General features: G+C 32.9%; 36 protein-coding genes and 1 riboswitch. Of the genes, 20 read left to right on the plus strand and 16 right to left on the minus strand.

What is annotated here, in order from left to right:
* Positions 1-392 precede the first annotated feature (392 nt).
* The 5 genes from B8T70_RS08100 to B8T70_RS08125 all read right to left on the minus strand — a co-directional run bounded on the left by B8T70_RS08100 (position 393) and on the right by B8T70_RS08125 (position 8,013).
* Entirely contained in the window at positions 393-2,945 is a 2,553-nt protein-coding gene (locus B8T70_RS08100; protein WP_086894553.1) for an Ig-like domain-containing protein, read from the minus strand.
* A gap of 631 nt (positions 2,946-3,576) precedes the next feature.
* On the minus strand, positions 3,577-3,825 hold the full coding sequence (locus tag B8T70_RS08105; RefSeq protein ID WP_039116515.1) for a hypothetical protein: 249 nt from the start codon (positions 3,823-3,825) through the stop codon (positions 3,577-3,579).
* Between the two features lie 102 nt (positions 3,826-3,927).
* A complete protein-coding gene (gene gldM / locus B8T70_RS08110) occupies positions 3,928-5,469 on the minus strand; it encodes a gliding motility protein GldM (RefSeq protein WP_039116514.1) in 1,542 nt (513 codons plus the stop codon).
* 46 nt (positions 5,470-5,515) lie between these two features.
* A complete protein-coding gene (gene gldL, locus B8T70_RS08115) occupies positions 5,516-6,067 on the minus strand; it encodes a gliding motility protein GldL (protein ID WP_242667441.1) in 552 nt (183 codons plus the stop codon).
* A 155-nt stretch (positions 6,068-6,222) separates the two neighbouring features.
* Positions 6,223-8,013 (minus strand): hypothetical protein, encoded by a 1,791-nt coding sequence (locus B8T70_RS08125; protein WP_086894555.1) that lies wholly within the window; start codon positions 8,011-8,013, stop codon positions 6,223-6,225.
* 1,282 nt (positions 8,014-9,295) lie between these two features.
* On the opposite strand from B8T70_RS08125, the gene B8T70_RS08135 reads away from it, so the two are divergent.
* Entirely contained in the window at positions 9,296-11,587 is a 2,292-nt protein-coding gene (locus B8T70_RS08135; RefSeq protein ID WP_086894557.1) for a tail fiber domain-containing protein, read from the plus strand.
* 20 nt (positions 11,588-11,607) lie between these two features.
* Complete coding sequence (locus B8T70_RS08140) at positions 11,608-12,225, plus strand: hypothetical protein (protein ID WP_039115048.1); 618 nt, start codon at positions 11,608-11,610, stop codon at positions 12,223-12,225.
* An 883-nt stretch (positions 12,226-13,108) separates the two neighbouring features.
* Here the strand turns inward: B8T70_RS08140 and B8T70_RS08145 are convergent.
* Complete coding sequence (locus tag B8T70_RS08145) at positions 13,109-14,368, minus strand: WG repeat-containing protein (protein WP_086894558.1); 1,260 nt, start codon at positions 14,366-14,368, stop codon at positions 13,109-13,111.
* Between the two features lie 333 nt (positions 14,369-14,701).
* On the opposite strand from B8T70_RS08145, the gene B8T70_RS08150 reads away from it, so the two are divergent.
* From B8T70_RS08150 to B8T70_RS08160, 3 genes are read left to right on the plus strand one after another with little or no spacing between them, the layout of a single operon-like run.
* The gene (locus B8T70_RS08150) at positions 14,702-16,015 is read left to right on the plus strand and encodes an endonuclease V (RefSeq protein ID WP_082001836.1); all 1,314 of its coding nucleotides are present in this window, start codon (positions 14,702-14,704) and stop codon (positions 16,013-16,015) included.
* A 2-nt stretch (positions 16,016-16,017) separates the two neighbouring features.
* The gene (gene nfi, locus B8T70_RS08155) at positions 16,018-16,716 is read left to right on the plus strand and encodes a deoxyribonuclease V (RefSeq protein ID WP_086894559.1); all 699 of its coding nucleotides are present in this window, start codon (positions 16,018-16,020) and stop codon (positions 16,714-16,716) included.
* 48 nt (positions 16,717-16,764) lie between these two features.
* Positions 16,765-19,125, plus strand: coding sequence for a T9SS type A sorting domain-containing protein (locus B8T70_RS08160; protein WP_039115047.1), 2,361 nt, complete (start codon positions 16,765-16,767; stop codon positions 19,123-19,125).
* A gap of 253 nt (positions 19,126-19,378) precedes the next feature.
* Positions 19,379-19,478, plus strand: a riboswitch (SAM riboswitch).
* Positions 19,479-19,944: 466 nt separating this feature from the next.
* On the opposite strand, the gene B8T70_RS08165 is transcribed toward B8T70_RS08160, so the two are convergent.
* On the minus strand, positions 19,945-20,163 hold the full coding sequence (locus tag B8T70_RS08165) for a hypothetical protein (RefSeq protein ID WP_039115046.1): 219 nt from the start codon (positions 20,161-20,163) through the stop codon (positions 19,945-19,947).
* A gap of 230 nt (positions 20,164-20,393) precedes the next feature.
* Between B8T70_RS08165 and B8T70_RS08170 the strand changes: the two genes are divergently transcribed.
* The 4 genes from B8T70_RS08170 to B8T70_RS08185 all read left to right on the plus strand — a co-directional run bounded on the left by B8T70_RS08170 (position 20,394) and on the right by B8T70_RS08185 (position 28,853).
* Entirely contained in the window at positions 20,394-20,840 is a 447-nt protein-coding gene (locus tag B8T70_RS08170) for a T9SS type A sorting domain-containing protein (protein ID WP_086894560.1), read from the plus strand.
* Positions 20,841-20,844: 4 nt separating this feature from the next.
* On the plus strand, positions 20,845-27,522 hold the full coding sequence (locus B8T70_RS08175; RefSeq protein WP_082001835.1) for an RHS repeat-associated core domain-containing protein: 6,678 nt from the start codon (positions 20,845-20,847) through the stop codon (positions 27,520-27,522).
* Between the two features lie 16 nt (positions 27,523-27,538).
* Positions 27,539-27,928: a hypothetical protein gene (locus B8T70_RS08180; protein WP_039115040.1), complete on the plus strand. Its 390-nt coding sequence runs from the start codon at positions 27,539-27,541 to the stop codon at positions 27,926-27,928.
* Between the two features lie 382 nt (positions 27,929-28,310).
* Entirely contained in the window at positions 28,311-28,853 is a 543-nt protein-coding gene (locus B8T70_RS08185) for a hypothetical protein (RefSeq protein ID WP_123912087.1), read from the plus strand.
* 180 nt (positions 28,854-29,033) lie between these two features.
* On the opposite strand, the gene B8T70_RS08190 is transcribed toward B8T70_RS08185, so the two are convergent.
* From B8T70_RS08190 to B8T70_RS08205, 4 genes are read right to left on the minus strand one after another with little or no spacing between them, the layout of a single operon-like run.
* Positions 29,034-30,335 carry a PcfJ domain-containing protein gene (locus tag B8T70_RS08190; RefSeq protein WP_039115038.1) on the minus strand — a complete coding sequence of 434 codons (1,302 nt, stop codon included), beginning with the start codon at positions 30,333-30,335 and terminating at the stop codon, positions 29,034-29,036.
* Positions 30,332-30,712: a Cas9 inhibitor AcrIIA9 family protein gene (locus tag B8T70_RS08195; protein ID WP_039115037.1), complete on the minus strand. Its 381-nt coding sequence runs from the start codon at positions 30,710-30,712 to the stop codon at positions 30,332-30,334. Before B8T70_RS08195 ends, B8T70_RS08190 begins: the two co-directional genes overlap by 4 nt.
* A 31-nt stretch (positions 30,713-30,743) precedes the next feature.
* Entirely contained in the window at positions 30,744-31,103 is a 360-nt protein-coding gene (locus tag B8T70_RS08200; protein WP_039115036.1) for a hypothetical protein, read from the minus strand.
* A gap of 39 nt (positions 31,104-31,142) precedes the next feature.
* Positions 31,143-31,532: a single-stranded DNA-binding protein gene (locus tag B8T70_RS08205; protein WP_039115034.1), complete on the minus strand. Its 390-nt coding sequence runs from the start codon at positions 31,530-31,532 to the stop codon at positions 31,143-31,145.
* Between the two features lie 477 nt (positions 31,533-32,009).
* On the opposite strand from B8T70_RS08205, the gene B8T70_RS08210 reads away from it, so the two are divergent.
* The 3 genes from B8T70_RS08210 (at position 32,010) to xseB (ending at position 34,000) form a co-directional block, all read left to right on the plus strand.
* Positions 32,010-32,267: a hypothetical protein gene (locus B8T70_RS08210; RefSeq protein ID WP_039115176.1), complete on the plus strand. Its 258-nt coding sequence runs from the start codon at positions 32,010-32,012 to the stop codon at positions 32,265-32,267.
* A 112-nt stretch (positions 32,268-32,379) separates the two neighbouring features.
* Complete coding sequence (gene xseA, locus B8T70_RS08215; protein ID WP_039115033.1) at positions 32,380-33,816, plus strand: exodeoxyribonuclease VII large subunit; 1,437 nt, start codon at positions 32,380-32,382, stop codon at positions 33,814-33,816.
* Positions 33,794-34,000: an exodeoxyribonuclease VII small subunit gene (gene xseB / locus B8T70_RS08220; protein ID WP_039115031.1), complete on the plus strand. Its 207-nt coding sequence runs from the start codon at positions 33,794-33,796 to the stop codon at positions 33,998-34,000. The genes xseA and xseB overlap by 23 nt, the downstream gene beginning before the upstream one ends.
* A gap of 2,100 nt (positions 34,001-36,100) precedes the next feature.
* On the opposite strand, the gene B8T70_RS08230 is transcribed toward xseB, so the two are convergent.
* The 3 genes from B8T70_RS08230 to dinB form a co-directional block, all read right to left on the minus strand.
* Entirely contained in the window at positions 36,101-36,427 is a 327-nt protein-coding gene (locus B8T70_RS08230) for a hypothetical protein (RefSeq protein WP_039115026.1), read from the minus strand.
* Between the two features lie 438 nt (positions 36,428-36,865).
* Positions 36,866-39,919 carry a DNA polymerase III subunit alpha gene (locus tag B8T70_RS08235; RefSeq protein ID WP_039115024.1) on the minus strand — a complete coding sequence of 1,018 codons (3,054 nt, stop codon included), beginning with the start codon at positions 39,917-39,919 and terminating at the stop codon, positions 36,866-36,868.
* Positions 39,920-39,969: 50 nt separating this feature from the next.
* The gene (gene dinB, locus B8T70_RS08240; RefSeq protein ID WP_086894561.1) at positions 39,970-41,151 is read right to left on the minus strand and encodes a DNA polymerase IV; all 1,182 of its coding nucleotides are present in this window, start codon (positions 41,149-41,151) and stop codon (positions 39,970-39,972) included.
* 88 nt (positions 41,152-41,239) lie between these two features.
* On the opposite strand from dinB, the gene B8T70_RS08245 reads away from it, so the two are divergent.
* Positions 41,240-42,004, plus strand: coding sequence for a helix-turn-helix domain-containing protein (locus B8T70_RS08245; protein ID WP_039115023.1), 765 nt, complete (start codon positions 41,240-41,242; stop codon positions 42,002-42,004).
* A 14-nt stretch (positions 42,005-42,018) separates the two neighbouring features.
* On the opposite strand, the gene B8T70_RS08250 is transcribed toward B8T70_RS08245, so the two are convergent.
* Positions 42,019-43,038: a YhcG family protein gene (locus B8T70_RS08250; protein WP_039115022.1), complete on the minus strand. Its 1,020-nt coding sequence runs from the start codon at positions 43,036-43,038 to the stop codon at positions 42,019-42,021.
* 297 nt (positions 43,039-43,335) lie between these two features.
* Complete coding sequence (gene mobC, locus B8T70_RS08255) at positions 43,336-45,327, minus strand: conjugal transfer protein MobC (protein WP_039115170.1); 1,992 nt, start codon at positions 45,325-45,327, stop codon at positions 43,336-43,338.
* A gap of 797 nt (positions 45,328-46,124) precedes the next feature.
* On the opposite strand from mobC, the gene B8T70_RS08260 reads away from it, so the two are divergent.
* The 7 genes from B8T70_RS08260 to B8T70_RS08290 all read left to right on the plus strand — a co-directional run.
* Positions 46,125-47,150, plus strand: coding sequence for a serine aminopeptidase domain-containing protein (locus B8T70_RS08260; RefSeq protein ID WP_039115021.1), 1,026 nt, complete (start codon positions 46,125-46,127; stop codon positions 47,148-47,150).
* Positions 47,151-47,163: 13 nt separating this feature from the next.
* Positions 47,164-49,344: a lantibiotic dehydratase family protein gene (locus tag B8T70_RS08265; RefSeq protein ID WP_039115020.1), complete on the plus strand. Its 2,181-nt coding sequence runs from the start codon at positions 47,164-47,166 to the stop codon at positions 49,342-49,344.
* 15 nt (positions 49,345-49,359) lie between these two features.
* The gene (locus B8T70_RS08270; protein WP_039115019.1) at positions 49,360-50,238 is read left to right on the plus strand and encodes a thiopeptide-type bacteriocin biosynthesis protein; all 879 of its coding nucleotides are present in this window, start codon (positions 49,360-49,362) and stop codon (positions 50,236-50,238) included.
* A 54-nt stretch (positions 50,239-50,292) separates the two neighbouring features.
* On the plus strand, positions 50,293-50,481 hold the full coding sequence (locus B8T70_RS24335; protein WP_039115017.1) for a class I lanthipeptide: 189 nt from the start codon (positions 50,293-50,295) through the stop codon (positions 50,479-50,481).
* A 72-nt stretch (positions 50,482-50,553) separates the two neighbouring features.
* Positions 50,554-51,750 carry a lanthionine synthetase LanC family protein gene (locus B8T70_RS08280; protein WP_039115016.1) on the plus strand — a complete coding sequence of 399 codons (1,197 nt, stop codon included), beginning with the start codon at positions 50,554-50,556 and terminating at the stop codon, positions 51,748-51,750.
* A 147-nt stretch (positions 51,751-51,897) separates the two neighbouring features.
* Positions 51,898-53,409 carry a vitamin K epoxide reductase family protein gene (locus B8T70_RS08285; RefSeq protein ID WP_165763198.1) on the plus strand — a complete coding sequence of 504 codons (1,512 nt, stop codon included), beginning with the start codon at positions 51,898-51,900 and terminating at the stop codon, positions 53,407-53,409.
* A 40-nt stretch (positions 53,410-53,449) separates the two neighbouring features.
* A partial coding sequence (locus B8T70_RS08290; protein ID WP_242667442.1) for a cysteine peptidase family C39 domain-containing protein occupies positions 53,450-54,123 on the plus strand: 674 nt, incomplete at its 3' end.

The raw sequence follows: 54,123 nt of genomic DNA on the forward strand, positions 1-54,123 counted from the left end.
AAAGTATTAGAATTGAATTGACTGATCTTTATAACTTCAACCAGGTACTTTAGTTTTTGAATGATTAGTTCACTATTTCTTGACCGTGATTCATTTTAATTGGTAAATTTTTACTTAATTTAAAAAAAGCGAAGATGGTTTGATCTCTAACCATTTTCGCTTTTCAAGTATAAGTATGATACTTTTTATTTTTTTAAAGTTATAGAATCCTTTATTTGCACATTATAAAAAAATCTTCTTTAATTTCGGTAGATGATTATGCGAATCTACTTTTTAGAAGCCAATTTAATCGTTCTTAGACTTGAAATGATTTGTCTAGCGGAGTTTATAAAATAAAAATACTCTTTCATAACATTCCGAAACTGCTCTAAAATGGTTTAAAGAACTTTTCTTTAATGTGAATGGTTTTTTCTCTGCACAATTACTTTTTTTTGAATTATCTGATCGTCAAGATGAAGAATTAGTATGTACATTCCTGAAGGTAATTTTTCTACGTTCACTTTCTGTTCAAATATCGTATCCCCAATATAGCCCAAAGATTTTTCTATAATTTTTTTACCAGTAATGTCTATGAGACTGTAGTGGAATTTCTTTCCTTCAGATTTAGTGAGTTTGATATTGAAGTATGTATCTGATGGGTTAGGATATAAACTGAATTCAGAAGTTACTTTAAAATCATCAATAGACAAAGTAGAACAGTTTCCGATGTTATTCCAAAGAAATGTATTTAAATTAGGTTGTTTGCTTGTAGTTGGTGCTAACGCACAGTAAATAGTATTTTGATAGTTTACTTGATCACCCAATACATAGTTTGTAGAATTGTTCCAAGGTGTACTATTGCAATTTCGACCTATTATCTCAAAAATAGTAAGTATTGATGAAGTATTGTCTTCGAGTGCTGTAATTACTTCTATATTATGACTTCCGGTGGTCAAATTATTGAGAATAAATGCATATGGGGCCTGTGTTATAGTGGCAATAATTTTATTATTGTCTATAATGGTAATTGATGACAGGGCCCTATCAGGGTCAGTCACAGAGAAATTAAATAGGATATCCTCTCCTGCATTTATCACTGTATTTTTCTCCAAGGGATTTAGCATGCTTACTATTGGCGGTGTTTTAGAAAATGAAATTTCTCCGCAAAATTTTACTTCAGCAATGTTACAGTTGCCTCCTTTTGGTGACAAGTATCGGACATAACGATATCCTTTGGTAGGTGAGATGTTGATGGTTTGCCATGCTTTATTAGTTGGTTGAGTTGTAACGGTATAAAGATCTTCTACATCTGAAGAAAAATCTGCAGTATTAGAACCTTGAAATTTACCGCCTTTCATGCGGCCAGTCTGATTGTTTCTTGGGAAAAAACTAATTGTATTGACAGATATTTTTTTATTTACTCCAAAATCTAAACCAGCATAACCACCATCGCTTTTTGCATAATCAAAGTAGGTGTCTGTATTTCCATCAAATACTTTATCGTAAGTATTAGTTCCGTTTTGATATGCAGGAGAAGTTCCGAATGCAATCCCTTCTGTATTACAGGTGCTATTTACCATGATTGTCACGGGTAGGGAAGTACTGGTTACTCCTATATTATTGATTGCTTTTGCTGTAACGGTATAACTACCAAATTTAACATTTGGCCATGTAAATGAATAAGGAGCTGTATTGTCACTCCCTAATAAAGTAGTTCCATTATAAAATTCCACATTTTCTATTTTATTGTAAGTATCTTCTGCTAAAGCAGAAATTGTGAGGCTTGCAGGTGAGGAAAAAACTGCATTATTTAGAGGTGATGTTAATGCTATAGTTGGTGCTGCAATTTTAGTTACAGATGCATAGACAGGCATACTTGGCTGATCAAATATGTCTTTAATCACTAGTCGTGTATAGTATACGCCATTGCTCAAAGATGAAGCATTAATGGTTGCTGCTCTTTGTTGAGGAATTTTATCAGAGGCTGTCAAAATTGGATTCCCTTTATAAGAAGAATTATTAAAAACATCTATGGTGTAGGAAAATTGGGGACTTTGTGTTTGATCAACTTCCCAATTCATATTGATTGTTTTATTTGATGGCTGATAAGTTGCGTTATATGAAGAAACTGAACCAATAGTTAAATCAGGCGTTTTATCTGAATTCGTGACACTTACATTGGTTGACCTTTCTGGAAAGGTATGGGCAGTGTTTCCTCCAATTTGCATAAAAAAAGCACCAGTTTCGGTACCAGAATTAAATGCTTGATTATATATGCCGTTTCGTATTGAATCGCCAGAATTGGATTTAAAAGTAGCTGATTTTTGTAGTTTCCAAGTTCCTGAAGCAGTTCTTTGCCAAGCATTTTTAAGTAATACTTTTCTAACATTTGCACCTGTTCCAATCCAGTCTTCTATAAAGGCATCGTTATTTCTTTTAAAGGACACATTTGCAACAGGATAATCCATTGTTACTAAATGTGTCCATGTGCCTGTACTCATATCTTGTGACCAGAATCCAAAAAAAGTATGAGCATTATATTGCCATACTCTTGATACTAAATTATACCAAGTATTTGGTAACCATCCTAAAGTAAAATTCATTGATTTAAGGCCTGTTCCTTCTCCTCCAAAGTTTTCAATTTTAGTGCCTGGAGCAGCATATGCTCCAACAATTGGCAAATGATTGGAAGGATCCCATAAAGAAAAAATGAATGCTTTCCCACCAGGATGGTCTTGAATTCCACAGTATCCTCCACCTTCTTGCCCTGCGTTCCATCCCATAACTGAATAGTAAGTGTAAGTAGATGTAATTGGTATATTTACTGAATTCATCCATATATCAGAATTGGTATTTCCTCCAGAATAATTTAAGTGACTAGATGGAGCGGCTCCCTGACCATATAAATTAAGTGATGTAAGTACTACTAGAGCGACTATTTGCGTAATGATAAGTTTAGTTTTCATATAATAACTATGTAATGATTATGTCTTTTAGTAATGTTTTTTTTTAAGTTGTATACAGCTTAAGATAAATAGCTTAGTACTGCTAAAATGATCTTTTATTTAGATGTAATTAAAAACTAATATTGAGCTGTCTAATTTTTATAGAGCAGAAATTATAGCTCAGTTTTTTGTTCTGGTCTGATAAAATACTAAAAATTACCAATTAGATTGTAATACCCATTCTTACTACTTTGTAAAAAAAAATTAGTAAGTTTTTTTTAATTAAATGGTCTTATGACAAAATGTATAAGTAATAGATTTAGTTATATCTTATATAAAAAAAGAGTTTACAAAGTTATTTTGAATATACTCGAAGTAAGGCTTAATTAAGTTTAAAAAACAATATGATAAAGTTTTTTTGCAAGGTAATTACTTGTGAATCATCTAATATGGGGCTGCAATAAAAAAGAGATAAGATGCAATCTTTAGCAATAGAAAAGATTATAATGAACAGGTTATGAAAAAAGTGGGGAGAAAAGAAATCATAAAACCAAGCCTCTGCATTTTTGATGTAGAGGCTTGGTTTTTTATAAGATTTACTAACGGAAGAATTCTGTTAGTTTTTTTTAAAATTAGACTTGCATTCTTAACTTTAATTTAGAGTGTTTTCAAAAGATCTAAGTAAAGATAAATCATTTTCCCATTCAGTAAACAGGTCATTCTTATTGTTTATCGGATGACTACTAATCATATAATAATCGTGCCAGTAGTGCTTGTTAGAGTTGGTAGATTTTTGATTTATCTTTTTCTTAACCTTTATTTTGTTTGATGCTTTGTCATTAATTTTTCTAGCTGTTATTTTTGAAAATAGTAATGACCTTTTTTGGATTTTATTATTCATAATACATATTTTTTAAGATTAAAATTTTAAAATTGTCTTAAACTCTCAATATGAATTTGTTTTTATAAGACTCTGAAAGAGTTTGATTTATAGAACTACTTGCTATTGTATTTCAAAAATTACGGGAGCAGTTCTTGGTAATGAATAATTTCCAGCTCCAACAAGTTTAGTTTTAATCTCGGAAATGGTAACCTGATCTCCTCTACCTGCTTTTGAAAGTACAGATTTACATTGTGCGTTTAATCTATTACCAGAAACCACAACCGTAGGTTGCCCAGTCACTTTTAAATTAAATCCAACAACATCTAGTCCGACTTCGAAATCAAAATCAACTAATTTAGCGCCAATTGTAGCTACTTCTAAATTTGATTTAGGGCCTTTTACAATACCCATTTCTCCTCTAATAGTTCCACTTGGACCAGGAATGCCTTTAATTCTAAACGTTTTCTTGTCTGAAACTGTAGAGCCATTTGGTAATGTACCTGTAACGGTAATTGTTGTTTCGGTACCTGTACCTGGACTCATATTATATTTCCCTGGTTTACCCGATGACGATAATCCCGGAGCACTCGCTGTAACTTTATTATCAGCAACTCCAGCGAATGATATAGAGATTGGATTGACAACACCTCTATAAACTACATTCATTTTATCTGCAGAAATAGTAGCTGAATTTGGCTTAGGTACTACAACATATTTACCTTCAAATTTAAGTGGAATAGTTTTTCCATCTTCTAAGAATATAAATTGTCCATTGATGTTTTGCTCTCCAATTCCCCCAGCTGTCATAGATATAATAGCTTGACCATTAGCATCAATTTTACCTGGCCCTGAAAATGAAGTAGGTTTTGTATTTTCGTCATAACGACCTAAAACAACTTTACCTGTTACAGTTTCTCCTTGGAAATAAGCGTTTTTATCAAGAACTACAATTGCTTTATAATTACTATAAGAGGCTGCTGCTACAGCCGCTTTTCCTAAGGCAGCACTATAGACATCTGATTCGGTCTTTTTAACATCGCTTTGCCAAGCAGATAGTTTTGCTACTGATGCTACAGCAGGGAAACCTTTAAAATGATAAGTTAAATATTTATTTTTTAAGCCTTCTTTGTCTTGTACGTCTGAAGTATTAAATTTCTTGTTGACTTCAGCTAGTATCGCGCTGTACTTTTTGTCTTTTAAAGCAGCTTTCATTTTGGTTTTATACTGATTTATTTTTTCTATAATCTCGTTACCTTTAGCTGTATAACCTTCACCAGTAAACCAATTATCAACAGTGTCACCTTTATCCATAGATTCGTAAGGTAATTTTCCAGTTGTTGCATCTTTTTCGAATCCAGTTAAAACTTCGGTCTTTAATGTATCTACATAATTATAAAATTCTTTGGATATAGCCTCTACTTTATGAGCTGTTTGAGAAGCTATTTCGAACTCTCCTTTTGCCTCAGCCGCCTTTTGATCTAATGCTGTTAACATTTGTGCGTTAGTCATATTTGATGCTTCGTTTGCACTTTCAAATTTCTCATTCATTAAGCCAAAAGCGGACAATACTTCTTTTGACATATTCATTGCTAACATTGCGATAAAAACCAGATACATCAGGTTAATCATCTTCTGTCTGGGGGTTAATTTTCCTCCTGCCATATTTTTAAATATTTAGTTTATGTTATTGATTAATTGTTTTAATCAATTATTTTTTGTTATTCATGGCAGAAAGCATACCGCCATATACATTGTTCAATGAAGCAATATTTGCAGTCATAGATTGCATTTGCTCTTTTAACTTACCTGCATTTTCAGCAATTTCTTTATTAGCCTCAGCATTTCTTGAAGCACTATCTAATTGAACTTTGTATAAACCATTTAATGATTCCATTTGTGCAGCTGCTGTAGATAATTCTTCACTATATTTTTTAGTAGAAGCAATTGAGTCAACTGTTGGTGCAATACTTTTGGCAGCAGATTCAAAGTTTTTGATACTGTTGCCTAAGCTTGACATTAATTCTCCGTCAATTTTTGCCTCTTTAAGCATAACGTCTAATTTTTGAGATAGTACACCTTGCATGTCTGAAGGAGTTTCAATTTTTGCAGTTTTAGATTTAGTTTTTGCAATACCATTGGCTAATTCTGGATACACTAATGTCCAGTCTAATTCATCATCAACGGGCTCGAAAGCGGATAAAGCAAAGATTAATGCCTCTGTTACTAATCCGATTGAAAGCACCAATTGTATTGGTTTCAAAAATATATCTTGTTTGATCGTGTGTAAGTCTGCTTCCTTCAATTTTATTTGAATTATAGGTTAAATCAATCTGCGTTCGGTGGTAGATACCACCCTTTAATTTCATATCCTTTTGCTCTTTTAAGCTGTTCAGTAAAATATTCTTACTTACTTTTTTATTTCCTTTTCGAAGCATCAACATGAATCACTTTGTTAAAAACAGCTACTGAAACCTTATTTTCTGCTGCTTCTAAATCTTTCGTTGTTGTGGGAACCAAACTAGTGGCAATTGTACTGGCATTTGTATCTTTTTCTGAGCCTGTTTTTGATGATGGGTTATCAAGTAAAATTATACATTTAAAAGAATATGGTTCATAGGATTTACAAAGATTATTATGAATATATATATTGCCTGTGTATTCACCTTCTGGAGTATTAATAGGTATTTTAATTGAAGTTATGGAATCTTTAGTGTAACCGGTATATGTAAATGTATAAGGAGTAATGTCTTGATTTGGTATTGCATCAGAATCCCATTCAACAGAATATGCAGTAGGTTCCCCTTCGAGAGCGTTATAAGCGATTGATATATATTGTGGTGTGGGTAATAAAGCTCCAACGAAAGTTGTACGTGGATACTCATTTGGATTTTCTGAAAGATCGTAAGAAATGTAAAGAGGCTCTGAATTTAATTCCACCGTCTTTGACTCAGAAACAAGATTACAGTCACCCACAATGGCTCTGAATCTATGACTTGATAACATTGGGAATGTTGTATAAGTATTTGAAGTACTTGGATTAGGTACATCTTCCCAGGTAAATCCGTTAAAAATTTGCCATTTAACAACTGTGCCTGCGTTACCTGATAAGGTTAATACAGTTGTGTCTCCTTGACAAACTGAACTTGCGCCACTAATTGTCCCACCACTTAGTGTTTCAGGAATTATTCCTGTAATTACAGCTCTGTTATTAGTGGTTATATTAGCAGAACAAGATGCAGAAGTGAGCTTAGTAATTGTTATAGTGCTAGCATTTATTTGATTCAGGAAATTATCAGAATAAAAGGTACCTCTACCTGCAGTAATGACTGTTAGATTAGCCGTTAATCCTGTAGCAGATGGTAAAGTCCTGTTGTAAGTTACTACATAATTACCAACTGGCAATGATGCTGGATTAGAGGTTAGCGTTACAAACATTTTATAATTATTACTGTAGAGTCCAGCACTTACGCCAGTTATATTATAAGCGGGGCAATTATAAGAGATAATCACTCGTCCTGCTGCACCACTTCCACCATATTGGATAGCAGATCCTGGTGAATTTATAGCACCACTTCCACCGCCACCAGGAACCGTACCATCTTTCCTATTTTCATTACCCAAAAGTAGACTTGAAAGAGGAGCACCTCCGGCACCACCTGAATTTGCACCTTGACCACCTGCTCCGGAGCTAAGTAATAATCCTAACAAGGCTGATGTACCTTTGCCTCCATTTCCTCCAGCAATCTTAGTAATAGTTCCTTCTGAAGCTTCAAGTGACCCTCCTGGACTTTCACCTGGAGGCGTATTTGAGTTATTAATTCCACCTCTTAATCCACCGGCTGCAAAAAATAAATCTTCGTAACCTATAATTGTAGAAAAGTTTCCGTCTTTACTACTAATTCCTCCAAAGACTCCTCCTAGTGCTAACTTAGCAACAACCACATTTAAAGTTGATGACGGAACAGTAGTGAGTAGACTATTTACATAAGCGCCGCCCCCACCTCCACCTGCACCTCTTCCAGAGCCTAAGACGGAACCTGTAGCAAATCCACCAGTTGCACCTCCGCCCCAAGCCTGGGCACTAATGCTGGTTACTCCCGCAGGGACAATAAATATACTATCTTTAGTAATTAAGTGCGATTTGTTGGCCTGAGACCATGAATAAAAACTAATAAAAACGAGTAACAAGGATAATTTTGATTTCATAATAGTAGGTTTTAATGATTAAAAAATAAATTGACTAGTTAAAAATAGACTAATGCGTGGTATTTAAAAATCAGTCTAATCAGATTGGGACTAATCTATTTTATGATACTTTCTAAAGAAAAGAAAATATATAAAATGGAATGTTTGTGGAAAACAAGAATAAAGTTATTAATTATTTTTTATAAGATAAAAATATTATTTCATATTATATTATGTAGTTCAACAGATAAGTTTGTAGTATTATTTGTTTTTTTTACTTGCCTGATTGTTAGTATGTTAATTTTCACTCTACTAATTTACTTTATTGTAACAGCTTTAGTGATTAATTCAGCTTTTTTTATGTATAAGGTATTTATGAAGGATAAGTTGGAGTTCAGTTTGATTATTAATTTAGTTGATAGTATTAGATCAATCTATTGTATATAATTTTGTATCTCCAATAAAGAATGTACAATCTTAAGCTAAAAGCGGCCTGTGGTACTGATCTGTATACTCAGTGGTATTGGAGTGCATTTGGCGAAATAATCCCTAGGTCCATATATATTTGAAGTACTTTTGGCATCGATCCTTATGCTAAGCGTATCAGTCAGTTGCTACTGTAGTAAATTACCTTAGTTTTAGACAAAATCTTCTTTTTACAGTTTTAAGAGTAAGACCATTAGCTGTTATTTTGAGAATCATTTGCGTAATTAGAGTCATATCAAATTATTCATTTTAGTTACTCAGTTATGTCAGATGGTGACATTGAGCTCTTGTTTACAATAACTTGAAAAACTTTATTATCCAGTTTTCGTTAGTAATAGTTGATAATTTATTATGCAGTAAGTTCAAAATCATTTTAGAAAACCAAAATTATTTTTCGGGTAATTGTTTGTTTTCCATATTTACAGGATAAATCAACTGTTAATTTTTTTTCTTTATACACATTAATTATGACCTTTTAAAAACGGGTTTTAATGAATCATCACACTTTATAGAGGTTATGCTGGTAGGCTGATAATTTATTTAATTCTTGAGTGAAAATGAGTTTAAGGTGATTTGATTTTTTGTGATAAGTATGATTAATTCAGTAATCTAATAGATTAGAGATAGAGCCAATCAATTCTTTCTTAATAAGTTGTTTTTAGCAAATATTTATGAGGTAAGCGATTGATTTAGTTGGTTTTGGTAAAATAGCCGAAAGAAAAAAGACTTATGTTGTTGTTTTTGCGATTTAATTGAAAAGTGTCGCGGTGGTTGCTGTTAGTAACTTTGCAGTATATTAATTAAAATACAAATTTAGATGAAAATTAAGTATTTATTATTTGTTAGTTTGTTTTTTTTAGGAGCTACTATTAATGCGCAAACTAATAATGTGGGTATAGGAACCATTAATCCTGATGGTTCTGCACTTTTGGACTTATCAAGTACTGATAAAGGTTTGTTGGTTCCTCGAATTTTTCTTAAAAGTACTAAAGATGTGGTTACGATTAGTAACCCTGCACAAAGTTTATTTGTGTATAATGCGTCAAACATTGCTGATATTAAGCCTGGTTTCTACTATTGGGATGTAGATAAGTGGGTTCCTTTGTCAAGTGGAGCTACTTTAGGTGATATTGTTACAACATTGACCAATGATGGAAAAGGGGTTTATGTGTTTGTGAATGAAGAAAATGTTAAATCTCAAATCGATGTAGTTGGTGACATTGTGAACAATGCAGGAGATATTTTCCTAAATACAGATGTTGTAAAAGAGATTACGCACCTTGTAAAATCAAATGAGACACTTACTTCTTTAGTATATGATGCAACAGCGAATAAATTAAAATACAATGATGAGAAAGGTACTGAGAATGAGATTTCATTAAGAGAATTAGTATCCGGTGTAGAGAGTGTAACAACAATTACAAAAGGAACAGCAGGTAACTACATTTATAAAAATGAAGCAGGAGAAGAAGTTAGTATCGATGTAGTTGGAGACATTGTGAACAATGCAGGAGATATTTTCCTAAATACAGACGTTGTAAAAGAGATTACGCACCTTGTAAAATCAAATGAGACACTTACTTCTTTAGTATATGATGCAACAGCGAATAAATTAAAATACAATGACGAGAAAGGTACTGAGAATGAGATTTCATTAAGAGAATTAGTATCCGGTGTAGAGAGTGTAACAACAATTACGCAAGTAGTTCTGGGACATAAAATTGGAACGTATATAAACGAAATAAATGACTCAACGGATTTGAATGAAACAATAACATCATTGCGTTATGATTTAAGTAATAATCTTTTATATACAGATGAAAATGGAATAATAACAACACTAAATTTTGATATATTAAAAGGAGCAACAGGTCCGCAAGGAGTTAAGGGAGATACAGGATTAGCCGGAATTAACGGATCAGATGGAAAAGATGGAGCTACTGGCCCGCAAGGAGTTAAGGGAGATACAGGATTAGCCGGAATTAACGGATCAGATGGAAAAGATGGAGCTACTGGCCCGCAAGGAGCTAAGGGAGATAGAGGCTTAACAGGACCAGCAGGTCCGCAAGGAGTTAAGGGAGATATAGGTTTAACTGGAGCTACTGGCGCACAAGGAGCTAAGGGAGATACAGGTCCTCAGGGAGTTGCTGGAGTAGGAGGTGTAGATGGAAAAGATGCAGATGTTGGCACGCAAGGAGCAAAGGGCGATAGAGGCTTAACAGGAACAGAAGGTCCGCAAGGAGTTAAGGGAGATATAGGTTTAACTGGAGCTACTGGCGCACAAGGAGCTAAGGGAGATACAGGTCCTCAGGGAGTTGCTGGAGTAGGAGGTGTGGCAAAAGCGGGAGCTAATGTTACTATTGCAGGATTAGGCACCATAGCAAGTCCTTATGTAATTAATTCAGAATATACGGATACAAAGTATACAGCAGATCCAACGACAATGACACTTGCTTCTACTGTATTTGCTGCTAAAAATGCAGCTGCATTATGGAATGCAAACCAATTGCAGGGGAAAGCTGTTAGTGTAACTCAGCCAACGATTGTAGGTCAGGTATTGGCGTATAATGGGACAAGTTGGGTGCCAAAATTAGTTACAGAACCATGGAAAGAAACGACTTCAGGAAACGAAGCAACAAGTAATACGCAAAATATATACCAAACTGGTAATGTTGGTATAGGAGGAGTATCTGATGCAACGTTTAAACTTAAAGTTTATGGAGCTATAACAGCAACTAACTTTACTCAGACATCAGATCAGAGATATAAAAAAGATATTGAACCAATAAAAGGGGCGTTAAAAATGGTTAAGCAAATGGAGGGAGTTGGATATAACTGGAGAAGTGATGAATTTAAAGATAAAAAATTTGATGAGAAACATCAATTAGGTGTGATTGCACAAGATATCTTAAAAATTGTTCCCGATGCTGTTAGTAAAGATGAGAAAGGGTATTATACTGTAAACTATGTTGCTTTAGTACCTGTTTTAATCGAAGCTATAAAAGAGCAACAAATGATTATTGAAGTGCAAGAACAGAAATTTAATACACAACAAACCCAAATTAATGAATTAAGAACCCTAATAAATAGTATTAAAACTGAAAAATAAATTTTTAAATAAGATATATTATGAATATTAATTATAAAATTATAATAGCTTTCTTTTTTTTTGTGAATGCAAGTACAATTAGTGCTCAAACGGATGGTTTAGATATCGAAGGAAAGGCTTCTATAGGGGGATTGGTCACTTTAAAGACTACTACAACAGGGTCCAGTAATACTACAAATGTTACACAGATGAGGAAATTGTCTGTAGATTCTAAAGGTTTAGCATTGGTAGATTTTAAAGGTACACCCGTAGTAGTTGGAGGGTTCAGACCAGGAAGTCAATCTGCTTTGTTTACTGCGGAAACCAATAGCTCTATAACACGTGTTCGATTTATAGCACACGTTGATCAAAGTAATGTAACAAACAATGGAGATACGGCTGCTTATATTTATGGTGATTTTACTATTGTTTTTATCAATGGTGTAGGTACTATAAATAATTTAATGGTTTATGATTACGCTGGAAATATTAAAGATCATATAGAAAATGTGGTCTCAGGTGATATTATTATCAGAAAGAGTTTCTCTTTGTATACTCAGAATTATTTTGATATAATACTGAGAAGTGATGGTCGTTTTGGAGTAGGGACGGAGAGTCCAACGGTATCTTATATATTTGAATTTATGGGAGGAATCTAGGATAATGTTTATTATTAAGGCTGGGAAATAATAATATGACCCAGCTTTTAAATTTGAGGTCACTTTTGAGATTATTTTATCACGAGAGTGTAGGTGTAAATTTAAAATAAGATACATGAAAAGTACTATTTTATATAGATATGAAAATTTAAAACAATTTTTGCATAAAAAAAACAAAGTGATTTTAAAAAAAATATACTAATTCCTAAAGACAAGTTAAAAGCGGAAGAATTGGAAAAACTCTATAGAGAATATATATCTGTCAATACATTTTAATTTTCTAGTTAAAAACTAATCTTATTTATGATATTTTAAATACTGTAGAGTAAGCTTAGAGTTAATATTTATTTAACGAAAATTGCTGTTGATTATTCAATAGTACACTTTAAAAATAATTGAATAGTAGTAAAAATGCTACGCCCGTTTGTAAAGAAGATGCCTTTATCGGCAGTTCATGCAAGCAGGCGCATTCGATTAGTACGCCTCGTATGAGTAGATTGTCCTGACGGTGAAATGACAAATTAAAATAGAGTTTATATTTTTTTTATTTTATTTGCCGGAGCCAGTTATTAGTAAGCCTGTCTTTTGTGGGACTAAAGAATCTTAGGTACAATAGGAACTCAAAATCAGGAACACTATTTTTTGGCGCTATTTATTGATTAATATCACCGGAATTTGCAAGTATGGTCTTTTCCAACTTTATTCCAATCAGTCGTAAATCATCTTGAATTTTTTCGACTTACAATGTTCTTATTTATTGTAAATTTCGACGAAATTACTTTGTATTAATTTTAAGTTGTAATTACTAGTCTCCAGAAAAAGCCAAAAACAATATGTATTTTAACTGATACAAATAAAATGATGAAAATAGTTCTTAATTTCTTTATTTTTCCTCGATAGCGATAGCACGTCCGTCATATTTTAATTCAGCTAATATTTCACCAATACTGTTAATTAATAATTTTTTGTCATTTATTTCGACTACAAAATTTCCGTTATAACCAGGAACAATACTTTCATATTTGTTTTCAATCACAATGTTTCCTTTTTTATCTATTAACCCCCATAAATCAGACGTATAATGTGCGCCAGAAGAAAAGGATCTTTTTCCGTAAGCGGCAAAACCTTTATTAAATGGCATCATCACTCCAATGAATTTAAAATCAATAGTGGTCTGACCTTCTTTATTGATAAAGCCCCATTTTCCATCCTTCAAGACAGGTGCTAAGCCTTCTGAAAAGTCTCTGGCCTCGTCATAAATCAAAGGAATAGTTATTTCTCCTTTATTATTAGCAAAACCAAATTTTCCCATATTTTCCAATAGCATTAATTCATCGCTTAATTTCTTAATGTCTTTATATTGGGGAGCTATTAAAATATTTCCATATTTATCAGCAACACCTTTTGCATTATCCTTTGTAAGATAAACCATTTCATCTTCCCATGGAAAAACAAAATCATATTCCGGATTTAAAAGCACATTACCTTTTAAATCCATGAGTCCTTCCTTTGATTTATCACTTTCTCTAAATGCAAAAGAACAACCGTTAAATAACTCACTAACATGATCATATTGAAAAGGAATTATTGTTTTTCCTTTAGTGTCAATAATCCCAATTTTTCCATTTTTTTTTGCTCTAGCATATCCTTTGTAGAATTCCGCAATGAACTCAAATTTATTAGGGATTATCTCTTTCCCGTTTTTATTAACAGTTCCTTCCAAACCATCTTTTTTAAAAGTAGCCAGACCATTATTAAAGTTTTCATATTGCAAATTTTCATATTTTGGTATGATCTTATATTCTCCTTTGTTGTCAATAAGGCCGAATTTTTCACCAAGCTGAACGATGGCTACTCCATTTTTCATTTGTGAAACCGAGTTGTATCGAAAAGGGACAATAACATTGCCCTTGATATCAACAAATCCGTAATAGTCATTTTTTTGAACAGGGAATACATTCTCAGAAAAATCTCCGATATATTGAAAGGTTTCATTTGTGATTGGTTTACCTACCTCATCTAAAAGGATTAGTTTTTCGTATTGTCCTGATATGTAATACCCAAATTCTTTTTTCTGGGCAAAGGTAGAATTAGTAAAAACTATGATTGCTATTAGTTTAATAATGTAAAGTCCCTTTTTCATTTGTTGTTGTATTTAACTATTTCTGTGAGTACCAGTGTGAAAAAAATCTGGTTGTATAAAACAAATATAACAAAGATTATGTTTTTTAAATAGGAAGTTCTTTATAGCTTAAAATTTACTATGTAAAAAAAAAAGAGTTAGCAAAGCTAAGAAGAACGCTACCAGTTCTTTAAAATAAAAAAAAAAGGTCTTGAAATTAAAGGTGCTTGACGGGGTTAGTACAGAAGTTCTGTAAACACTGACTTTGTTAGAATTAAAAAGAATAATTCAAATTATAATCACTAGGTTTATATCTTCAAAATAGATTATTACCTAGAGAAATTAAATTCATTAATGAATCACACAATAAATTATTATCCAAGTAAAAGCAAACTATTTTTTATTGACAGCTTATCTACTTCCAATTATGGTATGTACAATGGGAAACCTTTTACAGGAATTAAAGAAACCATTTCTGATAAAGAATATATCAGAGAAACTTTTGTAAATCGCAGACTACACGGAATAAAATTTTGGGCAAGTGAAAATTCTTTTTCAATTTTTGTTTACATTTTTGATGAAAGCAGATATAATTTTGATATTGGTAAAGATCGTGATCAAAATTTTATGAATAGAATCTACACTATTTATGATTTACAAACATTTGATTCAATTGTAGACTACAAAGTAAATAATATAGGAAAAAAAGAGCATCAGCAAGGTTATAATTTTACCCGTGAAGATTTAGATTATAATAAGAAGATAAAGGACAATTTTGATGTAATAAAAAACTACGAAGACACTAAAGAGATTTTTACTCGTTTAGATTTATTTGTTTGCACCTATAATACAGACAATCCCTTTAATCTCACACGTGAATTAAACCAAGATAGAGCTGGAAAGACACTTTATGGCTATTTAGTTCAGGAAAGCATGAAAGAAACACTAGGATATACGGTTGAAGATGTTTTTATGGAAAAGTATATTCTTCAAAATGAACTTGCGCAGAAGATTATTAGTGAAGACCAGATTCAACATCCGATAAAATACATTGCAGGTGTTAGTGTGGCATACAATGATATAGATCTAAAAATGATTTCAGCCATTGCTGTAATGGATATTGAAACACAAGAAATTGTTGATCAGGTATTTTTTGAGTTAGAGGATGTTACATTGCATGTTCCTGATTTATTTGCCTATAATGAAGTTCCTTCAGTTTTAAAAGCGTTTGAAAAACTAAGTATAAAACCTCAATTAATTTTTTGTGACGGACATGGTATTGAACATCCAAAAAATGTTGGATTAGCTACTCATCTGGGAATTGAATTAGATATTCCAACAATTGGATGTCCAAAGAAAAGACTTGTTGGATATTATGAAAAAACGAGTTTAGGGCATTTAAGAGGGGATAGGCAAGAACTATGGTTTGATGATAAAATTGTGGGTAAAGCATTACGGACTCAAGAAAGAATCAATCCGCTTTATATATCTATTGGACATAAAATAAGTTTGGAAACAGCAATTGATTGGGTTTTAAAAACAACGACCAATACTCGCATTCCTGTTGTTGTACAGGAAGCTATTGCGCTAACTGAGCAACTTATGCCAAAAAGAATTAGATATGATTTCCTTGATGATGAAGAAAATAAATATGCTATAATAATATAAAAATGAGTAACGACATATTTGACAAAAAACCAGAATTTGAAATTTATTACGATCTTCAAAATAGTTTGCGTGAGAAAGTAATTATATATGATCAACTACCAGAGGTAATTCAATATATTGCCGGAGTTGATGTGGCATATAATGACATTAATGACAATATGATAGGTGCTATTGTAGTTTTAAATGCAGAAACTCATGAAGTTGTTGAAAAAGCCTTTCATGAAATGGAAATAGCATTTCCATATGTTCCAGGTTTGTTTTCTTTTAGAGAGATCCCTTCTTTAATTGAAGCTTTTAAAAAACTTACTATAAAACCTGATTTAATTGTATGTGATGCTCAAGGAATAGCTCATCCAAAAGGAATTGGAATGGCAACTCATCTTGGAATAGAATTAAACATTCCAACAATTGGCTGTGCTAAAAAAAGATTAATAGGTAGCTACGATAAAAATTTACTGGGACATGAAAGAAAAAGTACACAAGATTTGATTTACAACAATATTTTGGTTGGTAAAGCATTACGAACACAGAATAATACCAATCCTATGTTTGTCTCAATAGGGCATAAAATTTCTCTTGAAACTGCTATTGCTTGGGTATTAAAACTTACTCCACATTATAGACTTCCTGAAACCACACGACAAGCAGATTATTTAGTTAATTTTCTTTTAAAAAATAAAAATGCTTTCTTGTCAGAATAATGATATATTTACGATTCATTCCTATTAACAAAATTCTCTTTTTCTTTTATGAAAATATTTAAAATATTCATTTTATTAAGCATTGTCTTTTTACATCATGCACAGTCACAGGTTTTTGTAAGTGCTTCAGCTACAGGTTTAGGTAATGGTAGTTCGTGGACTAATGCTTACACTAATTTACAAAATGCAATTAATGCTGCAAAATCAGGACAAGAAATTTGGGTAAAAAGTGGTACATACTTTCCATCGCGAGACAGAAATGGTACCATACCAACGAATCCTAGAGATGCAACATTTGTTCTTAAAGAAGGGATAAAATTATATGGCGGATTTGCAGGCGCAGAGACAAGCTTAAGCGAGAGAAATCCAGAAACGAATACTACTATTTTGAGTGGTGATATAGGTGTTAAAAATGACGAAACTGACAATATCTATACATTATTGTTATGTGTAGATTTGACTTCATCAAGTAGGCTAGATGGTTTTACAGTTACTAAAGCCAACAACAACAGGACTAGTGGAGCCATAACTATCGCAAGTTATATCGTGTATCATAATACTGGCGGAGCAGGATGGATTTTATCATCCGATATTATAATTACCAATAATAAGTTTATTGGTAACAAATCAAATAGCAGTACTGGAGGGCTCTCCATTCTGTATGGTTCGAATCTAACATTTGCCAACAATGTATTTATGGGTAATGAGTCAGTAAACCAAGCTGGAGCGATTTATAGTAGTGGATCTTCCGTTTCCTTTGATAATTGTATTTTTTTACAAAATTTTGCAGGGCAGGGCGCTGCAGCATATATTGTTAACAACGGGGTATCTGGTTTTATTAGCAACTGTACGTTTACAGATAATAAATCAAAGGCAGATGGAGGGGCATTACTTTTTTATTCATCAGATCCTTTATTGAGAAATGAAATCAGGATTACCGATTCTAAATTCGACAAGAATACATGTGTACCTGGCGGTGTTTTAAATGGTCTAATTACAATCTCAACCCGTGGAGGTGCTATTCACGCGGAACGTACTAACCTTAATATTGTAAGGTGTGATTTTACAAATCAAATAATTAATTCTCTGAGCTCCGGTGTCGCCATGGGTGGTGCCATAAGTTTAGGATATGATACCTCTACCAAAATTGATAAATGCAATTTTATTAACAATAGTATCATTCCTTCCAACAGAGGCAACTCTGGTAGTGGTGGTGCTATTTTTGCCTTATCTGATATAGAGATTAGTAATTGTATTTTTGCTGGCAACCATTCGGCAGGATCTTCAGGAGCTTTGTCTCTAACTTCTGTCCCTTCAACTAAGAATAGAATAGCTGTTTCAAACAGCGTATTCACTCAAAATACGGCTGAACTTTATGCTGGTGCCATATCTTACGGAACTAATGCTTCTTCATATCCAGTTGGTTTTACAAATCTTACATTTCATGCAAACAAGGCTAAACTGCAAGGTGGAGCAATTTATTTGAACTGGGGGATTTCGGATGCACAACGAACTACACAGTTACAGAATTGTGTTTTTGAAGACAACTCAACAAACGAAATTGCTTTTAGCCAAGCATCGCAATCTGCTTATCTTCTAGCTACAAACAACAGATATCACACCGAAAATTTTTCAGGATTACTTTTCAATGATGCAACAAATCCGATTGGTAAGGATGGTATATGGAGAACGATTGATGACGGTTTGCGCATAAATGCATGCTCAATTGTTGCGGATGCTGGTACTAATGCAGCACTTATTCTACCAGGCACAAAGAATTTATGGACTCAAAATGATGTAGATATTGTAGGGAATAAAAGAGTAAAAGGAGAGAATGTAGATTTGGGCGCTTATGAAAGTGATGCTAGCACCAAGCCTGAATTAACAAACTCATTGCCTGCTATTGTGGTAAACACTGGAGCGAAACAGATTGTAATTAATCTGGATGATTATTTTTCGTCTACAGTAGGTAATAAAAACACTTATAGTATTACAAATGGAAATCCAGAATCAGGACTGTATCAAGCTATTATTACAGACAATATTCTCACGATATCATTCCATGAAACTCTTAGTGGCTCAAGCCAAATAAACTTTTCAATTTTAAGTGCTTGCGGACTTAGCTCAAATGAAACGATCAGTGTGATTATAACCCCAAGTTTATCAACTGAAGATGTAACTATGGATAGTTCTTTATTTTTATATCCAAACCCAGTTGAAAGTACACTAATGGTTTCAGGAAGCACACCTATCGATTCTTATGAAATAATAAACATGCTTGGACAGACTATAAAAAAGTCTTCTTTTGATTTACGACAAGCTGATGTAAAGAATTTGACAACAGGAATATATTACATTATAATTAATTCCGATAATAAAATTCATAAGTTTAAATTTTATAAAAAATAAATAAGTTTTTTCGAATGAAAGAAGAGGTGAAAGAGTTAATTCTTTCACCTCTTCTAAATTTATGGGTGATCTTGAACTGTCTAATCTATTTCTAGAGGGGATATAAAATCAGAATATATATATTACAAATGCAAAGGGTTTGTATGTAATTGTTTAGAAGTTAATTTGTATTTCAGAAATATAAAATAAAAAAAAATATTCTTAAACTATATTAATTTTTATAGAATTTGTATCACAGAAAATTTCTGTATGATACTTATCCAGAAAGACTGAGGGATTAGGCCCTGTGACGTCTTAGCAACCTGTTGCTTAATAAGGTGCTAAATCCTACCGTTGTAATGGACAGATAAGAAAGATTAGCTCAAAATCTGAATAAGCGGTTCTGTCGCATCTGGGAATAACTTTTATCATTAGAATTTTAAAGCGATAAAAAAATGAATACGAGAGGTCATTGTTATCCAAAACACATAATCCTTTAGGTAGTAATTTCAAATTAAGATTTACACTTAGGTATCGTGATGTTAAGAAGTAATGAAGATTAGAGGAGGCTTTACCCATTCGAACCTAAACTTCTTAGGTATTGATTTTGCTGGGTTTCTAGTTTTCAAAATACCCATGTGCCACGATTCTGCCATAAAACTTTCGAGTATTTTTATAAATCGTTGATAAGGATTATAAAAAAACCTGCGAATCCTCGGATCTGCAGGTTTTAGCGCATTTTTCGGGTTTTTTGAAAAGATTGATAAAGTTACTTTTTTCACTTCTTTCCCTCTTTTGGTAGGGAGAGCAAGATTTGAACCATAACACTAAAAACCTTATTTATAAAGCATTCTCAAATAGTTTCACATCCTTATTGAGACTATTGGGTAAAAGATTCTTACCTGTTTTTGTTTTATTTTCTTTTTGAGGAAATACTACATCTTTTGGAATATTCCAAGCTTTACCAGTTAGGAATGCTCTTTTTATTTTACCCAAAGAAGAGTATTGGTAAGTTGTTCTTACGGATAGCTCTATTTTTTTACAAACTCTACTACCCAAAGATATTTCATATTTATAGAAGTAAGATACCAGCCCTAGTATTCATAAAATCAAGATTTACATCTTTTTGTATCAAATTGACTTCCATATTTTAAAACTACAATAGGATAAAATAGTATAATTTAAAGGTAATATATGATAAATCTTACATATAAATTATCTATAGGTTTACCATTTAAAATAACTAAAATTTTACCTCATTTTAATCTAATAAAAATTGGTGGCCAATTATGAAAAATATTTTATCAATCATTCTGTTTGGTACTTTTTGTGTTGTTAAAGCACAGGAGCCTATATTAACGTTTACATACGATCCTATAACAGGAAATCAAATCGTTAGAGAATTTTGTCAAAGTTGTGGTACTGCAAAACCTGCTAAAGAAATTGAAGCTATCATAGAAGAAGATTTACTTGAAATTTCAAATGAAAACATAATCTCATATCATCCCAATCCTGTAAAAGAGGAACTCTACTTAAAATGGGATCTTGTTAATGAAAACTATGTAAAATCTATACAGGTCATTGGAGTGAATGCTCAAATATTAGCAGAATACCAAAATAAAAAAGAAACTAACTTTCAAAATATTCCTTTTCAAAGTTATCCCACAGGAATCTATATCCTATCATTATCATATAGTAATGGAGAGCAAAAAAGAATAAAAATCATTAAGCAATAATATTATGAGGCAATTTTACCTTACGATTCTCTTTATAAGCCTTAGCTTTTTTACTACAGCACAAACAAATCCTACTGGTCCCATGCGTGAGGCAGGTATTACAGATGGAGACTTATCAGTTACCTTGTCTGGCGGTGCTTCTTACTCGGTACCAATAGCTGTTCCCCCAGGAATTAATGGAGTCATTCCAGAAGTAAGTCTAAATTATAACAGCCAGGGAGGAAATGGGTCTGCCGGCTATGGATGGGCATTATCAGGATTATCATCAATTTCAAGAATTCCTGCAACAAAATTCCATGATGGTACAATTGATGGGGTAGATTTTGATGTTTTAGATCGATTTGCATTAGACGGCCAACGATTAGTAGTGAAAAATGGAACTTCTGGGGTTTATGGTGGCAATGAGACAACATATGAAACAGAGATATTTTCCAACATAAAAATTACCTCTCATGGGATACATCCAAGCGGAGTAAATTTTGGACCAGCTTATTTTCTTGTAGAATATCCTGACGGTTCGAAAGCTTATTATGGTAATTCAACAGATTCACGTTCGATAACAGAATGGTCAATTACATATTGGGAAAATGCGCAAGGTATTCGAATTAGTTATTTATACAACCAAGCAAATAACTTATTGGAAATTGCTGCTATAAAATATGGAACATTAACAACTACTATGCCCATAAATCAAATACAATTTATATATGAACCAAGAGTAAAATCTGAAAATTATTATATTGGAGGACAAAATATAATAAGAAGTAATCGTTTAAAGGAAATTAAATCTTCGGGAAATAACATTGGATTCAGAAATTATGTTCTAGACTATAATATGGCTCAATCTTCAGAAAAATATGATCGATTGTATTCCATTACAGAAAAGAGTGGAGATAATACAAAAAGTTATAATCCAACAGTTTTTAACTACAATAATACAGATGATTCTATTAATTACAGTTCTAATCCCACTGTGTTAAGTGTCAATAGTGTCAATTCGACTAATGCTGTTGCAGTAAATGGAGATTTTGATGGTGATGGTAATATGGATTTCATACTATATCCAAAGACAGGTGTAGAAGCTAAATCAATATATTGGATTTTTACAGGTATCACCCCTAATACAGGCACACAAACAATTCTAAATTTGGGGCTACTTCAAGAGCCTGGTGCTTTTGATGAAATTCTGCCAGTTTCTTGGTTAAGTTGGAATAACAAACTTATGAATGGTCAAGGCTGGACAGTTGTAAAAACTAACCCAACTACAAATCTTACGACTTTTAAAACTTATGCTATTGGTCCTTCTTCTATAAATCCTCAAGGTGAAAAATCGTATACTTTTCCGAAATTCTCGTATTATTCTGAGCATCCTTTAAGTTGTACATCAACTAGACCACCATTTTTTTATACGGTAAATATTCCGAAACGTTATCTTAATGGTGATTTTAATGGTGATGGATTAACTGATGTTGCAGTTGTAGAAGAGAACCTTGAGTATTCTTACTTAGCACCTTGCGACTCAAATAATGAGCCGCTTCACACCACAAGTAATTATTCGGGCGATACTTATTTTATGAATCTGGACAGACGACTAAATTCAAATTTTGTTAATAATGCTGGAAAATTAATTGTTTTAGAGACTAGTAAAACTTATGTCGCTGATTTTAATGGGGACGGAAAGTCGGACATTTATGTTTTTGATACTGGAAAAGTAAGGGTCTATTCCTTGAATGACAACAAACAGTTTATTTTATTATATCAAACACCAACTACAGATACAAGTATTCAATTAAGCAGACCTATTTTGATAGGTGACTTTAATGGTGATGGGAAATCGGACTTTATGATTCCTATAGAATCGGGCAATGGTTGGTACAGATATTTATCAACAGGTACCACTTTTGCTAAAGAAAACAGAAATATTGCCTATGTAACTCCTAATGATTCGTTTAATAGTTATAATTATATTGCAACAGATTACGATAATGATGGAAAAAGTGATTTGACCATTATAAAAAACACTAAAAATAATTCAACTGGACTGGGGACAATTCAAATTACAGCAATAACAGAAATGACTCCATCTTCCTTCAATACAAGGACCGCAATTACCACTGCACAGGCAAATATTAATCAATATGCGTTACCAATATTTATACCATCTACAGACCAACAGCGTCCACGTTTTGAAATCGCTTTTATAAATAATAATAGATTACATTTTTTTTATTCTAAAAAAGATAGCAGTAAAGATCGCCTACTAACCAATATTACAACTGGAAATGGCGTTCAACAAGCTATAACGTATCATCCATTAGAGCAGATTCATAAAAGCACTTTCTATACAGTATATAATCCAAGCCAGGGAACAGAAACTTATCCTTATTTTGACATTGTTGCATCCCCTGATTTGCAAATTGTTTCAAAGTTAGAAAAAAAGAGTGCCACAGTTTCTAAAATGAAATTATATGGTTATTATGGAGCTGTGACTAATTTGGAGGGATTAGGATTTATGGGATTTAGATCTATAATGGAAACCAATTGGCACAATAGTTCCAATCCAGAAATGTGTACTATAACTAAAAGAGATATAAAATTAAGAGGGGCCATAACTGAGAGTTATTTAGTGCCTTACTTAACCTATCCAAATAATGGTTTTAACCAATCAGATTATACCACCAAAACAACTTTATCATATACACCAAGTCCAGAACTTGCCCTACAATCAAATAAGGTTTTTAAGTTGCAAAACAGCAGTATCAAACAAATTGATACACGATATAATACTAGTGCAGAAACTACAATTTCATACAATGAAAACAATAATCCACTTATAACGACCACAGTCAATAGTGAAGGGGCTGCTGTAGCGCAAACCGTAAAAGAAACTGTAGAATACGAAAGTCCTAATCCTGATACTCCCTATATAATAGACAGGCCTTATCAAAAAATTGTATCTACCACAATTCCGGGAAATACAACTTCGTATTCTGAATTATATGAGTATGATAACAAACAGCTTGTATCTTTTATGGAGAAAAACGCAACGGGTACTGGAAGCATACTTGAATCCAATCTGTATGATTCTTTTGGAAATTTAACCCAAAAAACTGTTTCAGCACAAGATATGGATCCGCGTATAACTAAATATCAATATGATACATCCGGCCGTTTTTTGACCAAAATAATAGATAGTGATAATTTAGAATCAACTTTTGAATACGATTTGAATAATGGACTTTTAAAAAAAGAAACTGATCCATATGGCTTATCATCCTCATATACCTATGATTCTTGGTTTAGAAAATTAACAGCAAAAGACGATCAGTTAAACAAAGTAATTACATATAATTATGCGAACACTTATGCTTCCACAAATGGATCCGAAACAACAGTTACAATTACAACTGATGCTTTAGATGGAAGTGCTAGTGAAGAAAAGTTTGATGATTTAGGTAGAAAAACAAGATCAGGAGCAAAAGATATCAATGGAACATATTCCTACGTATCTTATTTATATGATATTTATGATCGAAGTTATAAAATAAGTGAACCTTATTTTGGTGCTACACCATCTCAATGGAATGAAACTAAATTTGATATTTACAGTAGACCGACAGAGAGTATTTCATTTAATAACAGAACGACATCAATAGCATATCCTAATTTATCAACGACAATAACTGATGGACAAAAAAGTAAAACAATTGTAAAAAATGCTATTGGTAATATTGTTTCTACTAATGAAACAACCGGTGGGAATATCAATTTTTCCTATTTTGCAAATGGAAATCTAAAACAAACCAGTTATAATGGTATTAATATTACCATGGAGCAAGATGGCTGGGGGAGAAAAACCAAACTAATTGATCCATCGGCTGGGACTTTTACGTATAAAAGTAATGAATTAGGAGAACTAACAGAAGAGACTTCCCAAAATGGAGGTGTGATTACTACCATAACCCGTGATAATAACGGAAGACCAACTAAAAAAACAATTGTAGGAGGAGGTACTGATAGTGAGACCGAATATACTTATGATGCCACAAAGTTACCAATAACAGTAACGTATGTTGACAAAAATGAACCTATTGGAGCTAATAAAACCATAACTACGGTAACTTATGATCCTATTTTCAAAAGAGCTTTATCTGTTGAAGAAAACAAAATAGGGGTTTCAAAATTCATCAAATCCTTTACTTATGATGGTTTAGGCAGAGTTGAAACAGAAACTAAACGTGCAGAGATAGGAGGTAAATTCAGTACGATAGTAACCAAAAATATTTACAAAAATGGAAACTTATATCAAATTTTAGACAGTAACAATAAAGTCCTTTGGCAGACAAACATGCTAAATGCGAAAGGGCAAGTGTTAGAAAGCGTAACTGGTAATGGCATAAAAATGACTAATACTTATGATATTGACGGGTATTTATCAAAAATGCAATATGATAAAACTACTGTACCAGCAAGTAATATATTAACTCTTACAACTACATTTAATAAAAATACAGACAATTTAGATAGTAGAATTAATAGTTCCTTTGGAAACTTTACAGAAACTTTTAAGCATGATGAAATAAACAGATTAACTGAGTTTACAAATAAATTTGAGGCTCAACAAAGCCAAACCTATGATGCTTCGGGAAAAATTTTGGGCAATAATTTAGGGTTTTACAAATATGACGCTACAAACAAGTATCAAAACACAGAGATATCATTAGGTTATGATTCATCACAGTATTATGCTAACAGAGGCGGTATTTTTAATGATGATATGGAAGCCAAATCAGGTTGGTCTTTTAATCCGCATAATCCTCAGTGTATTTCATTTGATCGGTCAAAAGGTATTGCAACTGCCATAAAGTTAAATACAACATTGTCGAGTGATGGTATGAGTTATGTACAATCAGATGTCTCAGTTCCTATTGATAATATAGCTGACACAGAATACACTTTTTCTGGTTGGGTTTATACAGATAATCCGACTGCTCAACTTACACTTTTTCAATACAATGCAAATGAAACGGGATATTTTTCTTACGTCAATAGTGTTAGCACAACAGCGTTGAATAATTGGAAATTTATTGAAAAGACAGTATTGGTGCCTGCAAGTGTTAAATCCTTGCGACTGCGTCTTGATGCTATAGGAATAGGTAATGTTTGGTTTGATAATGTAAAAATACGCAAGACAAGTGATCCAGTTTCTTCAGGTTTAAAAAAACTAAATGTCACTTATAATGCATTTAAAAGTCCTAAACAAATAGAAGAAACTGGTGTAGAGAAAATAAGTTTTACTTACAATGATGACAATCAACGAAGTACTATGTACTATGGAGACTTTAATGATGAAAAATCACTTAGGCCACTACGTAAGCATTATTCGGCTGATGGCACAATGGAGATAAAAGAGAATAGAACTACTGGTGCTTTTGAATTTGTTACTTATATAGGAGGAGATGGCTATTCGGCACCAATTGCTGTCAAGAGTGATGGAATAACACAAAAATATTTATATTTACACAGAGATTATCAAGGGACTATTTTAACAATCACTGATGACAATGGTGCTATAGTAGAAAAAAGATTATTTGATGCTTGGGGTAGTATCATGAAAGTGCAGGATGGTGTAGGAAATACACTAATAGGACTAACAGTTCTTGATAGAGGTTATACAGGACACGAACATATACAAAGTGTTGGACTGATTAATATGAATGCGAGATTGTATGATCCAATACTTCATCGATTTTTACAAGTCGATAATTATATACAAGACCCAACAAGTACTCAAAATTACAATCAGTATGGCTATGTATTTAATAATCCGTTGCAATTTACAGACCCGAGTGGAAATACTGCCAATGGACCTGGAAAGGACTGTGTAGATTGTGGATTAAGTAACGGACAACAAACCTGGATAGGGAATGGAATCAAAACTATAAAAGATAATTGGGATAGCTGGGGGATTAAAGATTGGGCAAACCAAAATATAAATTTTAAAAAATGGGGGGTTACAGATTGGACAAGAAAGAACCTAAATCTTAAGAATTGGGGAAATAGTATAAAATCTTTGTTTGGTGGAGGTAAAAGCGATGCACCAGCACCACCACCTAATATGAGTCAGTATGTGAATTTGAACAATTCAAACTCCGCTGTTTTAGATTTTAGAGCAGCAAATAACGTTCCTAATAACCAGCCTTTATTAACACAATATAATGAACATGCGCAACCAGTTTTTGAGTATGACTTTACAGGACTTCTAATAACAGGGCTTGGTACTTCAATTAGTTGGACACAAAATAAAATGTTTAACTCAAAAACTTGGTATAGTATAAAACAAATGAAAGTATATAGTCAAGTTTTTAATGGTAATGGAGCCACGGGGGGTAAAGTTGCATCAGCATTAAGAATTTCAGATAGGTTTAAATGGTTAGGTAGAAGTGTTGGAGCTTATAATGCTTGGTCTAATTTTGACGCTTATTCTAATGGTAAAATAGGAGGGTTTACTTTAGCAACAGAACAAACCTCGAATGTTATAAGTACTTTTGCTCCTGGACTTTATGGAGCAGCATGGGGAATAGGATGGGAAGCAGGAAGATCCATAACTAAGATTGATTCTTATCAAAATTGGAAACAAAGTACTTGGCTTCCTTATAGGAAAGAAAAATTGGGATATTAATACGAACTAATTTATTATGAAAGTTATTTATTATTATACTTTTTTATTTTATAAAAAAAATCTAAAAGATGATACTCCTTATTCGACTACTATCTGGGCATTAGGATTAGCAGAAGGCTTTTTTGTAAGTGTTATTTTAAACTTACTAGTGATTCACTTTTTTTGCATTAATATGGGGAAATGGTTTATGATTGCAATTGGAGTTATTTGTTTATTAATTAACTATTTATATTTTACAAAAGATGGAAGGTCGAAAAAAATTATAAAGCAACAACCAGTTTTTTTAGGTAGCCCAAAAATTTCGATTTTATTAACCACTCTTTTTTATATAATTTTAATATCATCTTTATTTTGGGGACCAGTTTATGCAAAATATCTTTTGTCTGTGAATTGTAGATATCTATAATTTATTAAAGCAACCTTGTCGCATTTAAGTGTAACTTGTTATTTAGGTGCAGATGGAATAGGTAGGCACTATAGTCTTAGAGGTGGAAATGGAAAAAGTGATAGTTTCTATGTAGCTTTTAAGCTTGGAGGATATACATCTTTATAGATTGCTGGGATTATTTTATCTATATTTCAGCCTGAAGTTGCACCTGTGGTACAGAAAGTTGCACAAGAAATATTAACTCATTCACTTGCATACTAATTAGAAAAAATCATAAGTGGCATCTATTTTAATAAATTCAACTATAAAGACTATCTGCATTGCACTATTGTTTTTGCTTTATTTGAGCTGTAAAAAAGACGGAATTAGTGATGAGATTAACTTTGTTCCTCAAAAAAGTATGAAAATAAAAAGTTTGATGCCTTTTAAGGAAGATTATCATTGTATTGGTAGTTATACCATAAAGAAAGACACTGTAGTTTCACAATTTGAGATTCAATCAAAGTACTCATTAGTAGTAATAAAATTAAAAAATGTTAGTACTAACTGTAAGTTTAACAGTTGTTTATATTCAAACTATCCAACACCTGGTTATTTTACAATAGTTGATGAAAGTTTATATGAGGTTAAACTCAGTCCAAGTTTATTTAATGAGAATTATAAAATTAGTAAAATTGATTTCATTTCTGATAGTGAGATAAAGTACGAAATGAATAATGATTCTATTAAGAGTTTTAGTTTAGATTTTAATAAATATGCAATAAAAATTAATGATGAAGATTCAAAAGTAATATATGGTGAAATAGAATATTACGGTTTAAATAAGCTAAATGCAAATGTATTGTTTTATAATGTAGAAGATTTGACCTATATTTTTATTATGACTCCTATGAAAGAAAATATTCCTTTAAATAAAAATGTATTGTATGATTATGTTTTTTGAATAAAAAAATAGGCTATGGTGAATTTAGTTTTTCAAATGTTTCTACTGAGTATATGGTTTGTATGTGTTTTTACTTTTAGTATTATAAACTAAAGTAATTTCATTAAGATTTTATAGTAAGATTAGTGGACCATTAAGCGGAAAAACCGAAATTTATTCGGTTTTTCCGCTTTTAGGACTTTATGACTTTTGCTTCTTCATTCGTGAACGAATTTGATACAAGTTTTTCTTCATTAGTTCTAAAATGATTTTATGATGCTTAGATTTACTATTTTTCAGACCACGACATTGGACTATTTCCATTTTGGAAAGCGATACCTCTATAGTTTCAATAGGTTTATTATCTATTTGAGCAGAAAACAGCAGGGAATCTGTTCTTTTAAAATACTCATTGGTGAAAATACAATGTTGCAGAATGTCTCCCTCTTCCATAAAGTTCTGTACGTTTTCTAGAACTTTGATGGTTAGATTTTCATGCGAAAAAGAAATCCCAAAAAAATGTTTCTTTTCTTCGGCATAAACTTCCTGTGCTTGCTGTATTTCATCACGCATTTTCAAGAGGTATTTTTTCCGCTGGAATTCTCTTTTTTTAGTAACAAGTTTATTATGTGCCTCATGGAGATTTTCGGGGCAGACAAAAAAGGGACAACTTAGGTTTTTTTTAAACCATTGAAGCAAGGCAATATAATCTTCCCAAATAGTATAATCAGTAATGTTATACTTATTTTTTAAGCAAATTTTTACAGCTTGCCAATTAGGGATAATCTTCTGATGAGGTGACTGGAGGTAATAGGTGAGTAGGGAAGTCTGTCCTGCTTTTAAAATCGTTTCTGCAATAGCATCTTTTAACAGTGCAGTAAAAAGTATTTGCGGAGCAATATTGTAAACGCCAGTTTTAAATCCGTTTCTTTTCAAGATAGGGAGCACTTTCATATGTGGATGCACCTTGTACGGATTAATTCGGTATTTTGGTGAGTTCTGAAAATCTTTTGGGCGGATTTCAAGGGAGGAATAATACTGCCATGCATCATAAGCATGCGAAAAAACATTTGTGCTAAGGGACATAGTACGAACTTCGCCTTTTGAGTTTATCCAATGCTGCATCACTTCTTTATGAAAATAAGTTGGAACAGTATTCTTTTTCATGAGCTTGTGGGAGCAGCTAATACGAACGACTTGATACCCCTTACAAACATCCAAAACGGAGCAGTATTCAATTTCTTTGAAATGAACCTGATTGCATCCGCACATTTTGAGTTTTCCTGTACAGGTGGTACATTTTATAAATTTCTCACAGGATTTACTTTGAGATTTGGGTTTCCAGGAATGCGCACATTCAAGGCAGTGGAATTTTCCACGTGAGAGCACTCCCCATTTTAGGAAAATGCTTTTTTCTGCCCAAGTTTGCATCTGTGCTGTAATCGGTTTCAGGGTACTACTTAATTGGGTAATCTCTTTTTCTATGTTAGTTTTAGGTGTCATAGGTCAAAAAGTGTTAAGGTGGTCTGTAGGGTTTTCGGAGTATTTATCACTTCCTTTTTCTGCTCCATGCTTTGAGGAACATCAGACGCAGGAGTAAATAAATCAGCCTTTACAGGCTGATTTACCACTACTTTGCAGTTGATTGGGGCAGGAGGCAGAATACTGTCATCGATGTAGTATTTTATAGCCATGTCGAAGATTTCCTGATTGTCAAAGGCGCATAATCCTGTTTTTTTGACTTCGCCAAAAATGTAGCTGATACAGTTTTCAAGGTTCTTTGAAACTTTGGCAAGATGTGGTGCAAAAGATGCGTCTCTCTGTGCCGTTTCACTTAGATAATTTTCTATAGCGGTTTTAAATTGTTCAGAAGCTTTCATAACTCAAAAGATTTAAGATTAAAAATGAGTGTCACTCAAAACTGTTTCTGTAGATGTCATAGCAGTATTCTTCGAAACAGAGCCAACACATAAAGGTGTAGTGGGGAAGGCGATGCCTGTTTTTTACAGACTCTCCAAGAGAATCTTCGATTTCGTCTTTGATGTTTTCCAAATCATCGAGATGCCCGATATAAAATTCTTTACAGTCTGAATGGTATATAAATTCGGAAATCATTCCACTCATGCATCCGCCGTTTTGTAAATCCTCGAGAAAGGATTTAAGTTGTTCTTTTTTAGTCCCGTTATAAGAATCCAAATCGGACAGGATGATTTTATTAAATGCTTCACACACTTCGTAGGCTGCGTATATTGATTTTTTTAAGGCTTTCATAACTCATTTCTTTAGGCTTGTACATTGTTTATCGGGATATTAAAAAGGCAGGTCGTCAGGTTCTTTTTCAGAATCCTTTTTAACTAGTGTGTTTGTTTGTGGGGTTCCTTGCGGGTCTTTGGCAAATGCAAGTATTTTAATGTGGCTGGTGTGAAAGGTTAGACTGCCGTGCGCCTTAGCATCACTGCCGATGTAGACATTCAGACCAATTCGTCCAAAGAGTTCCACTAGTGCCCCTTTTTTGAGCCACTGCGCTGATTTTGGTGACAGCCAATAGGAACAGTCGATATAGGTCACCACTTTTTTAACTTCGGTGCTATTTTTGGGTTTATAGCTGTCGTTGACTGCTATGGAGAAGTTTACAACCTCACTGTTTTCTTTTACTTTAAAAACGGAGGCATCTTTTACAATTCGTCCTGTAATTTCCATGATACTTGATTTTTAGTGCATACTTTTTTTAAGTTCTCTTTCACCGTTTTTCGCCAAATGAATTTTTTCAAAAGAAAAAACGGGAAAAAAGAAAGCACAAATCAAGTGTCCGGATACCGAGCCGGAGTGCTATAAGTCCCAAAGGGCGGCGTTAAGCCGTTATGCGCATGCAGGGGAGGGCGGACACTATTTTGGCTGCCCTTTTAGTCCGTTTTTGAATGAAAATGGAATCTAGTTTTTAATTGTTCATATTTTTATGATTGAACCCAATCATGCTGTTTTGATTTTTAGTATTTTTAGGGATATAAAATAATGAAGGCAAGAAGCCTGTTTAGCGCCATTACTTGCCTGGAATCCTGAGGTAAAGGGAAATGAAGGACATAACGAAGAGAGAAAACAAAAGAGCTGCCATGTCTTTTTCTTTTGACTTTTAAGTATATTATGCTACGAGATAACACAACACCAAATACCCATACCATGGATAAAACGATACAGCTTAGAGTGAAGAAGGAAATTGACAATAGAAATGAGCTTAAGGTATTACAACTAAAAGGAAGCTTGATTACTAAGGGATATACTGAGATTATCCATATTGCCGATGAGGATGAAGATTTCTATCTCAATTCGTTTTCAACGGCCGCTGATCATAGGAAAGAGGCGGAGGATTTTGTACGGGACTATATTTCCAGTCATGATCTTACCGGTACCATTTCACTTGTGGACAAAGGGAGATAATTCGCTTACGAATGTTTTTTTTAAGGAAATCGCCCCATTTTTTCTAAACAACTATTACATCTTCTATTGCATTTAGAAGGATCTAAAAGGAACACTTCGTTCCCGGCTTTTTATGGAATCAGAAAAACATATCAAACTCTCCGAGCTCAACAGTAAAATTAGCGATGCCCTGACGGATCGTTTCAAAGGACAGACGTTTTGGGTTGTTGCCGATATTACTAATCATTCCTATAAGGCGGATAAGAAAATCCATTACTTTGAACTGGTAGAAAAAGGGATGACGTCAAATAGTATTGTTGCTAAAATTGTTGGGAAAGCCTGGGGAGCAGGATCGATGCATCTTTCTGATTTTGAAAAAAACACAGGACAGCGTTTTACCAATAATATCAATGTACTTGTTTTAGTAAGTGTGGATTACCATCCTTTGTTTGGTTTGTCACTCAATGTGCTTGATATCGATACCAATTTTACTCTTGGAATTCTGGAACAGCAACGAAATGCCACACTTAAAAGGCTTGTGGAAGAGAATACTTTTATCGTTAAAGAAGGAGAACGCTACATCACCCGAAATAATCAAATAAAGCTTCCGGCAGTAATCCAAAAAGTAGCCATACTATCAGGGAGCAATTCCGCGGGTCTTGAGGATTTCAGGCATACCCTTGAAAATAATGATTTTGGCTATGTTTTCCAGATCGATGATTATCCTACCATTGTGCAGGGAGACAATAATGCCAAGCTGTTTTTAGATAAACTCATTGAAGTGTACAGTAGTGGCAAATTGTATGACGCAGTTGTTATTGCAAGAGGAGGTGGTGCTCAGTCCGATTTTCTGCTATTTGACAATTATAACATTGGGCGCGCCGTAGCCAAATTCCCCATTGCAGTTATCACAGGAATCGGACATCAGAAAAATGTTAGTATTGTGGATCTCATGGCGCATACCCAGACTAAAACCCCAACGAAAGCCGCTGAGTTTATTATTGCGCATAACCGGAGTTTTGAGCAGCATATCCTTTCGCTACAAAAGAATATTGTCATTAAATCACAGCAGCTTTTTCTACTGCATTATCAGAGTCTTTCCAATCTTAAGAGTACCATTTCCAATAGTGCAAGGGAGCTCATTTCAGGACACAAAGATGCTTTAATGGCTATTAATCAAAATACAATTAATAGTTCCAAATCAATCCTATACCAAGAACATCGTCAGCTGCTGAACCTATCGCATCAGCTTTCAGGTAAACCGAGGATTATTCTCTATAACAGGATCAATGACATTGACAATACTATTAATAATTTGAAAACATTCACGAATCAGTATCTTCGCAATCAAAAAGGATATTTGGCACATTACAGTTCGAGTATCAGAATGATGTCTCCTGAGAATATCCTCAAAAAGGGCTATGCTATTGTCAAAGTCAATGATAAGATTACCAGTCGAGCCGATACTATAGCAATTGGTGACACAATTGATGTAATATTAGCTGATTCGATTTTTAAAACCACCGTCAAAGAAAAAACAAAATATAATGAAAGAGACACTGACTTATGAAACTGCATACGCTGAACTGGCAGCCATTGCAAAGGAAATAGAAAATGAAACGATTTCGGTTGATGTACTGGCCACAAAAGTCAAGAGGGCTTCGGAGCTTATTACTTTTTGCCAGACCAAACTCAAATCAACGGAAAGTGAAGTAAACAAGATTATCAGCCAAATGGAAAATCCAGCCAACTAAGGCAATTCTGTAGGGATCATAATTCCATTGTTTTGTACTTTTTATATAACATCCGATATAAACAGGAATAGCCCCGGGTTTGTAAATAGGCTCTTTTATTCTGACTGTATCTGGTTATTATTGGGAGCGTTACGCTTAACATGGTAATAAAAATCCTTAAGATGCCACCAGGCGGGACACATCTCCAGAGGACCATTAAAATTATGTATTCCTATATAACAACTACTTAAGAAAAGCTGTGTATCAAAAATTTTAGCCCATGGTTTCCATTGTACTTCCTGGGGCGGAGGTGTACTTTCAAAATAGCGTTTTATTTCTTCATGATTCATAAGGCAAAAATAAGCAAAATACCAATGTATGTCAAGGCTGGATCTACTTTGTAACCATATAAATTCAATAATTTTCTGTTCTATTTTTTGAAAATAAAAAATTTACAATACTACTAGAAAAAATGGAATTATTAGATACTACAGGTGATCTAAAAGAAGTCTTGGTTCTACAACTGAAGGGCTGACTCATTAAAAATCATCCCGATAAGATAAGTTAATCGACTAACTGATCTTATTATTACACTATTTAGTCTTTAAATAAGTTTTCGTTGTACTAGTATTATGGTAGTAGTTGAATTACTACTAGATTACTTCATATCTATCAAAAGACAAGTAAGTATTTCGATATGTTATTGTTCTTGAATAGGTTAGGGTAAAAATAAAATAAGTTATCCTATAAAATAGCATATTTTTTTTTAAGATATTTATTACTTAGTTCCTCTATTGTAATCATTTATTGTGTACCTTAGTGATATATATTAATTATACTATTTCATGAGGCTTCTAGTAGGGTTATTTGATGGGTTTGGGGGAATAAAACACATCAAATTTTCATGAACTATTATTTTTTTTTAAAGATGCCTTACCACGACGGCATCTTTTTTTTTTGCTAAAAATACTAGATTACCCCATAGCTATCAAAAGATAAGCTACCGATTTTGTAAATACCTGTATATAAAATCATTATAAAAACTATAGAATAAGGAGTTCAAAAAAAAGCACCTTTTTTTTGCGATATTTATTGCTTAATTTTTCTATTGTAATCATTTTTAGTGTACCTTAGTGTTATACACTTGTTACATCAATTGTATTATTTCATGAGGTTTCTAGTAGGTCTATTTGATGGGTTTGGGGTATAAATGCATCAAATTCTCATGAAATATTATTTTCTTTAAAAAGATGCCTTAATTTGGAGGCATCTTTTTTTTACCAAATAGACAACATTGGCATCTACGGCAAGGGCAATCTAACTTTCGAAAAAGAATGCTATTAAAATTAGTAAAACGAGAATTTACAAAAACACATAGTAATTGTTTTGATTAAGAAATTCACTTTTAGTATCATTTACATCAAAAAAACAGCTTCTCTTACGCCAAGGAGTATTGCAGGAATTATTTAGGGAAAAAAACTTTCCTTGGATATTTGCTGCATAAGCAGTTATCAATTGCATGAGATCGTGGTTGCTTTTATAGCATACTACATGCACTTTTAGCTCGTCTACCAGGATCAAGGTAACATCAAAAGGGATATAAGCTGATATAGTAAAAATGTCATTTTTTTGTATCAGATCCAACTGTGTTGCTATACAGCGCCATTTTTATCGGTAATAGCGGAGTTTTCCAGGAGGCAACAAAAAATCAATCGCAGATTCAATTTGTTTGTTGTGCTGTAAAACATGGAATAAATTAGCCTGGTTATTACTTTAGAATACTGTTGCATTTTCTGTACTAAAAATGAAGCTGAGGAGTTTGTATTAGATTTTAATTCAGTAAACAATCTTGTGGCACAATTATATCATTAAGTACTTTAAATATATCACTTTAGAGTAATTTAATTACTTGTCAAAACGAAAAAAAGTAAATCAAATTATTTGATATTGTTAGCGAAGTGCGCCTAATGACAAGCTTAGTTTAGTTCTTTCACTGGTCACCCTTGGAGATTTATAGCATTTCCTTTGCCAGTTATGACATTATTTTAATTGCTTTTTTCTCTTTTCTTTTGAAAAGTTTTTATTGACAGCTATAGAATTCATCAAAGATTAGCCAGGTAGCTAGCTATTTGAAAAGGCATTCAATTTTATTTTGTTCTTAAGTCTTAAAAAGTCTTTAGCAAAGTACATGTCGAGAAAGTGTCTGCATTCATCCCAATTAACAAATTTTGTTTGTATTTTTTTATCTTGATTTTCTCCATAAATTAAAAATAGATTTAAGTCTTTATGAATTTCAAGAACATACTTCTTGTCAATATGTCCTACCCAGAAAGCACCTTGTTCTTTGCTTACTTTGCTTATTTCTTCAATTGCAAGATTAGTCTCTCTACTTGTTGCGTTATTAACGGATTTGCCCCAATTTTTCTCTATCCAAAATTTTGTAGACATAATTATAAAGTTTACCTAAAATTATATAAAATATATGGATATCCGTACGTTTAGAGACAATTAAAATTGCGTATACCTAATATAACAGTTATATATTAATAATTTTGGGGGCGTGGTTTGCATTGTATTTTCTAAGGCAGAGGTATGCTTTGAAAAATGCCGTTTAATTTCTTCGTATTTCACCAAGATAAAAGTAAGTAAAATACAACTATTTGTTAAGATTGTTTTCACATTGAAAAAAATAGGCTTTTTAATTGTTTTGGGTATATTTTTTAACTAAACCGGTCTCTTAGGCTACATTGTTTTTCTATAAGACCAGGATTAGGAACGTCAATTTCTCCCCAGTACTAGAAATAAAAATTTCTGTATCGCTGAAGTGATTCATAAAATTCATTTTAATGAGGTAAAAAAAAACAGTTTTAAAAATTTTGAGGATTATCAATTCATTTTCTGTCTTGGAATATTAATTTCATGTTCTGAAGGATAAGGAGCGCGATGTGTCATGCTTACATCTTCTCGTATCTGTTCGTGTACTTTGAATTGTCTGTCATTGGTATTGGAATATCGCGGGTCAGGGATGAATGGCATCTTGGCCATTTTGGTTATGGTAACTGTTGGAAAATGATAATCTACTTCCACGATACCCAAGAGCAGGTAACAACCACCACCCAAAAAAGGATACTGAGCCAGACTATCGGGAAAGTGTACAGTATCGAAATAATCTCCTTTGTTATCTATCCAGGTTCCAAAATACATCGTGCCTCTTTTGGTAGGAACGTGTTTTCGGGAGATCAGATAAGCGAGCATTTTTACTGTTTTTTTATGATGAACAAGTAAATCCTTGACTAGTACAGAACCTCTGTATTGGGTTTGCAATAAATCAAAAGGAGTGCAAGATACGGGGAAACTCAGCAGTTCAATTTCATCAAAGGCATCTTCAAAAGCCGAGCGTTCCAGTACAGGTAATTTATATGTTTTGACAGGTTCCTGCAGTAGCATCAGATTTTTGTTTTCAGGTTTGAAATTCACCAGTATGAGTCGGGCAATTACCAATAATTGATTTTTGGATTGTCCTGTAAATCGGAAGGCGCCGATGAAAATCAAGATTTGGATGCCTTCAATACCAATGGGAATACGATTGATGAAGTTTTCCAATGATAAGAAGTCACCATGGGCTTCGCGCTCTTTAATAATTTGTTGGGCCAGTTTAGTTTCCAATCCCTCAAGATGCATGAAGCCTAAATAGACATCGGTGCCGTATAGTGTGGTTTCGTAATCGCTTTTGTTGACGCACGGATTGTGCAGGGTCGCGCCTGACATCTTCGCTTCATGCACATAGACTTCAGTTCTGTAAAATCCTCCCTGATTGTTAATCACTGCTACCATGAACTCCACAGGATAATGTACTTTGAGATACAAGCTCTGATAGCTCTCTACGGCGTACGAAGCAGAGTGCGCTTTGCAAAAGGAATAGCCTGCAAAGGATTCAATTTGGCGGTATATTTCGTGACTGAGTTGTACGGAATGTCCTTTTTGCAAACAAGAGGCGAAGAAATTATCCTTTACTTTTTGCAAGGCAGCAATAGAACGCCCTTTACCGCTCATAGCACGACGCAGGATATCTCCATCGGCAGCAGGCAATCCACCATAGTGTAAAGCAATTTTAATCACATCTTCCTGATAGACCATAATACCGTAGGTTTCCCCCAGCTGTTCTTTAAAAACGGGATGAAAATATTCGAATTTATCAGGATGGTTGTGGCGGAAAATGTATTCTTTCATCATACCAGACTGTGCCACTCCGGGACGGATAATGGAAGATGCCGCCACGAGTATCTTGTAATTATCACAATTGAGGCGGCGCAGTAGTCCACGCATAGCGGGACTTTCAATATAAAAGCAGCCAATGGTCTTACCGGTAGCTAAATAGGTATTGCATAGAGCCTCGTCTTTAGAAAGCGCCGTATCGCGAATATCTACTGTTATGCCACGGTTTTTTTGGATGAGCTTCACACTGTCATCGATATGACCAATACCACGCTGACTTAGAATATCAAATTTTTCAAAACCAATATCCTCGGCGATGTGCATATCAAAGAGTACAATAGGAAATCCTTTTGGGGGCATTTCCAAAGGCGTATAATTGGTAATGGGCTCTTCGGATATGATAATCCCACAGGAATGCATGCTGCGCTGGTTAGGGTATTTCTCGAGTAACATTCCATACTCCTGAACGTACTTCACGATCGTATTGGTTTCATGCAGTGCCATGGGATTTTTCGCCAGCATATCGAGTTCTTCTTTAGGGAGTCCGAATACTTTACCGACTTCCCGAAATATCGAGCGGTATTTAAATTCTACATTAGTCCCACAAAAGGCAACGTAATCGGCTCCATAGCGTTTGAAAATATATTCGAGTATCGTATTGCGCTCTTTCCACGACCAGTCAATATCAAAATCGGGAGGAGTTTTTCGATTGAGGTTCAAAAAACGTTCGAAATACAAGTCGAGTTCGATAGGGCAGATGTCAGTTATACCCAGACAATAACTTACGATACTATTGGCTCCGCTACCTCTGCCGATATGCAGAAAACCACAACTGTTACTGTACTGGATGATATCCCAGGTGATTAAAAAATACCCGCTGAATTGCAATTCATCGATGACTTTTAGCTCTTTTTCCACACGCGCCTTAGCCACGAGGTTATCAGCTCCATAACGCCACAGCAATCCTTCCAAAGCCAATTGGGTCAATAAGGCGATATCGGTTTCTCTTCCCTGGGTATAAAATTTTTTATTTTTAGGTGTCTTGAAATCAAACTCAAAATTACAGTCTTCAATTATTTTTTGGGTATTGGCTATAATCTGGGAGTAGTCGCCAAATTGGACTAGTAATTGCTCCTCAGCAATCATCACTTCTGAAGTCTTGCAAATATCATCTTCAGTTAGTTTGGATAGAAGCACATTAGTATCAATGGCTCTGAGAATCCGGTGTAAATTGAATTCTCTTTTGGTTCGAAAAGTAACGGGTTGCAGGATGACCATTTTATGCAGCAGTGCTTTCCACTGGGTATGGAAAAGTTTGGGGAGTTGCTCGGAGCGTATGGCTATATATTCATTTTCTTTTAAAACATCAGGTATATTCTCCAGTGGATATAGCACTACTATATCTTCCCAATTCGGAGCAGAAAAAGGCAGCGGAGTCCCATCAAAATTATGCTGGGTAAGAAAACGGTTCATTTGACCGAGCCCTGAACGATTCCTGGCTAATGTGATATAGCGAAGTTGCCCCTCACAACGTAATTCCATGCCCACAATTGGCTTGATGTTAACCTCCTTACAGGCTTTTATAAAATCATAAATTCCTGTTACGGTATTAATATCGGTGAGCGCCATTGCTTTTACATTGCATGCCACAGCCTGCTGTACCAGCTCATTGAGTGGTATGGTTCCGTAGCGCAGGGAATGAAAAGAATGACAATTGAGGTACATCGGATAGTGTATTAAAAAAGTAGTATTTAGAAAAAGTTAGCTTAAGAATTTTATATGTTCCGTTTTAAAATTTCATTTTTTGTATTGGGTTTAAAACTCGCTCCGGCGCAGCGCATGACGGCATCAAAGCCGTAGCGACTTTTCATTTTGTCCATAGCCTGATAGAGTGAGAGCATTTCCTCGGTATCCTCAAAGAGGTTAATCTGATAGGTACCGCGAACGAGTCCACTGAACCGAATTCCAATCAGGCGTAGGCGCATACGACGCTGGTAGAGTTTATCAAAAAGATCAGTTACGTTTTTGGTCAGGGTATGATCAGCCGAGGTATAGGCAATACGGCATTGTTTGGTTTCGGTATCAAAGTTGGCGTAGCGGATTTTGATCACTACAGTAGAGGTTAGCCACTGCTCGGAGCGCAATTGAAAGGCCAATTTTTCAACCATACCAACTAAGATGCGTTTGAGTTTTATGATGTCAATGGTATCCTGGGAGAAAGTATGTTCGGTTGATATGGATTTACGCTCTGTGTAGGGTTCCACCGGATTATTATCGATACCGTTGGCTTTCTTCCAGAGTTCCGTACCATTTTTGCCAATCATTTGCTGTAAGACTTCTGAAGGCATTTCAGAGAGCGTCTGAATGGTTCTGATCCCAATTCGGGAGAGCAGTTGAAAAGTTTTATCTCCCACCATTGGAATTTTCTGAATAGATAATGGATTCAAAAAAGGCTGTACCATATGTTCGGGAATCTCCAGATTCTGCTTTTGTTTTCCTTCTCCAGTACCAATTTTTGAAACTGTTTTGTTCACTGATAAGGCAAAAGTTAGCGGCAATCCTGTTTCTTTGGTAATGGTTTGGGCGAGTTCACTCGTCCACTTGTAGCTCCCATAAAATTTATCCATACCAGTGATATCGAGATAAAATTCATCAATACTTGCTTTTTCTACTATGGGAGCTTTCTCCTGAATTATTTCTGTAATGGTATGTGATAAAGTGGAATATAATTCCATATCGCCTTTCATTACTTTTGCCTGTGGGCAAAGTCGAAGTGCCATCTTAATAGGCATGGCAGATCGCACTCCAAAAGTGCGTGCTTCGTAGGAGCAAGAGGCAACCACGCCACGGTCTCCACCTCCAATAATTAGTGGCACTCCGTTTAACTCTGAATTTGTTAACCTTTCGCAGGATACAAAAAATGTATTCATATCGATATGTACAATTGACCTTCCCATAATCTTCTTCCTTTTATACGGAACAAAATTAGTACAGATTATATCAAAATTATCTATCTTTGTTGTTACAAATTGTAACAAAATCAACATGTCTTTATTTTCCGATAACATCAAAAGTCTTAGAGCAAAAAGGAAGATTTCTCAGGAAAAGGTGGCTGAGAGTCTTTTAATTACACGGGGAAGGTATGCCAAATACGAAGATGGCACCTCAGAAGCACCGTATGAAATTCTAAAGAAAATAGCGCATTATTATCAGATCAGTATCGATCTGTTACTCTCTGTAGATGTTCGAAAAATCCCAATAGATGATTTGCTAAAATTGGAAAACAACAGATTGTTGTTGCCCATTACCGTTGATGCGGCAGGAAATGATTTTGTAGAAATCGTGACCCAAAAAGCAAAAGCGGGTTATCTAAATGGATATGGAGATCCTGAATATATCGAGAGTCTGCAACAAATGGCGTTGCCTTTTTTAGGACCAGGTAAACACAGAGGTTTTCCTGTGGAAGGGGACTCTATGCCACCACATGAAGATGGGTCAATTATCATTGGTCGTTATGTAGAAAGGCTGGGAGAGGTGATGGATGGTAAAACCTATATCCTGATTACTAAAAATGAGGGTATGGTATATAAACGCCTGAATAAAAACAAAAAAAATGCACTGGTTTTAGAATCCGACAATCATTTCTATCCCAATTACGAAGTAAAGGCTTCTGACATTCTGGAAATCTGGGAATATGAGTGCAACATCGGACGTACAGATAAAAAGCAGGAGCTATCCGAAACCCAAAGTATGAAAGAGTTGCTTTTAGAACTCAAAAGAGATGTTCTGGAACTTAAGAATAAGGCATAATTTTTTGATACTTATTATAGCAGCTTTTTCCTTTCTATTCTTTCTTTTGCTTCACTTAAAAGCAGGTGTATTTTTTCTTCAAACTGTTTTTTAGGCGGCAAATCGGTCCAATATTCAGCCACCATAATGCCGTCTTTATGCATTTCAAGTAACTCTATTTGCTCTCTGCTACTTTCGGCACAAAGGATTAAACCTATTGGTGTTTTTTCACCTTCTTGTTTTTCGTACTTATCTAACCATTTAAGGTATAACTCCATTTGTCCTTTGTGCTTGGCTTGAAACCGCCCTAATTTTAATTCTATTGCTACTAATCGCTTTAATTTTCGATGATAAAAAAGCAAATCTAAATTAAAATCCTCACCATCTATAATCATTCTTTTTTGACGTTCTACAAATGTAAATCCTTTGCCAAGTTCGAGAATGAATTTTTCTAAATCGTATAAGATTGCTTGCTCTAAATCCTTTTCCAAATAGGCATTCCCTAAATTAAGAAAATCCAATAAATAAGGATCTTTGAAGGTGCTTGGTAAGTTGCTTTCTATTTGAACTGTCTGTGTATTTGCTATTGCAGTACGCTCAAAAGTTTTAGCAGCAATTTGTTTTCGCAAATCTCTAATACTCATTAACTGATCGATTACTTGATGCGCATAGAATAATTTGGCTTCTGTTTTCTTCAGAGGTAATAACTCTATAAAATGAGACCAGCTCAATTGTTGTGATAATGTTGCTACAATTTGCTTGTCTTTAAATTGCTCTGCGAAACGCAGCATTCGTCTTACGTTTTTTTCGGTAAAATTTCTACCATACTTATTTTCCAATTGTGCCGACACTGTCGGCACAATTTGTTTTCCATATTCAGCACGCTTATTCTGTAGTATGGTTTCATTTATACGAAATCCAATTTGCCAAAAAAGTAAAGTTAAAACACTATTGTTTTGCATAATTACTTGCCGCTGACTATGTTCAACAAGTTGAGATAACTCATGGAATAAATCTGCTTCAATAGCAATTATATTTTTTGTTTCTTCGGTCATATTAGTTTGTTTCGTGTATATTAGTTAAAAACTATTATACTGCTTTGACTTGAGTTTAGATTATGCAATATAAAATAGTAATTTTATGCCAGATTATCATACTATACAAACATAGTGAAAATAGCGAAATGGTAAAAGAGAAGGATGAACAAGGAAATTTTACTATGCAAGAATAGCCATAATAAAGCAATAGTATATGCATCGAGTTGAAATCTTTCCCATGCTAGTACTAACTTTTGATTTGTACTGTCCATAAATTGTTTTTGCATTATTATTTCTATTTTCAAGTTTGCTCAATTATTTCTTGTTTTTCTTTATAACCAGATGAACGAGTTTTGGGTCATGGAACAATCGATCCATTTCAGAGTGAATTATATCCTCTATGTCTTGTTTTATTTGTAAGTAATTGCGTTTGACCATAGTGCTATCGATTTTGCGAATAATGGGAATATCTTGATAACCATCCTCTTCTTTTTTGAGTGCCTGGTGATCGTTTATAATCTCAGAATGGAATATTTTTAACTTGATTTTACAATCTGGATCATCGGCTACCATTCCCACAAATTCACCTGAACTTAAAGATGAAATTTTAGAGACAGGGATAGCTGATTCCAATTGTTTGGAACGGCTAATCGATGTATCACCGCTATTGATGGAGAGGCTTTCTCTATCCTGCATAATCTTTCCGAAACGTTCGGATAATTGTTTGGCAGTATCCCCAGTAACCTGTCCGCTGACGATGTTTCCTGTAATATTCATAATCACATCTGCCTGTTCTCGCCCATAGTCCTTGCGCAATTGACTAAAGTCCTGAATGCCCAAACAAGTTGCTACTTTATTGCTTCTGGCAGTAGCGATTAAACTATCCATATTGTTGAGGTAGATTGTAGGGAATTCATCAAATATCAGACTACTTTTCTGTTTTCCTTTTTGATTGACAAGCTTCACCAATCGGTTTACATATAGTGATAATACTGCTCCGTAAATCTGTATTTTTTGCGGGTTGTTTCCCATGCAGACAATCTTAGGTTCATCGGGATTATTGATGTCCAAAGTGAAATCATTACCTGATAAAACATAGTATAATTGAGGAGAAGAGAGTTTAGCCATTGCTATTTTCGCTGAAGCAATCTGACCTTCGAGTTGCTCCATAACATCATTTTGGTAAGCATTAACAAAAGGATTAATGAGTACTTCAATTTCTTTTTCAGTTCTAAGCAAGGTAAAGAGGCTATCATAATCTACCTGCATGAGTTCTATCACATGGGGAAGTGTACAGAATTCACCGTCCTTGTATTGTCGCAAATACCATATTATGGCTGAGAGAAAATTAATAGGGGACTCTACAAAAAAGTCTCCCTGACGCTTGATCCATTCCCTGTTTAATCCTAGTAAGATAGTACGTGCAGATTCGGAAGCATCGGTGATGTCATGCATAGCAGAAGGTTCCAATGGATTACATCTATTGGAACGAGTCAGATCATCAAAATTAATAACATAAAATTGAGGTGATTTTGGATAAAGGTGTCTGTATGTAAGCCAGGCATTATAGGCTATTCGGGTAAGGTCATCAAATTTGAAATCATAGACAAACATGGTGAACTTTTTACAGATGTGCTGAGTCAGTACATGACGTATAATAAAATAGGATTTTCCAGAACCAGGAGTACCAGCAACTACCAATCCGCGAAAAGGATTGATGATGTTTATCCAACTGTTCCTGAGCTTATCCTTTAAATGGTATCGAGCTGGCAGGTTGATAGAATATTCATTTTCTAAGCGTCTTTCTTCTTGTGGAAAGGTCTCATTTTCGGTATTAAAAATATCCTTATCATTGAGTCTGTTTTTTATAATACGCGATAATAGTGTACCTCCCGAAAGCATCAGCAGAAAACCGCTGGAGGCAATGGTAATATAGGTTATTGCCGCTAGGGCTATTTCTATTTTCAGGTATAAGGAAAGATGACTTATAAAGTAAATTAGGGCACCGGTAATTATATAAATAAAAGCGGTTTTGTAATTTAGTTTTTCATTTTTTCGCCCTTTAGCACCAACTAAAGAAATTATCAGAAAACAAAGCGCAAAGAGTTTGGATTTGTAAAAATTACTGAACAATCCAGTATTATGAATATTGCTCATAATGGTATCACTGAATCCACTAACGAGGTGCCACTGACGAAAAGCTCCATAACAGTAATAATAAAAATGAATGCCTAAAATCGTAATACTGATTAGTCTTGTCATGTCCAAGATTTTTCTCAGTGCCTGTTCGTTTTCTCCCGTTTGCATTGCCATAATTTTTGGTGTGTTATTTGTCTAACTTAGAGAAGCAGACTACAAATCCAAATCTCTTTGAATTGTAATACTGAAGCAGTATAAAACTAGAAACAGGGTTCGAGTTCTGTTGGAGACTTTCTTTTCATTTATTTTGTCATTTCCAGATCTACACCTCTTTCTTTAAGTAGAAAAGGAATGGTGATGAGGTATTTTACAAAGGTACTATGTATTTAGATTATTATGATGGTCATAATATGTCCATCATAATAGGTATTATTTGTATTTCAGCAAAATATTATATTGAATATTGAAATTAAAATCTTATACGCACAGAGAAATGTCTTTTATGCACTGATTCCTAACAAGGCAATGGCTATATCTCTTGTTGTGTTTAGTATCAATGGTTTACTTAGTTTTATAATATATACAAAAAGGGAAACAAGGTCTGATAGTGTTCCCATCAATCTTTATCTTGTTTGATAGTAGCTATTGTATCATTTTTGTGAAGAGTTAAATTTTATGCTTGGTGCGATAGAATTTTTATTTAAGATTATACAATTTAGGATAATATTTTATTATTTGATGATAATATAATATTTCTAAGATCTTATGAAATATTCTTTTTTTGCTTAAAAATTAATATGAATAATCACATATTTAAAAGCACTTCAAATATGCCTTAGATAATCAAAGTTTGAAGTAGATATTGCAAAATAGATTTATTTCATCATTTTACTGTCTTTAAAAAAGTACTCATATTCTCAGTTTATTTTGAAACCTATATTAATGACTAAAACGCGGATTATTTCATGAAAATACAAACTTTAATGGTATTAATATTTCTTTACACATCGGGATATTCACAAGATATTTTTGAGTACGAGAAAAAAATAGCAGATATAGAAAAATACGATTCTACTGAAATTGAGATTCAACAGACAGACGAAAAAATAAAACTTTATGGAACTTTAATTTGTCCTAAAACAGCGTTTAATAAGGTAGTAGTTATCATACCTGGTTCAGGTAAAGATACTAGAAACAGTCATTATGTTTTAGCAGAGGAATTGTTAAAGAATAATATTGCTGTTTTTAGATATGACGAAAGAGGGGTTGGAAAATCTGAGGGTAAATATAATACAGTTTCTTATTGTATATCAGATAAGATAAATGATGTTTTTTTTGCAATGAATTGTATCAGAGAGATATCATCTTTAAAGGATAAAAAAATTGGTGTAATTGCGCATAGTGAAGGAGGTTTAGCAAGTATTGGGGCAATAGAAAAAGGAATGGATGTTGATTTTTTAATCCAATGGGCAACTCCTGTTGAGAAGCATGGTGCCTTTTTAAAATATCAATTGCAAATGGGAACGAATTTACAAGAGAAGAATCTTCAATTTTCTGATTTGGAAACAAAACTCAAGGTCATGGGTTTAATCCATGAAATCGTTAGGGAATATAAAAGTGACACTAATGAATTATTAAGAGAAAAAATCAAGATTTCATTAAGTGAAAAGGGGTATAAGAAAAAACAATTTGAGTGGTATATTTCTTTTCCTGCATCCCTGGATCTGTTAAAAAAGGATTACGAAGAAACTTATAAAAATCTTAAGATAGCTACATTTTATATAATTGGGAGTAACGATAAATCAGTTGATCCAATATCCAATATAAATCTTTTGAAAAGTTTTAACAATCAAAATATTGAAATAAAACTTTTTAATAATCTTAATCACTATTTGACTCAAGAGGAGATAAAAGGAATGAACTTTCATTTATATGAAATAGATAGTTTAGCTCTAGATCAAATCATAATTTGGATTAAAAAGGTTCAGTAATATAGTTATTGTAATGAAAAAACAAATAATCTACAGTCCTTTTAATGAGTTTATATTGAGAACTCCATTATTGACGATGAATGAAGTTGAAACTTTATCAGTTGAAACTTTAAAAGAGTTATTGCAAATTCCATTTATATCTGAAGCTATTTACATCGCATCGCATGAACTTCATAGCGAAATGATAAAATATCTTAATGGAGGCAAAATGGAGAATCCTAAAAGAATTGAAAATGCATTGCTAAAATACATTTCAAGGATGGGATACAGATGTACTCCCTTTGGATTATTTAGTGGCTGTTCTATTGGTTCAATTGGATTGACTAATAAAATAGAGGTCAATGAATATGTCTCTCATGTTAAAAAATCAAGGATAGATATGAATTATTTATGTTCTCTTATTCAGAATATAGAACTTGATTTGGAAATTAGAGAGAATCTCACTTATTATCCAAATACAAGCTTATACAAAATAGGTGCCGAATTAAGATATGTGGAATATACGTATATAAATTCTGAAAGAAAACATTTTACAATCTCAATAGATAATTCAGAGTACATAGATAGAATCATAGCGATAGCTAAAAATGGAGCTACAATTACTTCTCTGGCTCAATCAATTGTCGAAGATGACATCACACTAGAAGTTGGATTAGATTTTATTCATCAATTAATTGATAACCAGGTTTTGGTAAGTTCATTAAATCCAAGTGTTACAGGAATTGATTTTTTTGAAAAGATCACAGCTAATTTTTTCAATCACGCAGATGATGATTGGAGTGAGTGGGCAAAAAAGACTAGAGGTATTTTATTGCAAATCGACAATGGAGGCAACTCATCATTTCTTGATTTATACAAAGAGCTGAATAAGTTATTATTATTAAAAAACAAAAATGCAAATGAAAAATATTTAATACAAAAAGATTTATTGATAAGCTGTAAAGAAAATTCAATTCACCAAAGTATATTAAATTCTGTAAATGAGGGGCTTAAGGTTATTAATAAGCTGACTGATTTTCAAAGAAATGAAAATTTAGAGAATTTTAAAATGGCTTTTCATTCGAGATATGAAACTGAAGAAATCCCACTTAGTATAGCACTTGACACCGAAACAGGGATTGGATATGGAAATAGCATTAATAACAGTGGTGTTGTATCCCCTTTAATAGATGATTTATTTATTAATTATAGTAATCAATTACAAAGTGCAGAATATAAATGGAGTGTAATTGATGAAATTGTTTTTAATAAATATATCAGAGCGATTGAAGACAAAAAGATGCTTATTGAAATAACAGACGAAGATTTAAAAGATTTGAAAGAAGACTGGAGTGACTTACCAAGTACAATATCGGTAATGACTAGCATTTTTTCTATCGAAAATCCAGAAATGCCTTTAGTTTATTTGGATTTTGCCAGTGGTTCTTCTGCTTCAAGATTATTGGGAAGGTTCAGTTACTTAAGTGATACTTTCAAAGGGTATGTAGATAATATAATGGATTCTGAAAATAGAATAAATGAGAATATTGTTTTGGCTGAAATTGTTCATTTACCAGAATCAAGAACAGGAAATATAATTCACAGGTCTTCTGTAAGGGATTATGAAATACCATATTTAGCAAGTAGTACTTTGGATATAGAAAATCAAATATCGGTAAATGATCTATATGTATCAGTGAGGAATAGTAAGGTTATTTTGAAATCAAAGAAATTAAACAAGGAGGTGAAACCAATGCTGTCAAATGCTCATAATTATTCACATAATTCCTTACCTATTTATAATTTTTTGTGTGATATGCAAACACAGGATCAAAGAAAGGCAATTAATTTTAAATGGAGTACAACGATTAAAGATAAAGATTTTCTCCCAAGAGTTGTCTATAAGAATATTATTATCTCATTAGGGGAATGGAAAATACGAAAAGCAGACCTTACTAAAATGAGAACCATCGATTCAGTTAAAGATTACTTCAGATTAAAAAAAATACCAAATAAAGTACTATTAGCAGATGGTGATAACGAATTATTAATCAATTTGGAAAACGACTTATATATTGAAATGTTCATTTCGATAATTAAAAGAAGGGATTCAATAGTTTTAAAAGAATTTCTATTTGACACTAATAACTCTGCTGTTAAAAGAAATAACTATTCGTTTACGAATGAGCTAATTTTTTCCTTTTACAAAAACTAATAAGCGTGCAATATTTTGAAAAATAATATCACAAGAAATTTCATTTTAGGCAGTGAATGGATGTACTACAAGTTTTATTTAGGGGATAAGACCAGTGATACATTTTTGATAAACATCTTAAAACCTTTAATAGAGATTTTCATAGATCGAAATTACATTGACAAATGGTTCTTTATTCGTTATGCTGATCCTGAGCCCCATTTACGCGTGCGCTTTCACATTAAAAACACAAGATATATTACAGAAATTAATGAACTATTATATCATGAATTAAAGTTTCATATGGATACTAAAGCGATTCATAAAGTTCAAATTGACACTTATAAAAGAGAACTTGAACGGTATGGAACTTATACCATCGAAGAATCAGAATCACTTTTTTATTTGAACAGTGATTTTAGTTTGAAGCTTATTGAATATACTGAGGATACTAAAGAGAAATGGCTTCTGGGAATGAAATATATTGATGTCTTTTTAAATGATTGTGGATTTAATTTATCTGAAAAGAGAAGGTTATTTGAATCTCTAAAAAATGGTTTTTCATTAGAATTTGGAGCAAATAAATATACGAATAAACAATTAAATGAAAAGTATAGAGAATCTAGGGCTTTGATAATTTCAACTCTTGAAAATAGCGATGACTACTTTGACATAATTATGGCTCAACATACAGAATTAAGTAGAGATTTTATAAAAAGTATTGTCGATAAAGGAAATTCTGTTGATTCATCATTTAGTTTTAATAATACAATTGATAGTTTTATTCATATGCATTGCAATCGACTTTTTCAAACTAAACAAAGAATACATGAGTGGATTTTATACGATTTCTTGTTTAGGTATTATGATGGAAAATTAGCTAGGAATAAGTTTGATATAAACAAAAAAGCATAGGAGTAAGCCGAAAATCCTGACTTAGAGTAGGCAATTATTTTAATACATTTTATAATGAAAAAATTAAATTTAAACAAGAAAACTATTTCTGCGTTAAACCAAGCAGAAATGAAAAAAATTAATGGTGGTGGACCAGAGGGATTCTGTCTTGCAAGTTGTGCAAGAGGTTCTGCTAGAGGTAAAGATTGTTGCGATTCAGGAAGAATTGACATATCAGCAGGAACTGTTGGAGGTAACTGCTAATTTGTAGTTTTCGTTTAATATACAAATGGTTGTTAATGTAAAAGTTAACAACCATTTATACAAAGGAATAAAATGAAAAACATCGAGATTATTCTTTCCCAAATTGAAGAAGTGCTTTATAATAAAGCTGTAAAAATGCAAAATCCTGTCATTGAACAAGACTTGGGAGCTCTCTTGTTTTTTGCAACTTATTACAACTATTCTGGAGAAAATATTTATAAACAAAAATCACTTATATTATTAGATAAACTCTTCGAGGTTTTTTCTGATTTCGAATTGCCTACTGGTCTTTTGGAAGGTTTTGATGGAATTGGCTGGGTAATACATTATTTGAAAAAATGCAATATCATTGAAAGTGAAGAGCTTATTGACGATTTAGATTCTTACTTAATTCAGTCTATAAGATTAAATATTACCAATAATAATTATGATTTACTTTATGGAAGTATTGGAAAAATACAATATTTAATAAACTCAGATAGATGTAAAGAACTATTTGTAGTAGAGTTAGTAAATGGAATAGTTGAAAAACTATATGAGACAAAAGTTGAGATTAATGGCTTAATTTACTGGCATGAATTAGATAGTGAAAAAGTAAATCTAGGACTGGCTCATGGATTGCCAAGTATACTACTTTTTTTACTTCGCCTCAAAGAATTGGGGTATCAAAATCCCCTAATTATAAAAATGATTAATGGAATTTTAAGAAGCTTCAAAAAATTTAAGAATAAAGTGCCAAACATGTCATCTTATGGTGTATGCTATCCAATATCCAAAAAATTAAATTCGCATTCTAGATTAGCATGGTGTTACGGTGATTTAGGTATTGCATATGCTTTGATGTATACAAGTAAAGTGCTAAAAAGCAAAAAAGTCGAAGAGGAATCAAAGGAAATGATTAATCTAATTTTAAATAGAGGAATTAGCGATTCAGGATTAGTTCATTTTAATGACTATTCTTTTTTTGATACTGGCTTTTGTCATGGTATCTCAGGTATTTCTTATTTTCTCTACAAGTTTAATGAATTACTTCCGAGCCAGAGTATTGAAGATAGTTTAGTCTATTGGGAAATGGAATTACTAAAAAATATTGATACACAATTAAGCATTAACACTCCAATTTATTACCCTAAATTTCGTCAGGATTTAGATAAAACCTATACAATTGATAAGGAAAATCTTTTAAATGGAATCTGCGGTGTTGGATTAGTATTACTATCCTTAAAATATAAAAGAGCAGACTGGAGCGATATATTCTTGTTATATTAATACAGATGGAAATAAACTCATATAAAAGGATTAAAACAATTGGATAGTAATATGAATAATGAGATTAGCAACTTTTTGTATTTGACTAAGACCTATTTAGAGAATGCTAACATCTATATTGATGAAGATTATTTAGAGATAAATCTTTTGAGTAATTCTAATTTTCCTGGGATTGTTTCAATTATTCAAATTTTAGATTTGCTAAAAATTAGAAGCTCAATTTATGAGATTGAAAAAAATAAAATAGGACTAGACGAATTACCCGATACTTTTCTAACTATGGTTGTGGATTTGCAAAACAAAAATACATTGGTTATAGCAAAGAATAAATCAGATAGTATTGAAATTAGGTTCAGCAAAAGCGTAAGTAGAACTGTCAGTTATCAAGAGTTTTTTGATCATTGGTGCTCTTTGGTTATTTTGATTGATGATAAAGAATCTTACCTGCCATTTCTTTATAATAAGGTCGTTTTTAGTTTTAAAGCATTCATGTATTATTCATTTTTTATTTTTTTGGTTTATTTTTTCATAAAACTTAATCCTTCATTATATTGTTTTTATCATTTTATCCTCAGCCTTTTTGGTTTATTTATAAGTTATCTTATTTATTCAAGTGAAGTAGGATATAAATTTCACATCATAAATAAAATTTGTACACCATTTAAAAAAAGTAATTGCGAGGAAGTTGTAAATTCTAAAGGAGGAGTAATTTTTAAAAAAATTAAACTAAGTGATCTTAGTTTAGTCTACTTTTTCTCTTTGGCAATAACTACATGTATGATGAAATATTTCGATATTAACAGTAGTGGGCTGCTAACTATATTAAATATTTTAACAATACCTCTAATTTTTTATTCCTTGTTTTATCAATTAAGGGTGCTTAAAAAATGGTGTCCTTTATGCATGATAATTATTACAATATTATTAATTCAAATAGTTATAACGAATGGGGATGTATCAAATAGAGCATTACAATTTAATATTGAATCTATTTATACATTTCTAGTTATGTCTTTATTTTCATGCATCGGTTTTAACTATTACAAAAAACAAGTTTATTTAAGACAAGAGTTAAAAGACATCAAAATTAAGCACAATAAATTTAAACAAAATTTTAGTTTATTTCATTCGGCGTTAAGCAGTAGTAAAGTTTTAACCTTATTTGATTCTGAAATTGAAGAGATAGTCGTTGGTAACAAAGATTCTAAATTAAATATTACAATAGTAATAAATCCTTTATGTGATGAATGTGGAAAAACACATCTTATTTTAAATGAAATTATTCAAAAACATTACGATGAAATCACTTTAACAATACGGTTCTACCTTTTTTATGATGATGTAAATGATGTTGAATTCTTAATCTCTAATTATCTTCTCAACATTTACAAATTAAAAGGGGAGAACGTTTTTCTAGAAAAAATGAATGGTATGTTTGAATGTAATGATAAAGATAAATGGATTTCAGAAGAAACCAAAGATACCCTATTAGAGAAATCGGAAGGTTTTATAATTGAAAAAGAATGGTGTAATCAAAATGAAATTAATTTCACGCCTGCCATAGTCATTAACAATCATTTATTCCCGTCAGATTTATATGAAATCGCAGATTTGGATTTCTTTATTGAAGATTTAATTGATTTAAATCAAACGCAGTGATATTAATAATTCTCAAAACCGTACTCAAAAAAAATAATAAATGACTGATTTTCCGTTTTACAAGCAAGTTGATATAAAAGATTGTGGGCCAACTTGTTTAAAAATAATTTCTAAGTTCTGCGGAAAAAATATAGATATACAATTACTAAGGGATAAAGCTGAAACTACTCGAGTTGGGAGCAATTTATTAAAATTAAGCGATGCTGCCGAAAATATTGGCTTTAGAACTTTAGGAGTAAAACTTTCCATTATATCAATGCAAGAAATTAGTTTGCCTTGTATTCTGCATTGGAATAAAAATCACTATGTTGTGCTTTATAAAATTAAGAGAGGGGTTTATTATATTTCTGATCCAGCCTTTGGATTGATAGAATATAACCAGAAAGATTTTATTAAGTTTTGGATAGGTAATAATGCTGATGATTCTACTCAGGAAGGGATTGCATTATTATTAGAAGCCACTCCGAGATTCTTTCAATCAGAATTTGATAAAGAAGATAAAAAGGGTTTAGGATTTGGACTATTATCGCAATATGTCTTGCGATATAAATCATTCCTAATCCAGTTAAGTATAAGTTTATTAGCTAGTAGTTTATTACAGCTAATTTTTCCATTTCTTACCCAGAGTATTGTCGATGTAGGGATACAAAATCAAAACATTCATTTTATTTATTTAATTCTGTTTGCGCAATTATTTCTTTTTGCAGGAAGAAC

The sequence above is a fragment of the Flavobacterium sp. AJR genome, from assembly GCF_002156885.1.
Taxonomy (GTDB): Bacteria; Bacteroidota; Bacteroidia; order Flavobacteriales; family Flavobacteriaceae; genus Flavobacterium.

Excerpts from the sequence above, each read along its gene's own strand:
- B8T70_RS08100 (WP_086894553.1), bottom strand. The coding sequence starts at position 2,945 with ATGAAAACTAAACTTATCATTACGCAAATAGTCGCTCTAGTAGTACTT.
- xseA (WP_039115033.1), top strand. The coding sequence starts at position 32,380 with ATGGAATCAGAAAAACATATCAAACTCTCCGAGCTCAACAGTAAAATT.
- B8T70_RS08105 (WP_039116515.1), bottom strand. The coding sequence starts at position 3,825 with ATGAATAATAAAATCCAAAAAAGGTCATTACTATTTTCAAAAATAACA.
- xseB (WP_039115031.1), top strand. The coding sequence starts at position 33,794 with ATGAAAGAGACACTGACTTATGAAACTGCATACGCTGAACTGGCAGCC.
- B8T70_RS08195 (WP_039115037.1), bottom strand. The coding sequence starts at position 30,712 with ATGAAAGCTTCTGAACAATTTAAAACCGCTATAGAAAATTATCTAAGT.
- B8T70_RS08150 (WP_082001836.1), top strand. The coding sequence starts at position 14,702 with ATGAATCACACAATAAATTATTATCCAAGTAAAAGCAAACTATTTTTT.
- B8T70_RS08205 (WP_039115034.1), bottom strand. The coding sequence starts at position 31,532 with ATGGAAATTACAGGACGAATTGTAAAAGATGCCTCCGTTTTTAAAGTA.
- B8T70_RS08175 (WP_082001835.1), top strand. The coding sequence starts at position 20,845 with ATGAGGCAATTTTACCTTACGATTCTCTTTATAAGCCTTAGCTTTTTT.
- B8T70_RS08185 (WP_123912087.1), top strand. The coding sequence starts at position 28,311 with ATGAAAATAAAAAGTTTGATGCCTTTTAAGGAAGATTATCATTGTATT.
- B8T70_RS24335 (WP_039115017.1), top strand. The coding sequence starts at position 50,293 with ATGAAAAAATTAAATTTAAACAAGAAAACTATTTCTGCGTTAAACCAA.
- B8T70_RS08280 (WP_039115016.1), top strand. The coding sequence starts at position 50,554 with ATGAAAAACATCGAGATTATTCTTTCCCAAATTGAAGAAGTGCTTTAT.
- B8T70_RS08160 (WP_039115047.1), top strand. The coding sequence starts at position 16,765 with ATGAAAATATTTAAAATATTCATTTTATTAAGCATTGTCTTTTTACAT.
- B8T70_RS08135 (WP_086894557.1), top strand. The coding sequence starts at position 9,296 with ATGAAAATTAAGTATTTATTATTTGTTAGTTTGTTTTTTTTAGGAGCT.
- B8T70_RS08245 (WP_039115023.1), top strand. The coding sequence starts at position 41,240 with ATGTCTTTATTTTCCGATAACATCAAAAGTCTTAGAGCAAAAAGGAAG.
- B8T70_RS08170 (WP_086894560.1), top strand. The coding sequence starts at position 20,394 with ATGAAAAATATTTTATCAATCATTCTGTTTGGTACTTTTTGTGTTGTT.
- dinB (WP_086894561.1), bottom strand. The coding sequence starts at position 41,151 with ATGGGAAGGTCAATTGTACATATCGATATGAATACATTTTTTGTATCC.
- B8T70_RS08210 (WP_039115176.1), top strand. The coding sequence starts at position 32,010 with ATGGATAAAACGATACAGCTTAGAGTGAAGAAGGAAATTGACAATAGA.
- B8T70_RS08145 (WP_086894558.1), bottom strand. The coding sequence starts at position 14,368 with ATGAAAAAGGGACTTTACATTATTAAACTAATAGCAATCATAGTTTTT.
- B8T70_RS08265 (WP_039115020.1), top strand. The coding sequence starts at position 47,164 with ATGAAAAAACAAATAATCTACAGTCCTTTTAATGAGTTTATATTGAGA.
- mobC (WP_039115170.1), bottom strand. The coding sequence starts at position 45,327 with ATGCAAACGGGAGAAAACGAACAGGCACTGAGAAAAATCTTGGACATG.
- nfi (WP_086894559.1), top strand. The coding sequence starts at position 16,018 with ATGAGTAACGACATATTTGACAAAAAACCAGAATTTGAAATTTATTAC.
- B8T70_RS08180 (WP_039115040.1), top strand. The coding sequence starts at position 27,539 with ATGAAAGTTATTTATTATTATACTTTTTTATTTTATAAAAAAAATCTA.
- gldM (WP_039116514.1), bottom strand. The coding sequence starts at position 5,469 with ATGGCAGGAGGAAAATTAACCCCCAGACAGAAGATGATTAACCTGATG.
- B8T70_RS08190 (WP_039115038.1), bottom strand. The coding sequence starts at position 30,335 with ATGACACCTAAAACTAACATAGAAAAAGAGATTACCCAATTAAGTAGT.
- B8T70_RS08125 (WP_086894555.1), bottom strand. The coding sequence starts at position 8,013 with ATGAAATCAAAATTATCCTTGTTACTCGTTTTTATTAGTTTTTATTCA.
- B8T70_RS08250 (WP_039115022.1), bottom strand. The coding sequence starts at position 43,038 with ATGACCGAAGAAACAAAAAATATAATTGCTATTGAAGCAGATTTATTC.
- B8T70_RS08200 (WP_039115036.1), bottom strand. The coding sequence starts at position 31,103 with ATGAAAGCCTTAAAAAAATCAATATACGCAGCCTACGAAGTGTGTGAA.
- B8T70_RS08260 (WP_039115021.1), top strand. The coding sequence starts at position 46,125 with ATGAAAATACAAACTTTAATGGTATTAATATTTCTTTACACATCGGGA.
- B8T70_RS08230 (WP_039115026.1), bottom strand. The coding sequence starts at position 36,427 with ATGTCTACAAAATTTTGGATAGAGAAAAATTGGGGCAAATCCGTTAAT.
- B8T70_RS08235 (WP_039115024.1), bottom strand. The coding sequence starts at position 39,919 with ATGTACCTCAATTGTCATTCTTTTCATTCCCTGCGCTACGGAACCATA.
- B8T70_RS08140 (WP_039115048.1), top strand. The coding sequence starts at position 11,608 with ATGAATATTAATTATAAAATTATAATAGCTTTCTTTTTTTTTGTGAAT.